General features: G+C 64.8%; 39 protein-coding genes, 2 pseudogenes and 1 riboswitch (1 of these 42 only partly in view). Of the genes and pseudogenes, 15 read left to right on the top strand and 26 right to left on the bottom strand.

Annotated features, from left to right (window positions below):
• Together oxc and E2L08_RS07435 are read right to left on the bottom strand one after the other, a co-directional pair.
• Positions 1–1,388: the 5' portion of an oxalyl-CoA decarboxylase gene (gene oxc, locus E2L08_RS07430; protein WP_133396437.1), read on the bottom strand. Its footprint begins 379 nt before the window's first position; only the first 1,388 of its 1,767 coding nucleotides appear in the window; it begins with the start codon at positions 1,386–1,388; the stop codon falls past the left edge of the window.
• A gap of 81 nt (positions 1,389–1,469) precedes the next feature.
• Entirely contained in the window at positions 1,470–2,186 is a 717-nt protein-coding gene (locus tag E2L08_RS07435) for a GntR family transcriptional regulator (protein ID WP_133396438.1), read from the bottom strand.
• 235 nt (positions 2,187–2,421) lie between these two features.
• Between E2L08_RS07435 and E2L08_RS07440 the strand changes: the two genes are divergently transcribed.
• From E2L08_RS07440 to E2L08_RS07455, 4 genes are all read left to right on the top strand, one after another.
• On the top strand, positions 2,422–2,964 hold the full coding sequence (locus tag E2L08_RS07440; protein ID WP_133396439.1) for a hydrolase: 543 nt from the start codon (positions 2,422–2,424) through the stop codon (positions 2,962–2,964).
• 36 nt (positions 2,965–3,000) lie between these two features.
• On the top strand, positions 3,001–4,194 hold the full coding sequence (sucC, locus tag E2L08_RS07445) for an ADP-forming succinate--CoA ligase subunit beta (protein WP_133396440.1): 1,194 nt from the start codon (positions 3,001–3,003) through the stop codon (positions 4,192–4,194).
• A gap of 4 nt (positions 4,195–4,198) precedes the next feature.
• Entirely contained in the window at positions 4,199–5,098 is a 900-nt protein-coding gene (sucD, locus tag E2L08_RS07450; RefSeq protein ID WP_133396441.1) for a succinate--CoA ligase subunit alpha, read from the top strand.
• Positions 5,099–5,231: 133 nt separating this feature from the next.
• Complete coding sequence (locus E2L08_RS07455; protein ID WP_133396442.1) at positions 5,232–6,218, top strand: NAD(P)H-quinone oxidoreductase; 987 nt, start codon at positions 5,232–5,234, stop codon at positions 6,216–6,218.
• Positions 6,219–6,267: 49 nt separating this feature from the next.
• Here E2L08_RS07455 and fdhF read toward each other — a convergent pair whose 3' ends face one another.
• From fdhF to msrA, 3 genes are all read right to left on the bottom strand, one after another.
• On the bottom strand, positions 6,268–9,186 hold the full coding sequence (gene fdhF / locus E2L08_RS07460; RefSeq protein WP_133396443.1) for a formate dehydrogenase subunit alpha: 2,919 nt from the start codon (positions 9,184–9,186) through the stop codon (positions 6,268–6,270).
• Complete coding sequence (locus E2L08_RS07465) at positions 9,183–10,871, bottom strand: NAD(P)H-dependent oxidoreductase subunit E (RefSeq protein WP_133396444.1); 1,689 nt, start codon at positions 10,869–10,871, stop codon at positions 9,183–9,185. The genes fdhF and E2L08_RS07465 overlap by 4 nt, the downstream gene beginning before the upstream one ends.
• Before the next feature lie 271 nt (positions 10,872–11,142).
• Entirely contained in the window at positions 11,143–11,766 is a 624-nt protein-coding gene (msrA, locus tag E2L08_RS07470) for a peptide-methionine (S)-S-oxide reductase MsrA (RefSeq protein WP_133396445.1), read from the bottom strand.
• A 136-nt stretch (positions 11,767–11,902) separates the two neighbouring features.
• Here msrA and E2L08_RS07475 point away from each other — a divergent pair, with 136 nt between their 5' ends.
• On the top strand, positions 11,903–12,799 hold the full coding sequence (locus tag E2L08_RS07475; RefSeq protein WP_133396446.1) for an aminotransferase class IV: 897 nt from the start codon (positions 11,903–11,905) through the stop codon (positions 12,797–12,799).
• The gene (locus E2L08_RS07480; RefSeq protein WP_133396447.1) at positions 12,796–13,485 is read left to right on the top strand and encodes a sulfotransferase-like domain-containing protein; all 690 of its coding nucleotides are present in this window, start codon (positions 12,796–12,798) and stop codon (positions 13,483–13,485) included. Before E2L08_RS07475 ends, E2L08_RS07480 begins: the two co-directional genes overlap by 4 nt.
• Before the next feature lie 37 nt (positions 13,486–13,522).
• Here the strand turns inward: E2L08_RS07480 and E2L08_RS07485 are convergent, their stop codons facing one another.
• From E2L08_RS07485 to E2L08_RS07495, 3 genes are read right to left on the bottom strand one after another with little or no spacing between them, the layout of a single operon-like run.
• Positions 13,523–14,260: an SDR family NAD(P)-dependent oxidoreductase gene (locus E2L08_RS07485; protein ID WP_133396448.1), complete on the bottom strand. Its 738-nt coding sequence runs from the start codon at positions 14,258–14,260 to the stop codon at positions 13,523–13,525.
• A gap of 46 nt (positions 14,261–14,306) precedes the next feature.
• On the bottom strand, positions 14,307–15,554 hold the full coding sequence (codA, locus tag E2L08_RS07490) for a cytosine deaminase (protein WP_133396449.1): 1,248 nt from the start codon (positions 15,552–15,554) through the stop codon (positions 14,307–14,309).
• A gap of 48 nt (positions 15,555–15,602) precedes the next feature.
• Complete coding sequence (locus E2L08_RS07495) at positions 15,603–16,844, bottom strand: MFS transporter (RefSeq protein WP_206076984.1); 1,242 nt, start codon at positions 16,842–16,844, stop codon at positions 15,603–15,605.
• A 240-nt stretch (positions 16,845–17,084) separates the two neighbouring features.
• Here E2L08_RS07495 and E2L08_RS07500 point away from each other — a divergent pair, with 240 nt between their 5' ends.
• From E2L08_RS07500 to E2L08_RS07530, 7 genes and pseudogenes are all read left to right on the top strand, one after another.
• Positions 17,085–17,387, top strand: coding sequence for an urease subunit gamma (locus tag E2L08_RS07500; protein WP_133396450.1), 303 nt, complete (start codon positions 17,085–17,087; stop codon positions 17,385–17,387).
• Between the two features lie 245 nt (positions 17,388–17,632).
• Positions 17,633–17,950: an urease subunit beta gene (locus E2L08_RS17130; RefSeq protein ID WP_206076989.1), complete on the top strand. Its 318-nt coding sequence runs from the start codon at positions 17,633–17,635 to the stop codon at positions 17,948–17,950.
• Positions 17,937–19,646 (top strand): annotated as a pseudogene (locus E2L08_RS07510) (urease subunit alpha). The gene E2L08_RS17130 and the pseudogene E2L08_RS07510 overlap by 14 nt, the downstream one beginning before the upstream one ends.
• A 2-nt stretch (positions 19,647–19,648) precedes the next feature.
• Positions 19,649–20,329, top strand: coding sequence for an urease accessory protein UreF (locus E2L08_RS07515; protein ID WP_240758151.1), 681 nt, complete (start codon positions 19,649–19,651; stop codon positions 20,327–20,329).
• On the top strand, positions 20,307–21,161 hold the full coding sequence (locus tag E2L08_RS07520) for an urease accessory protein UreD (RefSeq protein ID WP_133396453.1): 855 nt from the start codon (positions 20,307–20,309) through the stop codon (positions 21,159–21,161). The genes E2L08_RS07515 and E2L08_RS07520 overlap by 23 nt, the downstream gene beginning before the upstream one ends.
• Entirely contained in the window at positions 21,158–21,898 is a 741-nt protein-coding gene (gene ureG, locus E2L08_RS07525) for an urease accessory protein UreG (RefSeq protein ID WP_133396454.1), read from the top strand. The genes E2L08_RS07520 and ureG overlap by 4 nt, the downstream gene beginning before the upstream one ends.
• Positions 21,899–21,941: 43 nt before the next feature.
• Positions 21,942–22,520, top strand: coding sequence for a HupE/UreJ family protein (locus tag E2L08_RS07530; RefSeq protein ID WP_133396455.1), 579 nt, complete (start codon positions 21,942–21,944; stop codon positions 22,518–22,520).
• A 227-nt stretch (positions 22,521–22,747) separates the two neighbouring features.
• Here the strand turns inward: E2L08_RS07530 and E2L08_RS07535 are convergent, their stop codons facing one another.
• Complete coding sequence (locus E2L08_RS07535; RefSeq protein WP_133396456.1) at positions 22,748–23,488, bottom strand: SDR family NAD(P)-dependent oxidoreductase; 741 nt, start codon at positions 23,486–23,488, stop codon at positions 22,748–22,750.
• A 62-nt stretch (positions 23,489–23,550) separates the two neighbouring features.
• Here E2L08_RS07535 and E2L08_RS07540 point away from each other — a divergent pair, with 62 nt between their 5' ends.
• Positions 23,551–24,753 carry a M20 family metallopeptidase gene (locus E2L08_RS07540; RefSeq protein ID WP_168771075.1) on the top strand — a complete coding sequence of 401 codons (1,203 nt, stop codon included), beginning with the start codon at positions 23,551–23,553 and terminating at the stop codon, positions 24,751–24,753.
• Here E2L08_RS07540 and E2L08_RS07545 read toward each other — a convergent pair.
• The 11 genes from E2L08_RS07545 to E2L08_RS07595 all read right to left on the bottom strand — a co-directional run bounded on the left by E2L08_RS07545 (position 24,738) and on the right by E2L08_RS07595 (position 35,070).
• Positions 24,738–25,472, bottom strand: a complete 735-nt coding sequence (locus E2L08_RS07545; RefSeq protein ID WP_133396458.1) for an SDR family NAD(P)-dependent oxidoreductase — start codon at positions 25,470–25,472, stop codon at positions 24,738–24,740. The two genes, E2L08_RS07540 and E2L08_RS07545, sit on opposite strands and share 16 nt — an antisense overlap.
• 13 nt (positions 25,473–25,485) lie before the next feature.
• Positions 25,486–26,949: a gamma-glutamyltransferase gene (locus E2L08_RS07550; RefSeq protein WP_133396483.1), complete on the bottom strand. Its 1,464-nt coding sequence runs from the start codon at positions 26,947–26,949 to the stop codon at positions 25,486–25,488.
• A 483-nt stretch (positions 26,950–27,432) separates the two neighbouring features.
• Positions 27,433–27,900, bottom strand: a complete 468-nt coding sequence (locus E2L08_RS07555) for a GlcG/HbpS family heme-binding protein (protein ID WP_133396459.1) — start codon at positions 27,898–27,900, stop codon at positions 27,433–27,435.
• 2 nt (positions 27,901–27,902) lie between these two features.
• Positions 27,903–28,565 carry an amino acid ABC transporter permease gene (locus E2L08_RS07560; protein ID WP_168771076.1) on the bottom strand — a complete coding sequence of 221 codons (663 nt, stop codon included), beginning with the start codon at positions 28,563–28,565 and terminating at the stop codon, positions 27,903–27,905.
• A 13-nt stretch (positions 28,566–28,578) separates the two neighbouring features.
• Positions 28,579–29,343, bottom strand: coding sequence for an amino acid ABC transporter permease (locus tag E2L08_RS07565; protein WP_133396461.1), 765 nt, complete (start codon positions 29,341–29,343; stop codon positions 28,579–28,581).
• Positions 29,340–30,152 (bottom strand): transporter substrate-binding domain-containing protein, encoded by an 813-nt coding sequence (locus E2L08_RS07570; RefSeq protein ID WP_168771077.1) that lies wholly within the window; start codon positions 30,150–30,152, stop codon positions 29,340–29,342. Before E2L08_RS07570 ends, E2L08_RS07565 begins: the two co-directional genes overlap by 4 nt.
• Before the next feature lie 53 nt (positions 30,153–30,205).
• Complete coding sequence (locus E2L08_RS07575) at positions 30,206–31,414, bottom strand: diaminopropionate ammonia-lyase (RefSeq protein ID WP_133396463.1); 1,209 nt, start codon at positions 31,412–31,414, stop codon at positions 30,206–30,208.
• Between the two features lie 11 nt (positions 31,415–31,425).
• A complete protein-coding gene (locus tag E2L08_RS07580) occupies positions 31,426–31,947 on the bottom strand; it encodes a VOC family protein (RefSeq protein WP_133396464.1) in 522 nt (173 codons plus the stop codon).
• A complete protein-coding gene (locus tag E2L08_RS07585) occupies positions 31,944–33,068 on the bottom strand; it encodes an acetoin dehydrogenase dihydrolipoyllysine-residue acetyltransferase subunit (protein ID WP_168771078.1) in 1,125 nt (374 codons plus the stop codon). The genes E2L08_RS07580 and E2L08_RS07585 overlap by 4 nt, the downstream gene beginning before the upstream one ends.
• 10 nt (positions 33,069–33,078) lie before the next feature.
• A complete protein-coding gene (locus E2L08_RS07590) occupies positions 33,079–34,089 on the bottom strand; it encodes an alpha-ketoacid dehydrogenase subunit beta (protein ID WP_133396466.1) in 1,011 nt (336 codons plus the stop codon).
• Positions 34,090–34,092: 3 nt separating this feature from the next.
• Entirely contained in the window at positions 34,093–35,070 is a 978-nt protein-coding gene (locus E2L08_RS07595; RefSeq protein ID WP_133396467.1) for a thiamine pyrophosphate-dependent dehydrogenase E1 component subunit alpha, read from the bottom strand.
• Positions 35,071–35,196: 126 nt separating this feature from the next.
• Between E2L08_RS07595 and E2L08_RS07600 the strand changes: the two genes are divergently transcribed.
• A complete protein-coding gene (locus E2L08_RS07600; protein ID WP_133396468.1) occupies positions 35,197–35,664 on the top strand; it encodes an Lrp/AsnC family transcriptional regulator in 468 nt (155 codons plus the stop codon).
• Between the two features lie 8 nt (positions 35,665–35,672).
• Here E2L08_RS07600 and E2L08_RS07605 read toward each other — a convergent pair whose 3' ends face one another.
• The 6 genes and pseudogenes from E2L08_RS07605 to E2L08_RS07630 all read right to left on the bottom strand — a co-directional run.
• On the bottom strand, positions 35,673–36,662 hold the full coding sequence (locus E2L08_RS07605) for an ABC transporter permease (protein ID WP_133396469.1): 990 nt from the start codon (positions 36,660–36,662) through the stop codon (positions 35,673–35,675).
• A gap of 1 nt (position 36,663) precedes the next feature.
• Complete coding sequence (locus E2L08_RS07610; RefSeq protein ID WP_133396470.1) at positions 36,664–37,491, bottom strand: ABC transporter permease; 828 nt, start codon at positions 37,489–37,491, stop codon at positions 36,664–36,666.
• Positions 37,488–39,254, bottom strand: coding sequence for an oligopeptide/dipeptide ABC transporter ATP-binding protein (locus tag E2L08_RS07615; protein WP_133396471.1), 1,767 nt, complete (start codon positions 39,252–39,254; stop codon positions 37,488–37,490). The genes E2L08_RS07610 and E2L08_RS07615 overlap by 4 nt, the downstream gene beginning before the upstream one ends.
• Positions 39,247–40,029 (bottom strand): N-acyl homoserine lactonase family protein, encoded by a 783-nt coding sequence (locus E2L08_RS07620; RefSeq protein ID WP_206076985.1) that lies wholly within the window; start codon positions 40,027–40,029, stop codon positions 39,247–39,249. The genes E2L08_RS07615 and E2L08_RS07620 overlap by 8 nt, the downstream gene beginning before the upstream one ends.
• A gap of 4 nt (positions 40,030–40,033) precedes the next feature.
• Positions 40,034–41,560 carry an ABC transporter substrate-binding protein gene (locus tag E2L08_RS07625; RefSeq protein ID WP_133396473.1) on the bottom strand — a complete coding sequence of 509 codons (1,527 nt, stop codon included), beginning with the start codon at positions 41,558–41,560 and terminating at the stop codon, positions 40,034–40,036.
• A gap of 60 nt (positions 41,561–41,620) precedes the next feature.
• Positions 41,621–41,736: riboswitch (guanidine-I (ykkC/yxkD leader) on the bottom strand.
• A 98-nt stretch (positions 41,737–41,834) separates the two neighbouring features.
• A pseudogene (locus E2L08_RS07630) lies at positions 41,835–41,941 on the bottom strand (IS5/IS1182 family transposase); the annotation flags it as partial.

Raw genomic sequence — 41,941 nt, forward strand, 5'->3', positions numbered from 1 at the left:
CTGTCGCCCTCGACCGCGAGAACCTGCTGGCCGGTCTCGACGGCGGCGGCGATCGCCGCGCCCATGCCGATGCCCATCACGCCCCAGGTGCCCACGTCGATGCGGTGGCGGGGCTTGTGGATGTTGATGATCGACCGCGCCATATCGAGCGTGTTGGCCCCCTCGTTGACGAGGATCGTGTCGGGCCGGTCGGTGATCGCCTGTTTCAGCACGCCGAGCGCGGCGTGGTAGTCCATCGGGTCGTTGTTGTTCTGCAGCCGCGCCGACATCTTTTCCATGTTGGCCGTCGCCTTGGAGTTGACCGCGTCGAGCCACTCTTTCGGCGGGGCGATATCGGTGCCCTTCATCCCGTCGAGCAGCGCGCGCGCGCAGGATCCGACATCGCCGACCAGCGGCGCGGCGATCTCGACGTTGCTGTCCATCTCTTCGGGGTCGATGTCGATCTGGATGAACCGCTTGGACCCCGGCTCGCCCCATTGCTTGCCCTTGCCGTGGCTCAGCAGCCAGTTGATGCGCGCGCCCATCATGATGACGCAATCGCTTTCCTTGAGCACGAGCGACCGCGCGGCGGCCGCGCATTGCGGATGGGTGTCGGGCAGGATGCCCTTGGCCATCGACATGGGCAGGAACGGATATCCGGTGGTCTCGACCAGTTCGCGGATCACGTCGTCGGACTGGTCGTAGGCCGCGCCCTTGCCGATCACGATCAGCGGACGCTCGGCCGTTTTCATGACGTCGATGGCGCGCGCGACCGCCTCTTCCGAGGGGCGGGTGCGGGGCGCGGGGTCGATCACCTTGACCAGCGTCTTTTCACCCTCGGCCGCCTTCATCACCTGGCCCAGCATGGCGCCCGGAATGTCGAGGTAGACCCCGCCCGGCCGGCCGCTGACGGCGCTGCGGATGGCGCGGGCCACGGCGATGCCGATATCCTCGGCGTGGTTGAGGCGATAGGCGGCCTTGCAGAAGGGGCGGGCGATGGCGAGCTGGTCCATCTCTTCGTAGTCGCCCTGCGCGAGGTCGACGATCTCGCGTTCGCTCGAGCCCGAGATCAGGATCATCGGCCAGCAATTCGTCGTCGCGTTGGCCACGGCGGTCAGCCCGTTGAGAAAGCCGGGCGCCGAGACGGTCATGCACACGCCCGGCTTCTTGGTCAGGAAACCCGCGACCGACGCGGCATAGCCCGCGTGCTGCTCGTGGCGGAACGAGATCACCCGCATCCCCTGCGCCTGGGCATAGCGGCCCAGATCGGTGATCGGGATGCCGGGCACGTTGTAGATGGTGTTCAGCCCGTTGAGCTTGAGTGCGTCGATGAGCAGATGAAACCCGTCGGTGAGCTCGCCCTCTTCGCTGGCCGGTTCGCCGTGCAGCTGATGCGCAGTCGCTGACATTGTCTGTTCTCTCCCCGAAATAACCTTGGGCCGGTCCGTGGCCCTGTCGTGATGATGCAATCGGCCCGCGACCCAGGGGGGTCAGCCGGACCCCTCCCTTTCCTGCGGCGCCTGTTCGAGGCGCGGCCATGTCTCGGCGATATGGCTGTGCAGCTTCATCGTGTGTTCGCGCACCAGCCGCGCCGAAAGATCGGGGTCGCGGGATTCGAGCGCGTCGATGATCTCGAGGTGGTCGCCGACCGAACGGATGGCGCGGTCGGCCTCGGTCAGGGCACGGCGGCGCACGGCAAGCATGTGGGCGAACAGCCCGTCCGCCGTGGTGCGCAGCAGGCTGCACCCCGACAGGTCCAGAATGTGCTGGTGGAACGCGATGTTCGCACGACCGTAGGCCTCGTAATCGCCGCGCCGCGCCTCGTCGCTATGGGCCATGGCCGACTTGCGCAGCGCGCGCAGATCGGCGGGCGTCGCCCGTTCCGCCGCAAGGCGGGCCGCCATGCATTCGAGCGCGGCCCAGGTCACGATCATCTCGAGGATCTCGTCGAGTGACTTGCGCTTTACGAACGCGCCCTTGCGCGGGACGATCTCGACCAGCCCCTCCTGCGCCAGCCGCACCAGCGCCTCGCGGATCGGCGTCCGCGATATGCCGAGCTGCATGGCGATGCTGCGCTCGTCGAGGCGCAGGTCGGTCGCGTCGTCATATATGTTCATGTCGAGGATCGCGGCGCGCAGGACGCCATAGGTATGATCCTTGAGGGTGAAGCTGGTCGAGATCGGGGCGAGCTTGCCGCTGATCGTCATCTGGCCTGCCTCCCCCTGTTGCGAGTCCCGAGATCGCGGCGTCGAATCTGCGTCGCCGTATCTGTTATGTGGTATACCATACACCTGCTGGATCATGCGTCAATCTATCCGATGCACCTTGGCGGCATCCGGTTTTCCGTGAAATACAACGGTCGAGGACCGCCATGCTTGACCGGTTTTGGTATGTGGTATACCAAAAAGCTTAAAGGCAAGCCCGCTCCGAAAGGATTCCGCAGTGTTGATCAGGGCCCGTGATTCGGCGCTTGTCGTCATCGACATGCAGGAGCGGCTCGTTCCCGCGATGCTGGCGCCGGCGCGAACCCTGCGAAACGCCGCCCTGCTGGTCGAGGCCGCCCGCGAAATGGATGTGCCGGTCCTGCTTACCGAACAATATCCCGCCGGTCTCGGCCGCACGGTCAAGGAACTCGCCGCTGCGGCCGAGGGCTATCCGGTCTTCGAAAAGGTCCATTTCTCCTGCATGGAAGACGGCGATTTCGCCGCCGCCATCAAGGCGCTGGACCGCCGCCAGATCGTGCTCGCCGGGATGGAGGCGCATATCTGCGTCGTCCAGACCGCCGCCAGCCTGCTCGAACAGGGCTACGAGGTGTTCGTGGCCTCGGACGCGACCGCGTCGCGCACTGCCGAGAGCGAAGCTGCCTGCCTTCATCGGCTCAGCGCCGCCGGCGCGGGGATAGTGACGAGCGAGATGGTGGTGTTCGAATGGCTCGGCCGGGCCGGCACACCGGCCTTCAAGAAGATCCTTCCACGGATAAAATGACGAAAAACGCATGGCTACTGGGGGACGACACGACAGATGAACATTCATGAATATCAGGCCAAGGAAGTCCTGGCCTCGTTCGGCGCGCCGGTCGCCAAGGGGGTGGCGATCACCTCGGCCGACGAGGCGGACTCGGCCATCGCGAGCTTGCCGGGCCCTGTCTGGGTGGTGAAATCGCAGATCCACGCCGGCGGGCGCGGCAAGGGGCGGTTCAAGGAGCTGGGCGACGACGCCAAGGGCGGCGTCCGGGTGTCGTTCTCGCCCGAGGAAGCCCGCGCCAATGTCGACGAGATGCTGGGCAACACCCTCGTCACCAAGCAGACCGGCCCCGCGGGCAAGCAGGTCAACCGCCTCTATATCGAGGATGGCGCCGATATCGCGCGCGAGCTCTATTGCTCGGTCCTGGTCAATCGCGAGACGGGCAAGGTGTCGTTCGTCGCCTCGACCGAGGGCGGCATGGACATCGAGACCGTCGCCGAGGAAACGCCCGACAAGATCCACACGATCGACGTCGAGCCGTCGCAGGGCGTGACCGCCGAAACGGTGCAAGCGCTCGTTCAGGCGTTCGAGCTTGAGGGGCAGGCGGCCAGCCAGGCCGAGGACCTGTTCCCCGCGCTTTACCGCGCCTTCACCGAAACCGACATGAGCCTGCTCGAGATCAACCCGCTGGTCGTTCTCAAGGACGGTGCGCTGCGGGTGCTCGACGCCAAGGTGTCCTTCGACGACAACGCGAGCTTCCGCCAGGAAGGTCTGCAAAAGTATCGCGACCTCACCGAGGAAGACGAGAAGGAGATCGAGGCCTCCAAGCACGATCTGGCCTATGTCGCGCTCGACGGCGATATCGGCTGCATGGTGAACGGCGCCGGGCTGGCCATGGCGACCATGGACATCATCAAGCTCTACGGTGCCGAACCCGCGAACTTTCTCGACGTGGGCGGCGGCGCCAGCAAGGAAAAGGTGACGGCCGCCTTCAAGATCATCACCGCCGATCCCGCCGTGAAAGGCATCCTCGTCAACATCTTCGGCGGCATCATGCGCTGCGACGTGATCGCCGAGGGTGTCGTGGCCGCCGTCAAGGAGGTCGGGCTTAAGGTTCCGCTCGTCGTCCGGCTCGAGGGCACCAAGGTCGACGAGGGCAAGGCGATCCTCAACGAAAGCGGGCTCGATGTGGTGGCGGCCGACGATCTCGACGACGCCGCCCAGAAGATCGTCAAGGCGGTGAAAGGCTGATCCCATGTCAATCATGATCGACAAGAACACCAAGGTCATCGTGCAGGGCCTGACCGGCAAGACCGGCAGCTTTCACACCGAGCAGGCGCTGGCCTATCACGGCACGCAGATGGTCGCGGGCACCCACCCCAAGAAGGGCGGGCAGAACTGGACCGGATCGAACGGCGAGACACTGCCGATCTATGCCACCGTTGGCGACGCGAAAGAGGCCACCGGCGCCAATGCCAGCGTCATCTACGTCCCGCCCGGCGGCTGCGCGGCCGCTATCGAGGAAGCCATCGACGCCGAGATCGAGCTGATCGTCGCCATCACCGAGGGTGTGCCCGTGCTGGACATGGTGCGCGTCAAGGACAAGCTGTCGCGGTCGAAATCGCGCCTGCTGGGGCCGAACTGCCCCGGCGTGCTGACGCCCGAAGAATGCAAGATCGGGATCATGCCGGGCTCGATCTTCAAGAAGGGCAGCGTCGGTATCCTGTCGCGCTCGGGCACGTTGACCTACGAGGCGGTGTTCCAGACTAGCCAAGCCGGGCTCGGCCAGACGACGGCGGTCGGGATCGGCGGCGACCCGGTCAAGGGGACCGAGTTCATCGACGTGCTCGAGATGTTCCTCGCCGACGATGCCACGGAAAGCATCATCATGATCGGCGAGATCGGCGGATCGGCCGAAGAGGATGCCGCGCAATTCCTGATCGACGAGGCGAAAAAGGGCCGCAAGAAACCCGTCGTCGGGTTCATCGCGGGGCGCACCGCGCCTCCGGGGCGGACGATGGGCCATGCCGGCGCGGTGATCTCGGGCGGCAAGGGCGGCGCCGAGGACAAGATCGACGCGATGGAGCGCGCGGGCATCCGCGTCTCGCCCTCCCCGGCCAAGCTGGGCGAAACGCTGGTCGACCTGCTGGGCTGAACAGGCCGCGGAACGGAACGGAGCGGGGGCGGGGCATCGGCGAATGCCCCGCCCCTTTCCATCTGCGCGCCCCGCTTGCCATCGTGGCGGGGGCGCGAGACCTTGTTGCAACCGACGAACCGAAGGACAGGCCATGCCCGACACGATCCCCGACACCATGCCCACCATCGAGATCGCCAGCCCCGGCGGCCCCGAGGCGCTGACGCCCGGCGAACGCCCCGTGCCGCAGCCGGCCGCCCACGAGGTGCTGATCCGCATCGCGGCCGCCGGGGTGAACGGCCCCGACATGATGCAGCGCAAGGGGCTCTACCCGCCGCCCAAGGGCGCGTCGGACCTGCTGGGGCTCGAGGTGTCGGGCAAGATCGTGGCCGTCGGATCGGATGTCCAGGGCCATGAGCCGGGCGACATGGTGTGCGCGCTGACCAATGGCGGCGGCTATGCGGGGTTCGTGGCCGTCGATGCGCGGCACTGCCTGCCGATCCCCGAGGGGGTCGACACGGTCGATGCCGCGGGCCTGTGCGAGACCTTCTTTACCGTGTGGAGCAACTGTTTCCACAAGCAGGACCGCAGCGGCGGGACGTTCCTCGTGCATGGCGGGGCCGGGGGGATTGGGGCGACGGCGATCCAGCTCGGGGCGGCGATGGGGATGCGCGTGCTGGCCACCTGCGCCGCCGACGATGCCGATTTCGTCACCGGGCTCGGCGCCGAGCGGGCCATCGATTATCGTGACGAGGATTTCGTCGCCATCGCCCGCGAGGCGGGCGGGGCCGACCTGATCCTCGATATCATCGGGGGCGACTACATCGCGCGCAACATCAAGGCGGCAAAGGCAGACGCGCGGATGGTGCAGCTTGCCTTCAACAAGGGCTCACGGGTCGAGATCGACCTGATGCCGGTCATGCTCAAACGGCTGACCTATACCGGCTCGACCCTGCGCAGCCGTCCCGACGCCTTCAAGGCGGCCATCGCGGCCGATCTGCGGGAAAAGGTCTGGCCGATGTTCGCCGATGGGCGCCTGCGGGCGACCACCCATGCAACTTATCCGCTGGCCCAAGCCGCCGACGCCCATCGCGAGATGGAATCCGGCGGGCATCGCGGCAAGATCCTGCTGCGACCCTGAAACCGGCGCGGCGCGGGGGGCGGCTGACCTCCCGCGCCGAAAGTTGCCGCTATTCGGCCGCCTCGCGCATGGACGCGGCCGAGATCCGGGCGGCGCAGAACTTGAACTCGGGGATCTTGCCGTAAGGGTCGAGCATCGGGTTCGTCAGCCGGTTCGCCGGGCTTTCGTTGAAGCAGAACGGCACGAAGATCATGCCATCCGCGACCTCGCGATCTGCCCTGAGCACCGCCTCGATCGTGCCGCGCCGCGTCTCGACCGAGACGGTCGAGCCTTCTTTCAGGCCCTGCCGCGCGATCTCTCGCGGGTTCATGGCCGCGATGCCCTCGGGCTCGATCGCGTCGAGCACCTCGGCCCGGCGCGTCATGGCGCCCGTGTGCCAATGCTCCAGCAGGCGACCGGTCGTCAGGATCATCGGGAACTCGTCATCCGGCACCTCGTCGGGGGCGCGCAGGTCGGCCGGAACGATCCGTCCCCGTCCGTCCGCCGTGGGGAAACGGTCGTCGAACACGACCCACTGTTCCTCGCCATCGGGTTTCGAGGGGTAGGTGACGCTTTCGCTGGCCTCGAGCCGCTCCCACGGGATGTAGTCGAGCGACGGCATGACCTGCCGCATTTCCTCGTAGACATCCGCCACCCCGTCATAGGACCAGTCGAGCCCCGAGCGGTTCGCCAACTCGACGATCAACTCCCAGTCCTGTCGGGCCTCGCCGGGCATGTCGAGCGCGGGTCGCCCAATCTGGACCTGGCGGTTGGTGTTGGAATAGGTCCCCAGCTTTTCGGCATGGGCCGAGGCCGGCAGGACCACATCGGCATGCCACGCCGTTTCCGTAAGGAAAATATCCTGCACCACGAGGTGTTCGAGCTTGGCCAGCGCGGCACGGGCGTGGATCTGGTCGGGGTCCGACATGGCCGGGTTCTCGCCCATGATATACATGCCGCGGATCTCGCCCTCGTGGATGGCGTCGATGATCTCGACCACCGTCAGGCCCTTTTTCGGGTCGAGCGGGCGGCCCCAGAAATCCTCCATCTCGGCGCGGATGTCGGGCGTCTCGACGGGGCGGTAATCGGGATACATCATCGGGATCAGACCCGCATCGGATGCGCCCTGCACGTTGTTCTGGCCGCGCAGCGGGTGCAGCCCCGTACCGGGCCGTCCGACATGCCCGGTGATCAGCGCCAGCGCGATCAGGCACCGCGAATTGTCGGTGCCGTGCGTGTGCTGGCTGACGCCCATCCCCCAGAAGATGATCGAGCGTTCGGCCGTCGCATAGGTGCGCGCGACGTCGCGGATCGTCTCGGCCTCGATGCCGCAAACCTCGGCCATGGATTCGGGTGGGAAATCGGCGACCTTGGCCTTGAGCGCCTCGAACCCGTCGACATTGGCCTGGATATACTGCGCATCATAGAGCTTTTCCTCGATGATGACGTGCAGCATCGCGTTCAGCAGCGCGACATCGGTGCCCGCCTTGAACCGCAGCGGATGGCTTGCATGACGCATCAGATCCTGGCCGCGGGGGTCCATGACGATCAGCTTGGTGCCGCGCTTGGCCGCCTGTTTCAGATAGGTGGCCGCGACGGGGTGGTTGGTCGCCGGGCGGGCCCCGATCACGATGACGCAATCCGATTGCAGCGCGTCCATGAACGGCGCAGACACCGCGCCCGATCCGACCCCTTCGAGAAGGGCCGCGACCGAGGAGGCATGGCAGAGCCGGGTGCAGTGGTCGACATTGTTCGTGCCGAAGCCCTGGCGGATGAACTTCTGGAACAGGTAGGCCTCTTCGTTCGAGCCCTTGGCCGAGCCGAAGCCCGCCAGCGCCCCGCCGCCATGGGTGTCGCGGATCGAGACGAGCCCGCCCGCCGCGCGCTCCATCGCCTCTTCCCACGTCGCTTCGCGGAAGATATCGAGCGGGTCCATGAACCGCATGTCGGCATCGCCGCGCTTGGGCGCGTCTTCGCGGCGGATCAGCGGCTTGGTCAGCCGTTCCTTGGACATGGCGTAATCGTATCCGAACCGCCCCTTGACGCAGAGCCGGTTCTCGTTCGCCGGGCCGTCGCGCCCGTCGACCAGGACGATCTTGTTGTCCTTGGTATAGACCTTGGTCTGGCACCCGACGCCGCAGAACGGGCAGACCGAGTCGGTGACGCGGTCGAACTCGGTCACGGTGCGGGTGCGTGCATCGGCATCCATCAGCGTCTTTTCGAACAGCGCGCCGGTGGGGCAGGCCTGAACGCATTCGCCGCAGGTCACGCAGGTCGAGTGGCCCATCGGGTCATGGATATCGAAGACGGGGATCGCGTGGTGCCCGCGCTCGGCCATGCCGAGAACGTCGTTCACCTGCACCTCGCGGCAGGCGCGGACGCACAGGTTGCAGGCGATGCAGGCGTCGAGATTGACGGCGATCGCGGGGTTGGTCACGTCGTGGATCCCCGGCGTCGCATCGTTGGCGGCATCGCGGTCCAGCCCGTCGAACTTGGATGGCAGCCGGTCCGAGCCGGCGATTCCGAAATCGGCCGCCCAGGTCCAGAAGGGCGATTGCGGGTCGGGGCCTTCCTGCGGGGCCGGCATGTCGGCGGCCAGCATCTCGAAAACCATCTCCTGCGCCTTCTTCGCGCGCTGGGTGGCGGTATGCACGACCATGCCCTCGGCCACGGGGCGACGGCACGAGGCGGCGAGCACGCGCTCGCCCTCGACCTCGACCATGCAGGCGCGGCAGTTGCCATCGGCGCGGTAGCCGGGCTTGTCGAGGTGGCACAGATGCGGAATGCGCGTGCCCTCGCGCTTGGCCACGGCCCAGATCGTGTCGCCGGGCATCGCGGTCACCTCGCGCCCGTCGAGTTGGAAGGTGACGGGTTTCACGTCGGTCTCGAGCCGGTCGGCATGGCCGCCGGCCGCGCGGCCCCCGTCGAGCGCGGCGCTGCGCCCCTTGGCGTTGTCGGGCAGGCGGGTGGTCTTGTTGGACGGGCTCATTTCAGGTCCTCCCGGAAATGGGTCAGCAGGTGGTTCACCGGGTTGGGCGCCGCCTGGCCGAGGCCGCAGATGCTGGCATCGCGCATCACCTGCTCGATATCGCGGATCGCCTCTTCGTCGAGGGGGCCTTGCGTGCGCAACAGCTTGCCCAGCTTTTCGGTGCCGCTGCGGCAGGGCGTGCACTGGCCGCAGCTTTCATGGGTAAAGAAATCCAGCAGGTTCAGCGCCACGTCGCGCATGTTGTCCTTGTCCGAGAACACGACGATGGCATGCGATCCGACAAAGCTGCCGAGCTCGGCCAGCCGCCCGCCGAAATCGAGCGGCACGTCCGCCTCGCTTGCCGGCAGGATGCCGCCCGAGGCGCCGCCGGGCAGATAGGCCTTGAAGCTGTGCCCCTCGGCCATGCCGCCACAATGATCCTCGATCAGTTCGCGGATGGTCACACCCGCGGGGGCGAGTTTCACGCCGGGGTTCCTGACCCGGCCAGAGACCGACCACGACCGCATCCCCGGATGGCCCTCGCGCCCCTGGGAGGCGAACCATTCCGGCCCCTTTTCCAGCACCTTGGGCACCCAGTAGAGCGTTTCGACATTGTTGTTGAGGGTGGGGCGGCCGAACAGGCCGACCTCGGCGATGAAGGGCGGGCGATGGCGCGGCAGGCCGCGCTTGCCCTCGATCGATTCGATCATCGCGCTTTCCTCGCCGCAGATATAGGCCCCGGCGCCGCGGCGAAGTTCGAAAAAGCCCGGCTCGGAGATGCCCGCCGCCTCGAGCGCGGCGATCTCGTCGCGCAGGATCTGCAGGACGGCCGGGTATTCGTCGCGCATGTAGACATAGCACCGCTCGGCGCCGACGACATGCGCGCCGATCAACGCGCCCTCGAACATCGGGTGGGGGTCGCGTTCGAGGTGATAGCGGTCCTTGAAGGTGCCGGGCTCGCCCTCGTCGCCATTGATGGTCATCAGCCGGGGCGCCGGGTAGGCCCGCACGAAGCCCCATTTCTTGCCGGTCGGAAAGCCCGCGCCGCCGAGCCCGCGCAGCGAGGCCGATCCGAGCCGGTCCAGAACCTCCTGATGGGTCAGCTCGCCGGACTTCACCCGATCCCACATGGTATAGCCGCCTTCGGCGCGATAGGCGTCGAGCGTCTTGTAGTCGGGACGCCGCACCCCCGTGTCGCCCGAAGCCGCCATCGCGAGCAGCCCCTCGGCCGTCGCATGACCGACCTCGCGGTCGCCGATGCGCGCCGCCGGGGCGACGTCGCAGCCGCCCATGCAGGGGGCGCGCAGGACGCGGATGCGTTCAGGGTCGGCGCCGGCCTCGAGCTCGGCGATCAGGGTTTCGGCGCCCGCGATCATGCACGATACCGAATCGCAGACCCGGATGGTCAGCGCGGGCGGCACCGAATCGCCCTGTTTCACCACGTCGAAATGATCGTAGAACGACGCGACCTCGTAGATTTCCACCTGCGACAGGCGCATTTCCTCGGCCAGCGCGCGGATATGGGCGTCCGAGAGGCAGCGGAACTCGTCCTGGACGAGATGCAGGAACTCGATCAGCAGGTCGCGGTTGCGAGGCCTGTCGCCCAACAGCCGTTGCACATCGGCCAGCGCGGCATCGTCGAGCTGCCGCCCCTTGGGCAGGCCGGATTTGCGCTTGCGCGGGCGGTCTGGGATCGTGTCGAACATGCTCGGGCCTCCCTGGCGAATGTCACGGCATCATGTCCACGGCGAACGGGGCAAGACTGATGCCCCCGCATGACCTGCGGCAATATGATGAACTGGTGTGGAACCGGTCTTATGTCGGCACTCAGGTGTTGCCGAAACCGTGTTCCCGTCGGGAGCCCTGTCCGATGGTATTAGATATACCAGAGACGCGTCGCGAAACAAGTCAAACTCGAGCCGCCGGCGATCCGCACGCGACATCCGCCCGGCCGAAAGCGACCGGGCGGTGCGTTCTTCACTTTGCGAAAGGCGCCGCGTCGCCCCAGACCTCGCGCACGCGGCGGTCGCGTCCGCAGCCTTCGCGGTATCGCTTGTAGGCGACCGATTTCGGCACGCCGATTCCCACCGACGAAAAGGCGATGCGATCCTCGCTCTTGTAATAGTCCTGGTGATATTCGCCGACCGGGTAGAACTCGGTCGTGTCGCGCACCGGGGTCACGATGTCGCGGCCGAGGGCGCGCTCGGCCTCGGCCACGGCCTGCTCGGCTGCCTGCCGCTGCTCGGGCGTTTCGGTATAGATCGCCGTCGTGTATTCGAGCCCGCGATCGCAGAACTGCCCGCCCGCATCGAGCGGGTCGATCGAGCGCAGGAACAGGTCGTAGATCTCGCGATAGCTGATGACCTCGTCGTCGAAAGGCACCTTGGCAGCTTCGATATGGTCGCCGGAATCGCCGTAGGAGGGGTTCGGGGTCGTGCCCCCCATGAAGCCCGAGATCACGTCGCCGACGCCCTCGACCCCCTCGAAATCGGCCTCGACGCACCAGAAGCAGCCGCCCGACAGGTAGGCGGTCTGTTGCGCGGCCAGCGCAGGCCAGGCCGACAGCGCCAGGGCCGTCGTGAGAAGCGTGGTTTTCAGCATGGTTCATCTCCTTTTGCCTGCGGAATGTGAGGCGCGGGGCCGCCCTGTCCAAGTCACCTCGGCGTGAGTGACGCGACCGTGACCCGCGCGGCGCGGGCGGCTTGCACCCGGCGCTGCTTTGGACAATTCCTGCCGCATGACCACGCATGACGCCCTCGAGGACCCGCGCAACGCCGACATCCGCATCTGGGTGAACGGCCAACTGAAACATCGCGACGCGGCCGTGGTCAGCGTCTACGATTCCGGCTTCATGCTCGGCGATGGCGTCTGGGAGGGGCTGCGGCTCTATAACGGGCGCTGGGCGTTCCGCGACGAACATCTCGCCCGCCTGTTCGAGGCCGCCAAGGCCATCGACCTCGATATCGGGATGACCCCGGCCGAGGTGGCCGAGGCGCTCGACCAGACCGCGCAGGCCAACGGTATGACGGGCGACGCCCATGCCCGGCTGATGGTGACGCGCGGCCCCAAATCGCGCCCGTTCCAGCATCCGGCCCTGTCGCGGCAGGGGCCGACCGTCGTCATCATCGCCGAACATTCGGTCCCCGTCGCCGGGGCGCCCAAGCGGCTGGCGACGGTGCCGCATCTGCGCGGGCTGCCGATGACGCAGGATCCCAAGCTGAACTCCCATTCCAAGCTGAACTGCATCCTCGCCGCCATCGCCGCCGACAAGGCCGGGGCGGACGAGGCGTTGATGCTGGACCTGCACGGGTTCGTCAGCACGACCAACTCGTGCAACTTCTTCATCGTGCGGCGGGGCGAGGTTTGGACCTCGACCGGCGATTACTGCATGAACGGGATCACCCGGCAGAAGGTCATCGACCTGTGCCGGGCCGAGGGCATCCCGGTGTTCGAGCGCAACTTTTCGCTGGTCGACGCCTATGGCGCCGACGAAGCTTTCATGACCGGGACTTTCGGCGCGCAGACCCCGGTGGCCGAGATCGACGGCCGCCGCATCGGCTCGGGCGAGCTCGGCCCCGTCACGACCCGTCTGCGCGATCTCTATGCCGCGCTCGTGAAAAAGGACACCGCGTGAGGATCGCCGCCTGGTCGGGGCCGCGCAACCTGTCGACTGCGATGATGTACGCCTTTGCCGCGCGGGGCGATTGCGCCGTGCGGGACGAACCCTTTTACGGGCCCTACCTGGCGGCGACGGGGCTCGACCATCCGATGCGTGCCGAGACCATCGCCGCGCAAGGGTCCGATTTCGGCGCGGTGGCCGACGGGATCGGCGGGGACGAGGCGCCGCATCTCTATCTCAAGCTGATGGCCCATCACATGATCGACGGCGCACCGCTGGGCTGGGCCGAGGGGATGACCCATCTTTACCTGATCCGTCATCCGGCCCGTGTCGTCGCGAGCTATGCGGCCAAGCGCGAACGCCCGACGCTGGACGACCTGGGCTTTGCCCGGCAGGTCGAGCTGTTCGACCGGTTCGGCGGCGTTGTGATCGATTCGGCCGATATCCGCGCCGACCCGCCCGCGATGCTGCGACGGCTATGCGCGGCGCTGGGCCTGCCGTTTCGCGAGACGATGACCGCGTGGGCACCGGGGGCGCGCGCATTCGACGGGCCGTGGGCGCCGCATTGGTACAATGCCGTCCACCGCTCGACCGGCTTTGCCGCGGCCGAGGGGCCGCTGCCCGAGCTGACCGGGCCGCTCGCCGATCTCGCCGAGGCCGCGATGCCCTATTACGACCGCCTCGCCACGCACCGGATCTGATCCGGCCGGGGGCATGATCGCGCCCTCGGCGCGCCGCTCACCGCAGCATCGTGCCGCCGCCATCGGCCATGACGGTCTGGCCGGTCATGTAGCGGCTGTCGTCGCCCAGCAGGAACGCGACAACGGGCGCGACGTCCTTTTGCGGGTCGCCCAGCCGGCCGAGGGGAACCTTGGCGGCGACCTCGTCATACTGGTCGGGATGGTCCTCTTTCCACTTGACGACCCCTTCGGTCAGGGCGAGCGGGCAGACGATGTTGACGCGGATTCCGTCCTCGGCCCATTCGTTGGCGGCCACGCGGCTCAGGCCCCGGATCGCCTCCTTGGCGGCGGCATAGGCGGCCTGGTTCGGCTGCCCGTTCAGCGCCGCACCCGAGCCGAAATTGACAATGGCGCCTTTGGTCTTGAGCAGCTCGGGATGCGCCGCCTTCATGAAGTTCAGCGTGCCGCGGAACCCGGTGTCGAAAGACAGTGCCCAATCCTCGGCCGTATGGTCGAGCAGCGGCTTTTGCCGCGACGCATGCGCGTTGTTGACGAGTCCGGTCAGCTTGCCGAACCGGTCCACCGCCATCTTCACGGCCTCGCGCGCCACATCCTCTTTCGAGATGTCGCCCTCCATGAAGGCGATCCGGTCGGGATCCGTGGCCGCGATGGCTTGCCCCGCCTCGGCGTCCAGGTCGACCGCAAGCACATGGGCGCCGCGGCTGGCGAGCTCCGTCGTGATGGCGCCGCCGATCCCGGCGGCGCCCCCTGTCACGATGACGACATGGTTTCTCATGTGTTACCTTTTCCTCTACCGATATGCTGATCGCGATGCCCCGCCGTCACGGCAGGTCAAGCGGGATCTCGAAACCCGGCTCGGGCCGCTTGAAGAGGTAGTCGCCGCCCCGGATCGAGGCGAGCACGTCCGCGCGCTGACGCACCGCGTCGAAAGGCGCCTCGGCATCGAGCACGAGGAAGTTGGCAGGCTTGCCAGTCTCGATTCCGTAATTGTCCTCGACGTTCATCGTCTTGGCACCGTTGACCGTGATTAGGTCAAGGCAGCGGCTCAACTGATCCATCGACATGGTCTGGGCAAGGTGGATGCCGTTGTCGAGAATGTTCATCAGGTTGCCGTTGCCCACCGGATACCACGGGTCGTTGATCGAGTCCTGCCCGAAGCAGACGTTGATTCCGCTTTCCCAGAACTCCTTGACGCGGGTGAGGCCGCGGCGCTTGGGGTAGCTGTCCTGACGGCCCTGGAGGTAGGCGTTCTCGGTGGGCAGCGAGATGAAGTTCATCCCCGATTTCTGGAACAGGCCCATCATGCGGAAGGCGTAGGCGTCGTCGGCCGAGCCGAACGAGCAGGTGTGGCTCGCGGTGGTGCGCGATCCGATCCCCTCCTTCATCGCGAGCGCGTTGAGAAGCTGCACATGCCGGCTCTGCGGGTCGTCGGTCTCGTCGCAATGCACGTCGATCAGCTTGTCGTACTTCATCGCAAGCTCGACGGTGCGGTGGACCGAGCGCTCGCCGATCTCGTAGGCCCATTCGAAATGCGGGATGGAGCCCACGCAGTCGGCGCCCATCTTCAGCGCCTCCTCGACCATCTCGTCGCCGCCCTCATAGGCGTACATCCCCTCCTGCGGGAACGCGACGATCTGGATGGTGATCTTGTCGGCCAGCTCCTCGCGCAGCTCCAGCATGGCCTTGAGCCCGGTCAGGTCGGGGTCGCACACGTCGATATGGGTGCGGATGAACTGCACGCCCCTAGAGACCTCCTCGCGGATGCCACTGAGGGCGCGTTCGCGGGCGTCCTCCTTGGTCTGGGTCTTCTTGACGTCGTGCCAGCGGGCGATGCCCTCGAAGAGCGTGCCGCTCTCGTTGGCCGCCCCCGGCCCGCTGCCGGTGTAGACGTAGTCGAGATGCAGGTGCGGATCGACGTAGGGCGGCACCAAGAGCCGTCCCTTCAGGTCGATGGTCTCGTCGGCGTCGGCAAGGTTCGTGCCGATCTCCTTGAAGACGCCGTTCTCGACAAGGATCTCGCAGGTCTCTTCGTGACGGCCATAGATCCGGGCATTGGTGAACTTCTTCATGGGAGGTCTCCTTTGAAAGGCGGAAAGGGGGGGCGAGACGCGTGCGGTTTAGGCCGACCGCAACGTCCGTCTCGACAGGAAGGCGACGATGGTGGCGAGCACGAAGCAGCCGAGCGACAGCCAGACCACGCCCGAGACGTTCGACGACCCCAGCAGCCCGTCGAGCAGCATCCCGCCGATCCAGGTGCCGACCATGATGGACAGGTTGAACACGCTCGATTGCACCGAGGTGGCCACGTCCTTGGCCTCGTCGATCTGCCGGCTGACGGCGGTCTGGTACATCGTCACCAGCGGCCCGAAGGCGAGGCCCCAAAGCAGGAAGCCCGCGACCGAGATCGTCGTGCTGTTCGGAAAGGCGAGGAACAGCGCCATCGCCCCTCCGCCCGCCGCCAGCGCCGTGACGATGAGGGGCCGCAGGTAGGCGTCGATATAGCGCGCCGACAGCACCACCGAGATCACCGAGCCGATGCCGAAGATCAGCAGCGCAAGCCCGATGCCGCCGGGCAGGTCGAGCCGCGCCACCAGCAGCGTGATGTAGGTATAGATGCCGTAATGCGCGACGACCGACAGAAAGGTCAGCAGGAGCACGATCAGGATCGTGGGCATTCGGATGATGGCCAGCGGCGAGTTGGTCTTGCTCATCCGTTCGCCGTCGACCGACGGCAGGAAGAACTGCACCAGCACGCCGATCGCCACCACGATAAGGCCAAGCACGACGAAAGACGTCCGCCAGCCGAAGGTGACGCCGATCGTGGTCATCACCGGCAGGCCGATGCTGATGCCCAGCGTGTTGCCCGCCATGATGACGGTGATGGCGCGGCCATGCATGTTCTCGGGCACCAGCCGCGTGCCGTAGGCGGCGATCATCGGCCACATCACGCCCGCGCAGATGCCGCCGAGAATACGGCTGGCAACGATGAGCGAATAGGAGTTCGCAAAGGCGACCACAATGTTGGAAACCGCAAACCCCGCGAGCAGCAGTTGCAGCAGCAGCTTGCGGTTGAGGGCCAGCGTCGCGCTGACCAGCGGGATGGCAAAGACCGCCGATGCCAGCGCGTAGACGCCACCAAAAAGCCCACGTCGCCCTCGTCGATGCCGAGGCTCGCGGCCATCTGCGGCAGGATGCCCGAGGGCACCAGCTCCGACAGGATGCCCACGAAGGTCACGCTCGACATCAGGCCGAAGACGAACCACGAGAAGGTCTGCCTCGCGCCGGGCGAGGTGGTGGCGGTCGTCGACATGCCCAGAACTCCCCGGCGCGGTGGCGCGCCGATCATCGCGGTGGGTCAACCGGGCCAACGGCCCCTTTTGCGCGGGGTTCCGGCACGGATGCCCGGTCGGCGGTATCGCGCCCACTCCGCCGCGGCGGACCGGTGGAGCGCGGGGGCTCGCCGCCCGGACCGCATCGTTGCAAGGCCTTTGGGCATTCCGGCGCCGGGAGCGAATGCCAGGTAATAAATCGGTGTCAGTGCCCGATTCTTCCGTCACCGTGATCCAAGCGACCGGGTTTCTGACCGACAGGAGGTGCCGATGCTGCTGAGCATGCACGAGCAGGAGCGGCTCATGGTCTACACCGCCGGCAAGCTCGCGCTGGAGCGGCGGGCGCGGGGGCTCAAGCTGAACCTGCCCGAGGCAACGGCACTGCTGACCTCTTACCTCCTCGAGGGGGCGCGCGACGGCGAGACCGTCACCGACCTGATGAAGTCGGGCCGGAACGTGCTGACCCGCGACGACGTGATGGAGGGCGTGCCCGAGATGATCGCCCGGATCCAGGTCGAGGCGACCTTTCCCGACGGCACCAAGCTCGTCACCGTGACGGATCCGATCCGATGACCGACAGGCTCAATCCCTTTGCGCAATTCGCCGCGGACAATGCCGGGCGCGGAGAAACGGCCGGAACGCCGCGGCATCCGACGGACGATCCGGGGCGCGACTACGATCGCACCAGTTCCGAGGCCCCCGAGCAGACCCGCTCTTCGGGCATCAGCGACCCGAGCGAGCCGCGACGCCCCGGCACCGGGGCCCGCCAGGCGGCGCGGCGCGCGTCCGAGGCGCCGCTCGACGAAACGTCGGATCCGCTGGTGCCCGGTGAAATCCTCTATGGCGAGGGCGATGTCGTCATCAACGAGGGGATGGAGGTCACGACGATCCGCGTGGCCAACACGTCGGACCGCCCCATTCAGGTCGGTTCGCATTATCATTTCGCCGAGGTGAACCCGGCGCTCGAATTCGACCGCGCCGCCGCCTGGGGCAAGCGCCTCGCGGTGCTTTCCGGCGGGGCCGAACGGTTCGAGCCGGGCGCGGTGCTCGAGGTCGATCTGGTCCCGATCATGGGGCGGCGCGTGGTGCTCGGACTGCGCGGGGAATGCCGGGGAGAGCTCGATGCAGCGAATTGACCGCCGCGAATATGTCGCGTCCTACGGGCCGACCAAGGGCGACCGCATTCGTCTTGCCGATACCTGCCTGACCATCGAGGTCGAGGAGGACCGTTCGGGCGGCGGTGACGAATCCGTCTTCGGCGGCGGCAAGTCGATCCGCGAGTCGATGGGCCAGTCGTCGCATACGCGTGCCCAGGGCACGCCGGACCTGGTCATCACCGGCGCGGTCATTCTGGATCACTGGGGCATCATCAAGGCCGATATCGGCATCCGTGACGGGCGCATCGTGGGTATCGGCAAATCGGGCAATCCCGACACGATGGACGGGATCGACCCGGCGCTGGTCATCGGCCCCTCGACCGAGATCATGGCGGGCAACGGGCTGATCGCAACCGCCGGTGCGGTCGATACGCATGTGCATTTCGTCGGGCCGCAAATGCTGCAACTGGCGCTCGCCTCGGGCGTAACCACCGTCACCGGCGGCGGCACCGGCCCGACCGAGGGCTCGAAGGCCACGCTGGCCACGCCCGGTTCGTGGTGGATGGAGCGGATGCTCGAAGGTTTCGACCCCTGGCCGGTCAACGTGCTTTTCCTCGGGCGCGGCAACACCATGTCGAAAGAGGCGATGTGGGAGCAGTTGCGCGGCGGCGTCGGCGGTTTCAAGGTCCACGAGGACTGAGGCGCGACCCCCGCCGCCATCGACGCCTGCCTGTCGGTGGCCGAGGAGTCGGGCGTGCAGGTGGCGATCCATTCGGACACGCTGAACGAGGCGGGGTTCGTCGAGGATCTGCTCAAGGCGGTCGATGGCCGGACCTTCCACGCCTTCCATACCGAGGGCGCGGGCGGCGGGCACGCGCCCGACATCATCTCGATCGCGGGCGAGCGCAACGTTCTGCCCGCCTCGACCAACCCGACGCGGCCCTTCACCAGGAACACCGTGGCCGAGCATCTCGACATGGTCATGGTTGCCCATCACCTGAACCCGCAGGTGCCCAACGATCTGGCCTTCGCCGAAAGCCGCGTGCGCGCCGGCACCATCGCGGCCGAGGACATCCTGCAGGACATGGGCGCGATTTCGATCATGTCGTCGGACGCGCAGGCGATGGGACGCATCGGCGAGACGGTGATGCGCAACTGGCAAACGGCGCACCAGATGAAGAAACTGCGCGGATCGGCCCCCGGCGACGACCGCGCCGACAATATGCGCGCGCGGCGCTACGTGGCGAAATACACGATATGTCCGGCCGTCGCGCATGGGATGGAGCGCGAGATCGGCTCCATCGCGGTCGGCAAGAAGGCCGATATCGTGATGTGGCAGCCGGCCCTGTTCGGCATCCGCCCGCATACGGTTTTCACCGGCGGCATGGTTGCGACGGCGGCACTTGGCGATCCGAACGCCTCGATCCCGACGCCGCAGCCGGTGATGGAGCGGACGGGGTTCAACGTGCATTCCCCTGCCTCCGGGGCCACCAGCCTCGCCTTCGTGTCGCAGGCGGCGCTGGATGACGGTCTGCCCGACCGGATCGCCACGCGCCGGCGCTTCGTCGCCATCGAGAACACGCGCGGACGGGGCAAGGAGGACATGCCCGAAAACACCGCCCTCCCGCGTATCGAGGTCGATCCCGACACCTACCAGGTCAGGATCGACGGCGAGGTGGCCGATCACGAACCCGCCCGCGAAGTGCCGATGGCACAGCGATACTTCCTGTTCTGATCGTGGACGGGGCAGGGGGATCGGCGGCGCTCCTGCTGCTCTCGGACGGACGGCTCCCGGCGGGGGGATATGCCCATTCCGGCGGGTTGGAGCCGGCGGTCACGGCCGGGCGCGTTACCGACATGTCCGACCTCGAGCGGTTCCTCGTGGGGCGCGAGGAAACGGCGGGGCTGATCGCCGCGGCGTTCTCGGCCGCGGCCTGCGAACGGTCGAGGCGGGGCGAGCTGTTCGAGATCCCCGCGCTCGAGGCCGAGCTCGACGCCCGCATCCCCTCGTCCGAGCTGCGCCGCATCTCGCGCGAACTCGGGCGGCAGTTGCGCCGCGCCATGTCCGCCGTGCATCCCCATCCCCATTACGACGCGCTCGGGGCTGCGCCGCACCAACCGGTGGTGATGGGCGTCGCCGCCGCGTCGCTGGACCTTTCACCGCGCGACATGGCGCTGGCCATCCTGCACGAGACGAATGCGGACGCGGCGGCCGCGGCGGCCAAGGTATTGCGCGTCGATCCGTTCGACGTGCATGCCATTCTCGCGCGCATGGCCACGCGGCTCGACCGGCTGGCGGGCGAGGCTGCGCGGGCGGCCCAGGGGCCGTCGGCCGACCTGCCCGCGCCGGGATCGCCGCTCGCCGATATCGCGGCCGAGCATCACCGGAGGGCCGATGTTCGTCTCTTCGCCTCCTGAGCCCGCGCCCCATGCGAACCACATGGTCGCGCGGGCCGTGCTCGCGTCGGAACTCGGGCCGGATGGCCGGCGCAGCCGCGTCAGTCGCCTGCGCTCCGACGGGCCGCTGGTCCTGCGCCCATCGCATCCCAAGGGGGCCGAGCCGCTTACCCATCGCCGCACCGATGCCGCCCGCGTCTCGCTTGCCGCGGGCACTGCCGGTCCCCTTGGCGGCGACGATTACGCGCTGTCGATCCATGTCGGCGCCGGCAGCACGCTGGTGTTGCAGGACGTGGCGGCGATGCTGGTCCTGCCGGGGGCGGGCGGTGGCCGGTCGCGCATGTCGCTCGACATCCGCGTGGATGACGGGGCCACGTTCGTCTGGTGGCCCGAGCCGATCATCGCCGCGCATCGCTGCGACCATACCCACGACATCCGTATCGAGATCGCGCCCGATGCACGCATGATCCTGCGCGAAGAGGCGATCCTCGGCCGCCATGGCGAGGTGCCGGGCAATTTCGCCTCGCGCCTGCGCATCACGCGCGGCGGCGCCGCCCTCTACGATCAGCGCCTTCGCTTCGGCCCCTCGGCCGCCGGTGCCGACGGGGCGGCGGTGCTGGGCGATGCCGGTGCGGTCGGATCCATCATCGCGGTCGATCCGGCATGGGAACGGGGCGCACCGCCCGCAGACCCCTACGACCGGGGGGCCGCGCTCACGCCGCTTGCCGGCCCCGCGATAGCGATCGGAGCGGTCGCGGCCGACAGCCTCGCCCTGCGCCGCCTGCTGGTGCGGGGCCTCGACATCCTGGGCGGCCCATGGATCGCCCGACATAACGGAAAGGACGGATCATGACCGACGAGACCAAGAGCCACCGCGCCCTGCGCCTCGGCGTCGCCGGCCCCGTGGGCACGGGCAAGAGCTCGGTGATCGCCACGATCTGCCGACAGTTGCGCGACGAATTTGCGCTCGGCGTCGTCACCAACGACATCTATACCGACGAAGACACGCGTTTCCTCAAATCCGCGGGCGTCCTGCCCGAAGAGCGCATCCGCGCCGTCGAGACCGGCGCCTGCCCGCACACGGCGATCCGCGACGACGTGACCATGAACCTGATGGCCGTCGAGGACATGGAGCGCGATTTCGCGCCGCTCGACATTGTGCTCGTCGAGAGTGGCGGCGACAACCTCACCGCCACCTTCTCGCCCGCGCTGGTCGACGCGCAGCTTTTCGTGCTCGACGTGGCGGGCGGCGGCGACGTGGCGCGCAAGGGCGGGCCCGGCATCGCGCGCGCCGATCTGCTCGTCATCAACAAGATCGACCTCGGCCCCCATGTCGATGTGGATGTCGACCGGATGGTGGCCGATGCCGAGGCGGCGCGACACGGCGCCCCGGTGCTCGCCCTCTCGCGTCACCGCCCCGAAACGGTTGCGGCGCTTTGCGACTGGGTCCGCGCGATACATGGATCCTGGGCCAATGGCAGTCATACCCCCATAGATCCGGGTCCGATGGCCCCGCATCATCACGGCCCCAAAGACGATCACACCCACGCGCATGGTCATTCGCATCCGCATCACCACCCGCATGACTGACCGGGCTTTCCCCCGCCTCCCCCTTTCGGAAAGGATTCTCCCGATGAAGCGACTGCTCCCCGTCCTCTTCCTTGGCCTTACCGCGACGCCGGGGCTGGCCCATGTGCCGGCAGGCAGCTACGGCTCTTTCGCCGCGGGCTTTACCCATCCGCTTTTCGGGCTCGACCACCTGCTCGCCATGGTCGCGGTCGGCCTCTGGGCCGGTCTGCTCGGCGGGCGCGCCGTCTGGGCGGTTCCGGCGGCCTTTGTCGTCGTGATGGTCGCGGGGTTCGCGCTGGCACTCGGCGGCGCCGCGCTGCCGGTGGTCGAGCCGATGATCCTCGCCTCGACGGTCGTGCTCGGGCTCGCCATCGCCTTTGCGATCCGCCTCGATCTGCGGGTCTGCGCGGCAATCGTGGGCGTCTTTGCACTGTTCCACGGCTTTGCCCACGGCACCGAGCTGGGCGGAGCGGGCGCGCTCAGGTTCGGCGCGGGCTTCGTGCTGGCGACGGTCGTGTTGCACGCCGTCGGAGTTGCCGCAGGAATCGCCGCGGGCCGTTCGGCGCGCCGAGAACGGAAGGGCCTGCGTCATGCGGATACGGTAATGCTTTGCCCGTTCTGGAGAACTGTGAAGTTATATTGAGGTGTATCCTGATAATTCGGTATATGCTGCATTCGCTTGACTATGCTGGCTGCACACGATGCGTGACACGAGCACTGAACGCCTCGTCGTTCATGGGGCCACCGAACACGAAGGGTTCGTCGATTTGCGCGTGGCGCAGCACCGCGATGAACGTCAATCTGCGGCAAGGGCAATGCGGCGCTAGTTCGATCCGGTGGTGACCCTTCGGCGACCGGCCGTGTAAGCGCTCACCCAACCTGCCACCCGCCATCGACGACGATAGTCTGTCCGGTTACGTATGTGGCCAGATCAGAAGCAAGCCATACAAACGCGCCCGCGACCTCTTCGGGTTGCCCCAACCGGCCCATGGGGATGCGCGTGATAAGGCGGTCGCGTGGATCCGATTTTCCTTCGGCGCGACGCGCGGCGACGAGCTTCTCGATCATCTCGGTCTGTATCTGTCCCGGTGCCACGGCATTGACGCGTATACCACGCAGCGCGAGATCGGCGGCCATTGCTTGCATCAGGCCTGTAACCCCAAACTTACTTGCAGAGTACGCCGCGTTCTCCGCGCTTGCTTGAACACCAAATAGCGACGAGGTGAAAATGATCACGCTGCCCGCGGGAAGACACCGCGCCGCTTCGCGGGCGGTGAGGAAGGCGCCATGCAGATTGACGTCGATTATGGCGGTAAACTGCGCTTCCTCCATGTTCGTGATGTCGGCGAGATGAAGAATCCCGGCGTTCGGCACGACGATATCGGGCAACCAACCGTCACGCTCCAGTTCGCTGAAGACGTTGGTAGTTGCGGCCCCGTCGGTAACGTCCAGAGCAATCGCACGGGCTGCATGAAAGCCGTCCGTATCCGGTGCTTCGAGATCGGCAAGGATGAGGCGGGCGCCCGCCTCGGAAAAAGCCTTGGCCACCGCTCGGCCGATGCCTCGTGCGGCGCCCGTAATAAGGGCGGTGCGGTTCTGCAGAAGTGTCATAGATTTCGTTTCCCAATACTGATGGCTAGTTGGGTCTGAAGGGGATTGCTATGGTCCCTCCCATGAAAACACCGTTCCCTAAGGAACTCTGTTCCGATTGTGCCAAAAAGGCGGTCGAACTCCTGAGCGCACTTGTCGGGGCGCAAAGTATCAATCCGCCCGGCGATACGCGGGAGCCGATCCGCGTTGCGCGGGATTGGCTGGATACCCATGGCCTTCCGTACGATATCATCGCCGCCAATCCGGCCAAGCCGAACATCGTCGTGCGGATCGAGAACGGGGCCGGACCGCATCTTGTCTTCAACGCGCATCTCGACACGGTTCCGCCGGGTGAGCGTAATGCTTGGAGTTTTGACCCACTCGCCCTGACGGAGCGAGGGGGAAGGTTGTACGGTCTTGGCACCGGCAACATGAAGGGGGCGGCGGCTGCTATGATGTTTGCCTGTCGCTGGCTCGCCCTGCACAAGGCCGATTGGAACGGAACTGTCACGCTCACCCTCGTTGCAGACGAATGCGTCTTTGGGCCGGATGGCGCCGAACATCTTCTCGAGGCACGGCCGGACGTACGGGGCGACATGCTGATCTGCGGCGAAGGACCGGGCGCCATGCAACTCGGCATTGGCGAGAAAGGGTTGCTTTGGGTGCGTTTGCGCGCGACCGGCCGCGTCGGACAGGGCATGCTGACGACGCGTGGGAGCGCTGCGACAGTACGTATTGCCGCGGCGATATCGCAGATCGACGCATGGAACGAGATCCGCCGTAGCCCGCCCATTGCCGCGCTTGATCATTCGGACAATGCAGAAGGGATGCGCCTGTCGGCCAATGTGGGGTGGATCGAGGGGGGAGGTTTTATCAGCCAGGCCGCCGCCAATGCGGTGGCCGACGTGGATTTCCGGCTTCCATGTGGGATGATTTTGGCCGATATTACCGCCCTGCTTGATTCCCTTTGTAGGGATGACGGGCTCTCTTGGGAGTTGATCAAAGGTTGGGAGGCGAATTGGTCGGACGACGGAACCGAGGTCGCCCGTGCGGTTACCGATGCTGCGCAAGAGGTGCGCGGCACAGCGCCTCTGCCTGTTACGCGGCTGCCGGCCTCCGACGCAAGCCGCTGGCGTGCGCTGGGTATTCCCGCAGTCTGCTACGGCCCCCAGCCGGAGCTTGCATCGGGTGTGGACGATTACGTGAACAGTCAAGACTTTCTCGATTGCATATCGATTTACGCCCTGGCGGCCATCCGTCTTCTGCCCACTCAAACCGCCGAATAGCCACCATCGACCACGATCTGCGTGCCGGTTACGTAGCGCGCTGCGTGTGACGCGAGGAAGGTGACAATACCCGCCACGTCCGCGGGTGTTCCCTGCCGGCGCATCGGAATGGAGGCTGCCAGTGCGCGCTCAGCCTCGGATGCGTCCTTCTGCGCGGCCCAGAAAGGCGCGTTGAACGGTGTGTCTATGAAGCCGGGCAGCAAAGTGTTGACCCGTATTCCGTCCGGAGCCAGCTCGTCAGCCAGCGATCGCGCAAGGCCGATAAGGCCCGATTTCGTCGCGTGGTAAGCCGGCATCCTGGCATGGCCGCGCAGTGCACCTGTTGATGCAGTGAGGATCACCGAAGGGTTGTTCGAACGGCGCAGCGCAGGGGCGGCAGCCTGAACGAGGAAAAAGGGCGCGGAGAGGTTCACCGCGAGCGATTGCTCCCACATCTCGTGGGTCCAGTCGGCAAGAGGGGCGGAGGCGAGCACAGCGGCATTGGCGAAGAGCGTGTCGATCCCACCAAACTTCGTCACGCATGTCTTGACGATCTCCGCGGGAGCGCCGGGTTGGGAAAGATCGGCCTCGACAAAGTACGCCCCGGCCGTCTGGCAAAGCGCAGCGCCCTCTTCGGCGGCGATATCGGCCAGACACACGTCGTGCCCAGCCTCGCGGAAAGCTTCAAGGCTTGCGCGGCCGATCCCGGTCGCGCCGCCCGCAATGAGTACGGTCGGCATGAGTTTTCTCCCTTCAGGCGACCCCGGCCCAAGTGGTGCGCCGCCAATCAGCAAGTGCGAACGGTGTATTGCCGTGCCGGCCCGCCGCAGTGATTGCACCGAATCGCATGTCGCCGGCTTCGGTCGGCACTGTTCGGTGACCGTTCCTAGAAAGGTCATCCAGCGCGGGATGGCCTTTTTCAACGAGCAGCTTGCCATCCTCGCTGCGCCAACGCGGCGCGGCAACTGCATCGGTCAGGGAGGTTCCGCTAGCGAGCCAGTCCAGCATGACCTGGAGCAAAGACTGCACCTGGCCATCCGCGCCCGGCGTAGAGATCGCGCAGGTCCCGCTCGGCCCGGTGACAAGCGCCGGTGCGAGGGTGTGGACAGGCCGCTTCCCGGGTGCGAATGCATTTCCCTTACTGGTGAAGCCGCCACCGCGGTTGTTGAGTACAAAGCCGGAGCGTGGCAGGAAAACGCCTGAACCGAAATCGTCGAAGACCGAGACGAGTGAGGCAGCACTTCGCCCTTCGGCATCGCTGGTACAGACGCCTGCTGTGTGCAGGTAGCTGCGAGGTCCATCCTTTAGGCTCGCATGGGCGCGGTCGATTTCAAGAACCTCGGAGAGCAGATCGATGCCTCGGGCGATCTCATCGCGGTATTCGAAGACGGCCAGCGTCAGTTCGACGCCGACATGGGCGCGTTCGGCCGAAGTGTAATCGCCTGCCTCCCATGCCGCGAGACACATCGCAAGCAGGGCGCCCTGCGAGGCCGGAGGCTGGACGTGGACGACGTGATCGGCAAACGCCACCGCAACGGGTGTCGTAATCATGGCGGCTGGGCGCTCGAGATCGGCTTCGGTCATGTCCGAGCCGCCTTCAGAGAGCACCTTGAGCATCTCCGCAGCCACCTGACCGCCGTAGAATCCGGCACGGCCTTCGAAGGCGATAGCTTCCAGCGTCTGCGCGAGCTCGGGCTGTTTCAGACGCGCACCGGGTTCGACCTTGATCAGGGGCCACTTCCCGGCCCCGCCGGCCTCCAGACGAGACTTTTGCGCATCCCGCGCCGCTGCAAGACCCGGATCGACGCGGGTGCCATTATGTGCCAGCCGGATGGCGAATTGCAGCGCCGGGCCGAGCCCGCACGCCATACGCGGAGCCAGCAAAGTCCAGCAATCCACGATTCCAGGCACCATCACGCTCAGGGGACCAGATGAAGCGATGCGTTCGGCGCCGAGGGGAGCAGCGCCCGCGCCATTGATCGCCGTCACCTCGCCAGCCTCTTCAAGCAGAACGAAAGCATCTCCCCCCAGCCCGCAAGCATCAGGCGCGACCACGGTTAGAACTGCCTGTGCGGCGACAAGCGCGTCGACCGCATTGCCCCCCTCAATCAGCATCTGCTGCCCGGCTGCGACGGCAAGGGGATGGGCTGCCGAGACGGCACCTCGGTCTCCAGCGAGTGCCGGGCGCGGAACGGAAGAGAAAGGGTTGAGTTGCATGTTAATGCTCAATTTTGCTGGATTGACGATCAGGGCGCAGCAGCGCTCGCAGCGAGATTGCATGCACATGCAGCGCGGCAATCCGCAAAGAGGCGCGTAAGGAAGGTCGGTTCTGACCGGGTGACACTAGTTTTACGGCGCAGCTTCCGATTGGCGACCCCGCAGCATGGTAGCAAAGGCGATGCGAGCGAAGACCGTCATGCTTGAACATCTGTCGACAGCGTTGTCTGAAAACGCGCCTGACACGGTCCCAAAGAGGTTCCGCCGCTCTGGCCTCCGTATCGGAGTCCCATCGAGAGAGTGCGGGTATACCACCGCAGGTTCCCAAGTATCCGTGCCATAAGAGCCGAAATTGATTTGAACCGCCGGCGCCGGGCTCATCCCAATCCGCGGCAAAGAAACTCCTAAGTCCGACACGATCTCGGCGTCGCCGCCCATACCAATCACGCCCGCCGACAATGCCGGAAAGCAGCATGATAAAGGTCATCGTACCGAGATGGGCGGAGCCGATGCCGGTCGCTCCGGACCGCGCTCCGAGAACCTGTCCGAAATCGCGAGTGCAGAACGGGCACAGGTCAGATCGGCTTCCGCCGGTCCGGATGAGACGCCGATGCCGCCGATGAGTTCGCCGTCGAGATAGATCGGTAAACCGCCCTCGAGCCCGGTCTGCCGTCCGCCGCAGGCCAGTGCAACGGCAAGCTCGTTGTCGTTCGGCGCTGAGGCGAAATAAGTCGAAGCCGCTGTTCGGGCTTTGGTTTCACTGATTGCAAGTGCATTGAGCCTGGCGCCGTCCATCCTGAGTTGGGCAAGAACGACACCGTCGCGGTTCACAATCGTAATGCATTGCGGCTCGCCGATCAGTTCGGCCTCCCGCGCTGCGGCGTACAGCATCTCGAGCGCAGCGGCGTGGCGCAGGCGCAGGGAATGGATTGCGAGGGGATCATCGGTCATGTCTAACCTGCTGCTTTGGCCAGCCTGCGTTCGATGTGTTCGGCGAAGCGGGCGATGGGAAAGATTATGATGAAATACGCTATCGCGATGGCGGTGAGGAACTCAAAGTAGCGAAAGGTCTGGGCGCCAAGCACGTAGGATTTCAGTGCGAGATCCGCGACGCCGATGGTCGCCAGCAGGGTCGTGCCCTTCAGCAACTCGGTCATGAAGTTGACAAAGGGCGGGATTGCAAGGCGCGCGGCCTGGGGCGCGATCACCCTTAGCCATGTAGCACTGCGCGGTAGAGCGAGGGCACGCGCCGCCTCCCATTGACCTTTGGCCACTGATTGGACACCGCCGCGGAAGATCTCGCACAGGTAGGCGCCAGTCACGAGACCGAGCGCCAACGAGCCGGAAAACAGCCCTGAGACGCGGAAACCCAAAAGGGGTGGCAGGCAGTAGAACATCCAGAATATCAACACCATCTCGGGGATCGAGCGGAAAACGGTTACGTAGACACGCGCTGTTCCGGCCAGAAAACCAGTCTTGCGCAGCCGCATTCCGCAGAGTGCCACGCCCAAAGGCAGCCCGATGACTAGTGCGATAACGAAAGACACGAGCGTTATCTGCACGCCTTCCCATAGTGCTGGTAGATTGGCCCAAACGATACTGAAATTAAGGTTCATCGCGCTGTTGCCCTCATAATGCCGGTTGAGCCTTGGGGATGACAGCGCTGGGTCTCTCCGTCTGTACGAAGCCATAGCGCCGCTCGATCCGTGCGGCGATGCTGCTCAGCACGAGCCCGCAGGCGAGGTAGATCAGCGCGACCGCGGTATAGATCTCGACGGGGCGGAAGACGATGTTGTTGACACGGTTTGTCACCTTCATGAGGTCGTCCACCGCGAGAATGCCAAGTATCGCTGTCAACTTGAAAGTCGAAACCGCGATATTGGAAAGTGCAGGCAGGATGAGCGGCCAGACCTGCGGCAGGATTACCCTGAAGAATGTCGGTCTGCGGGGAAGGCCAAGTGCTTTGGCTGCCTCCCACTGGCCGGGCGGGATCGCGGTGATGCCCGAGCGCATGATGTCGCAGACGTAAGCCGAAACGTGAAGAGTCAGGGCGAGTAATCCCGATTGCGTCGCGCTCAATGAAACACCTGTGAGCACCGGAAGGGCGAAGTGAATCCAGACTGCCTGAACCAGAAGCGGCGTGAAGCGCATCAAGTCTACGAATGCCATTACCGGCAGATTGACTAGCGGCCCGCCCCGCAATCGTCCGAACGCAAGCAGAAGCCCGCCCGGGATCGCCATTGCGAAGGCGGCAAAAGTCAGCCAGAGCGTGGTGATCAGGCCCCAGGCGAGCGGCTCTCTATATTTTAGGAGAGCCGAGAAATCCAAGCTTTCCAGCATCGGGCGGTGTTCCTTCGACTTCGGAAGACACAGGGCAAAGAAACGCTTGCTCACTGCTGGGCGATCGTGTCGAACCAGCGGTCGCGCTTTGTAGCGATCACTCCATTGGCGACTTTGTCGCGGATGAAAACGTTGAGAAAGCTCAGCATGTCCATGTCGTCGTGCCGAACGGCATAGGAAAGCGAGACCGGTTTGAGGAGGTTGTCCTCGCCGTTAAGCAGGCGCGTTTGCTCGGCAAGTGCCGGGTTCTGTGCCGTGAGGATCCGCAGAAACCCCGGATCGACGAGCACCGCGTCTGATTGACCGGAGAGAACAGAGGTCGGCCCCGCGTTGGCTTGGTCCGTCACCAGTTCGGTGACTGTGGCATTCGGAAAAAGCTCGGCTGGATACTGCGCCTCAACCGTTCCAGCCACGCCCGCGAAAGTCACGCCCTCGCTGTTCACGTCTTCCAGCGTTTGCAAATCGCTGTCGACTCGTACCATCACATGAAAGCCGTAGGTGTCATAGGCATCTGTAAACGCGACGGAAAGCGCCCGCTGTGGGGTAGCGAAGAGGTTGGCGAAGATGACGTCGTATTGCTCGACCTCCAGCCCGGTCACCAGGGTTGCCCAGGTCGCCGGTACGACCTCCAGTTCAACCCCCATGATTTCGGCGACCTCTTTGGCGAGGTCGATGTTAAGGCCAACGTAATCACCGCTCATCGCGTCGGGATACTGGTAGGGCGGTCCTTCGGCGACGCCGACGCGAAGTGTACCCCGGTCGAGAACCTCCTGAATGAGCCCTTGCGCGCCGGCTGTGCCAGCAGCAAGTGTGATCCCGGTGGCCAAAGTGACCGCGTGGGACAGCTTTCGGAGCATTGTCATGATGGGTCTCCCGTGTAGGGCGGCGATCATGCCGCTGTTTGTCACGCTGCGTTCTATGCGGCACCGACGGCATCGGGCCTGGAACCGACCACTTTGGCCCAGAGGTCAGGCGCTGTGGCGCCTTCGCTGCCGATGGCGAGAAGCCGCGATCTGGTATCAATGCCCAAAGCACTGCGGATAGCGGGCTGACCGGCGGCTGCGAGGATGGCGGCTATTGGCGCGCAACCGCTCTCGCCGGAAACAAGCGGCGGATCGCCGTAGCGCCCTTCTGCTAGTAGGCGCATCGTGTCGATGGCCGCGCTGTCGCCGATGGTAAGCATATCATCAATGGCCTGATGGAGCACCGGCCAGGCGACGGGTGAAACCTCGCCTGCCGACAAGCAGGCCATAAAGCTGTTGACGTCGCCTCCGAGCGGCTTTGGCGTACCCGTCTTCAAGGCACGGAACACGCAGTCGGCAACATGCGGCTCGACGACGATCATCCGGGGCCTGTCTTTCCCGGCCCGCAGCGTCCAGTATCCGGAGATTGCTGCCGCCAGCCCGCCGACGCCGGCGGGGACGAACACGTGGGTCGGAGGCTCTGCGAGTTGATCGAGCAATTCTCGAACGATAATCGTGTAGCCCTGCGTGACGAGCGTCGGCACCAGCGGCGAGCCTCCGCCGGCATTGGTGTCGGCGACCAGTATCCAGCCGTTGGCCTCAGCGTCGCGGGCGCAGGCGCGGACAGAATCGTCGTAGTCGCCCTTCATCCGCACCATCGTCGCACCGAATGCAGCGATGCCGGCCTCACGATCCTCGGAGACGTTCTCATGAATGTAGATTCGGCATGCGCAGCCGAACATCTGCGCTCCCCAAGCGACGGAGCGCCCGTGGTTGCCGTCGGTCGCGCAGGCGACCGTGATGCCGGAGACGATATTTGCATGGGCGCCGTCAATCAGTTCGGGTGCGCTGGCCGTCAGTTCTTGCTCCGCAAGCTTGTTCTGGATGACGCGCAGCACCGCGTAGGCTCCACCAAGCGCTTTGAAGCTGCCGAGCGTGAAGCGATGCGCCTCGTCCTTGTAGAGCACGGCGCCGACATTTGCGATTCGCGCAAGGTTCGACAAGTCGATCACGGGTGTCGGGGCATAGCCCGGCCAAGAGGTGATCTCATCAGCGGCGGCGCCGGAGGCGTCCTCGGTGATCGCCTCGGCAGCTTCGTCGCGCAGGGCGCCGCTAGCGGCGGGATTGACAGCGTGTCGTGCCGGTGTTTCGAAAGATGTCATGAAATGTCCTTTCAGTCGGCGGGACGCAGGGGCGACCAGAGTTTGACGTTGGCCTCCATCTCGTAAGCCTTGCCATGGGGAAAACTGACCAACTCCATCTGGAGGCCCCAGGGCGCTTTGAAGTAGAGCCAATCAGATCCCGCAGCTGGACCGCGGTCTACGTGCTCGGGAGAGCCCGACAACTCGACGTCATGCGCTTTCAGGTGTGCGGCGGCGGCCGAGATGTCATCGACGTAGAGAGCAATATGATGTCCTCCGCGCGCCGCGTTGCCCGGATGCGCGTCAGATTCGACATCTAGATATTCAAAAACTTCAAGGTTTAACCCCGTCCCTAGCCGGTAGAAGCGATACCGGCAGCGGTTGGCAGCATGAGTCCCCAAAATGCGCGTCATTGCATCGGCCCCGGAGATTTCACCGCCGTCAAAAACAAGCTCGGCTCCCAAGACACCGCAAAGAAACGCCTCGGCAGCCTCCAGATCAGGTACGGTGAGGCCGACATGCTCGACGCCGCGCAATCCCGGAAGCCCGGTCATTCGGCGCGCTCCAGGTGAGCGGCGATCAGGTCGTTGACCTTGCCGCTCTTTTCCATTTGCGGCATGTGGCCCGCCGCATCGATCAATTCGACGGTAGCGCCTTTCGGCGCCGCCTCCGCGCCCGAGGCGGGCAGGATCGCGTCCTCGCGGCCCCAAACGACGAGAAGCGGGCGGGTAAGCGCAGATAGCTCCTCCGCTACGCCCTCGGCCGCGGCGGCGCCCATGAGATTGGCCTCGGCGATGGCGCGCAGCGCGGCGTCGGCGCCGTCTAAGCGCTTGTAGGCTAGCGTGCGCTCGATCATGTCAGACGTGATGGCCGCAGGATCGGCAACGAGCATCTGAAGCGTGGTTTTCATTGGTCGCCGTCGCTCGGCGTTCAGAAAGCCCTTGATGAAATCTTCGTTTGCATCCGCGCCCAGCCCGGCCGGCGCAATGAGCGTCAGCGAACGTGCGTCGACCGCGCCGGCGGCGAGTCGAAGGGCAATTCTGCCGCCGAGCGAATGCCCCGCCAGATGCGCGCCATCGGGCATGAGATGTTTGATCACTGGAGCAAGCGCATCAGCGATTTCGGCGAAGCCCGCTAGGCCCGGCGCCATTGGGCTATTGCCGTGGGATGGTAGTTCGATCGCGTGAACGGGGCGGCCAGCCGCAAGTGCCTGTTGATTGAACATCCAGGCGCTGGCATCCGCGCCGAACCCATGCAGCAGGACGAGAGGAGTGCCCTCCGCGCCACCGTTCGCTGTGACCACGTTGACGCGCAGATCGCCGATTTCGACGATTTCCTCCATCACCGATGGTCCAGCTTCGTCGTCTTGCTCGAACCAAGCGAAGCCGCCGAGGAATTCGTCGATCTCCTCATCACTCACGGCGGCTTCCGCCATAACCGCAATGAGGCTTCCGCATGGGGCGGACTGACCTTCGTGCACAAGAATGCGGCGCAATATACCGCCCTTCTCCGCCTCGACGGCGTTTGCAATCTTGTCGGTCTCGACGTCGAGAAGATCCTCGCCTGCCTCCGCTTTTCCACCCTCTGAGACGTGCCAGGCGGCGATCTTGCCCTCGGTCATCGTCATGCCCCACTTGGGCATTGTGATCGGGACAATGCGGTCCGTGTCATTCATGGCTCTATCCTCATCTGTGGGCGAGCGAGCGGCGCACGGCATCAACGATGCGAGCGGCGTCGGGCAGGTAGGCGTCCTCAAGAGAGGGCGCGTAGGGCACAGGCGTGTGCGGGGGCGTGACCTTGAGGATTGGAGCACGCAGTGCACCGAAAGCCTGCTCGGCGACGATGGAAGATATATCAGCTGCCATGCCGCAGCGCGGGCTGGCCTCGTCGACGATGATCACGCGACCGGTTTCTTCCGTAAATTCAAGGATCGTTTCGGTATCGAGCGGCGAGGTCGTGCGCGGGTCGATTACGCTGACATTGATCCCCTCTTCCGCAAGCTTGGCTGCGGCCGCTTCGGCCCGGCCGACCATCCGCCCATACGCGAAAATCGCGGCGTCGGGCCCCTCTCGTACAATCCGCGCTTCGCCGAAGGGCACGGCATAAGATTGGTCGGCGACCTCACCCTGTTCATCGTAAAGCATCTTGTGTTCGAGGAAGACGACGGGGTCGTCGTCGCGGATCGCCTCTATCAGCAGACCCTTGGCATCCGAGGGGGTCGATGGGATGACGACCTTGAGGCCGGGAATATGCGTGAAAATTGGGTAGAGCGCCTGGCTGTGCTGACTGGCCGAGCGAGCGCCTGCGCCAAAGGTCGCGCGCAATACCATCGGGCAGCGGGTTTTGCCTCCGAACATGTAACGGAACTTCGCTGCCTGATTCATCACCTGGTCGAGGCAGACACCGATGAAATCGACGAACATGATCTCGACGACCGGGCGCAGCCCCGTCAACGCCGCCCCGGCGGCCGCTCCGACAAAGGCGCTTTCGGTGATGGGCGTATCTAGAACGCGCTCGCGCCCATAGGCTCCGAGGAGGCCTTTGGTCACACCGAAGGCACCGCCCCAGGCATCCTGTTCGCCGTCGCCGCCGGTGCCGCCCGTCACATCTTCGCCAAAGACGACTACCCGGGGATCGGCTTTCATTTCCTGGTGCAACGCTTCGTTCAGCGCGGCGCGAAAGCTCTTGCGGCCCATCGGTCAATTCCCTTCGGCGTATGAGACGTAGACATCGGTTTCCAGCGTTGCCGGATCGGGCTCGTTTGCAGCGCGCGCAGCCTTCACCGCCGCGTCGATTGCGTCCTCGACCTCCGCGTCGATTGCGTCCAGCGTTCCTTCTTCGATCAAGCCGCTCTTGATTAGCGTGGCGCGTAGGCGTGTCAGACAATCGCGCTCATGGCGCTGCACCCGCTTAGATTCCTCACTTCGGTAGGTATCCACGTCTCCATTGAAATGGCCGTAGAAGCGTTCCGTTTTCATATGCAGTAGGCTTGGGCCCTCGCCCGCACGGGCGCGGGTAACGGCTGCAGAGGTGCTTTCATAAACGTTCGACAGTGATAGTCCGTCCACAAGTTCGGCGGCCATGCCGTAGCCCTGTGCTCGCATGACGATATCACCGGCGGTCGCGAATTCGCTGCTCGTCGCCTCGCCCCAGCCGTTATCCTCGATCACAAAAATTACGGGCAGGTTCCAGACCATCGCGAGGTTGAGTGATTCCGCCGTCGTTCCTTGGTTAACGGCGCCATCGCCTGAGAATGCCACGGCGACAGAACCAGTTTTAAGGGTCTTGGCGGTAAGGGCTGCGCCGCAAGCCAAAGGCGGACCGCCCCCGACGATGCCGTTTGCGCCAAGCATGCCGACATTGAGATCGGCGATATGCATCGAGCCGCCCTTTCCCTTGCAGGTCCCGGACTCCTTTCCAAGAATCTCTGCCATCATTGGACCCACTTCGCAGCCCTTGGCGATGGAATGGCCGTGCCCGCGATGCGTTGAAACGATGTGGTCGCCATTGCCGAGCGCCATGCAGACCCCAGTCGCAACGGCCTCCTGACCGGCATAGAGATGGGTAGAACCGGGAACGCGGCCGGCTTGTGCCTCCACATGGACGTTCGTCTCGAATGCGCGGATTGTACGCATCGTGCGGTAGGCCCTCTCGAGATCTTCACGACTCATCTGCATGGGGGTCGGACCTTTTAAAATGATCGTCGTGAAAACGGTAGGAGCGTTTCAACAGGAGGAACTTGCGTAAAGCGTAGTACAATGCAAAAAAATGGATAGTTTTCATGTTTATCGGGTAATTCTTGCATGGCCCTAGATAGCTTCGATCGGCGAATTCTGCGTCTCGTCCAGCACGACGCACGGCTAACGGCGCAACAACTCTCCGCGGTGGTGGGTTTGTCGCCCTCTGCATGTCATCGGCGGCTCGCGAGACTTCGGGAGAGCGGGGCAATCCATTCCGAAATCGCGGTTATCGATCCCGCCGCGGTGGGGCGGGCTGTGTCGCTCATCGTGATGGTAACGCTCGAGCGCGAGCAGACCGACGTAATCTCTGAGTTCAAGCGCGCCACGCTCGAGAGCGTAGATATTTCGCAATGCTACTACGTCACGGGCTCGGCCGATTTCGTAATGATCCTCACGGCGCGCTCAATGGAGCATTACGACGTCTTCGTGCAGAATTTCCTCTTTGCCAATCGCAACGTACGCCGTTTCGAGACACACGTCGTGATGGATCGCGTCAAGGTCGGCTTTGGGGTACCCATCGACGATGCATGAGTCGGGTCTCAGAGACCGATTCTCGGATCGGCCAAAGATTGCAGAATATCGAGCATCAGCACCGCTAAGATGTAGAACGCTCCGAAGACCAGTGCCACGCCGAGCACCGCGGCAAGATCGGAACTGGCGAAACTCTGAACGAGGTAAAGCCCTAGCCCGGGCCAAGCGAAGATGCGCTCCACGATCAGCAGATTTCCGAACATGAGGCCGATCTGAAGCCCGACCATCGAGAGCGGCGGCCCGGCGGCATTGCGCAGCCCGTGCCGCGCGATCACCGTGTGCTCCGAAAGGCCTTTGCCTCGCGCAGTGCGGATCCAAGGCTGGTTCAGTCTGTCGGAAAGTGCGCCGGCGAGACTGCGCCCGACCGACACGGCGACTGGAAACGCGAGCGCCAGCGCTGGAAGGACGAGATGATGCAAGGCCGACAGAAAACCGCCGGGTCGTCCGGCAAGAAGCGTATCGATTAGCATGAAGCCGGTGGGGCCCGAGAAACGCCGGATACCGATTCGGCCCGATCCGGGGAAGATGTCGAGCTTGAACCAGAAGACATAGATCAACAGCAGAGCCGAAAGAAAGATCGGCACTGATCCCAGCGCCAACATCGTCAAACGCACCGGGGCTGACCCGAACGTACCTGTCTGGACGAAGGCGAAACCAACCGCCATCGTGATGCCCAGGAAGAGGGCCGCGGCGACGAGTTCGAGCGAGGCAGGTAGGTAGCGCGCGATATCGGCGGCAACGGGCTGACGGGTGCGCACCGAGGTGCCAAGATCACCCCGCACAACTCCCGCCATGAAATCGACGTATTGCACGAGGATTGGACCGTTTAGGCCCATCTGCTCGCGCACGGCCGCTACGGTCTCGGGGGGCGCGGCAGGGCCGGCCAACGCCCGGGCGGGGTCGGCCGGGATGATCGCTTGAAGCGCGAACACGATGGCGCTCATCGCCCAAAGCACGATGACAAGACCGATCATGCGCCGCGTGAGGAATTCGATCATATCAAGCACCTCGTACGATACGCCGCAAACCATCCCCAGCGAGGTTCGACATCAAACACATCACGAAGATCGCCGTCGCGGGCAGGATCGGCAGCCACCAGAAGACTGTCAGACTGTCCAGTGCGCGAGCGGTCATCGCGCCCAACTCGGGCGCCGGCGCCGGCTGTCCGAGGCCGAGGAAGGACATCAGCGACATGATCATGACGACGTTGGCGACGTCGAGCGTTGCCGCGACGAGCAAGGCTGGCACAATTCCAGGGAGCAGGTGGCGCCTGATGAGCCGGGCAAGTGGTAGGCCGGCGCTGCGAGCGGCTTCGAAATGCGGGCGAGATACGAGTCGCCGCACTTCGTCGCGTACGATACGGGCATACCACGGCCACCAGAAGATCAGAATCGCGAGCATCGTGTTGAACAGCCCGTTGCCAAGGGCCGCAACCACGGCTAGCGCGATCAGCGTCGAGGGTAGAACCATAAAAAGTTCCACGAGCCGCATGAGCAACAGGTCTGTTCGTCCACCGGCGAGCCCAGCGACGAGGCCGATTGCGCTGCCGAAGATCAGCGCACCGGCGATGATCGCTAGGCCGGGTAGCCAAGTGTATGTCGTACCCAATAGAATGCGTGAGAGCATATCACGCCCGATCTCGTCGGTGCCGAACCAGTGCCCTGGTCCAGGCGGGAGGTAGGCGGAATCGACACGCAGGTAGGGGTCGTGCGGCGTGATCCACGGCGCGATTATTGAAAGCACCGTGATCGCCACGAGCGCAAGTAGCGCCAAGCTTTCGCCGGGGCCGATCCGATACATCAATTGTGCCAGAAGGCTATCTCTCATGGCGCGGCCCGCTCGCTGACGTTGCGTGCACCCATCCGGGGGATCGCGGCGATGAGGGACCGGGTGTAGGGGTGGCGTGGCGCCGAGATGACTTCTTCCGCCGGCCCCGCCTCGACAAGCCGCCCCTGCTCGAGCACTGCAATTCTGTCTGCAATCAGCCGCGCGGCGGCAAGGTCGTGGGTGATGAAGAGCATCGCGATCCCCTTCTTTCGGCGAATCTCGTTGAACAGGTTGAGTGTTTGTGCCGCAAGCGAGACATCCATTGCGCTGATCGGTTCATCGCAAAGCAATAGGCGCGGCAGGTTTATCATCGCGCGAGCGACGACTGCGCGCTGGCATTGCCCTCCTGACAGGTCGGATGGAAGCGCTTCGGCCAATGCTGGATCGAGCCCAAGACCTGACATTGCCTCGGCGACGCGGTCTCGCCGTTCGTGTCGACCAAGTTGCGCGGGCAACCGCTCGGCAATCTGCGCCCCGATCCGCATCCATGGCGTAAGTGAGGAGAATGCATCCTGGAAGATCACCTGCGGTCGCGCGCCGTCGGGCAGACGTACCTCGCCGTGATCCGCGGTCTCGAGCCCAGCAGCGATGCGCAAGATGGTGGATTTGCCCGAACCGCTCTCGCCCACGAGTGCAACGCATTCGCCTCGCAAGATCGTCAGATCGACCCCGCGCAGCACCTTCTTGGGCGCGCGGCGGCCGAACCAGTTGCGTGGTCCGGCCGGAAAGGACTTGGTAACACCTTGGATCTCGAGGGCAATCTCATCCTCGTGCTCGAACTCGGGCCAAGGATCAGCCGGGGCATCAGCTGCGGCTGCATCTATCCCTGCGCGATGGCATAACGCCAAATGATTCGGCCCTGCGCCCGCCAGCTTCGGCGGCGGTTCTTCGTGACAGACCGAAATGGCTAGGCCGCAACGCCCGAGATAAGGGCAAAGGCCGACCTCGGGTACGTCCCGCGCCACCGCACCGGCCGGAAGCGGACGTGTGCGGTCGGAAGCAAGATGAAACCGGGCCGACATAAGATCGCGCGTATAGGGATGTGCCGGTTCGTGAAGCACGTCTGGGGTCGCGCCCCGTTCGACGATCCGGCCACGATAGCAGACGAGTACTCTGTCGGCGAGGGTCGAGGCGACGCCCAGATCGTGGGTTACAAAGAGGATCGCTGTGCCTTCATGGGAGAGGCTACGCAGCAGCCGGAGGATCTGCGCCTGCACGGTAACGTCGAGCGCGGTGGTCGGTTCATCGGCGATCAGCAGTGCGGGATCGGCAAGCATCGCCATGGCAATCATCACGCGCTGTCGCTGTCCTCCGGAAAGGCGATGCGGATAGCTCCCTAGAATACGGTCGGGATCGGGCAGTCCGGTTCGCTCAAGCCAGTCGCGCATTGTGTCGCGGCTAGCATTGGCGCCTTCGGCCATCTGGCTCCCTATGGTCATCGTCGGATTGAGCGAGGACAGCGCATCCTGCGAAATCGCTCGCACGCGATCCCGGCGAAGACTGCGGAGCGAGCGCTCGGGCGCATCCACGACTTCCTGCCCGGCAAGCTTGATCGATCCCGAGATACTTGGCGTAGCCAGAGCATTCAGTAGCCCTTGGATCGCCAGACCGATAGTTGACTTGCCGGAGCCGCTCTCTCCAACCAACGCCACCACTTCCCCGGGCGCCATGTCAAAACTGATGTCATGGAGGATGCGATGAGCGATTCGATCGCGGAAGAGGTCCACGTTGAGGTCGCGAATAGAAAGGACGGGCTTACCCATAATAATCGGGCGCAAGACGCAGCCCTAATAGCAGATTGGGATCATGGGTGAGCATGAGTGTCGTGTCGGTCTCTTCCACCAGACGGTTGATCCGGCGGATCGACGCCAGCGCCTCGGCATCATCGGACGCCTCGCCTGGCAGGATTTCTTCGTCGAAGTTTTCCATCAAGTCGCCTACGTCGCCGGCGAGCAGCACCATGCCGGTCTCGGGGAGCTCGAGAAGCGCGGACATGTGTCCTGGTGTATGGCCGGGGGTGGCGAGCAGGTCGATCCCCGGCATGAGGCGGTGATCGCCGTCAAGCAGATGCCAGCGGAGCCCTGGCAGATCGTAATCCCGGGCAAACCAAGCCGGCCCGGCAACGCTCGACATCGCGTGCTCCATTTCTCGACGCTGGACGTAGAGATCGGCATGGCCAAGGCGTTTGATATGCCCGCTGTGGTCGGCATGCAGGTGCGACAGTATCACCGCCGAGATATCCTCGAAGCCGATACCAATGTGTTTGAGTTGTGGCTCCATCTCGTGATGATCTTGCACCACTGGCGGCGGATCCCAGCCTTTCAGAAGAAAGTTCGTGGCTAGCCGCGCAGGGTCGCGCAGGTTCGCCTCGTCGAGCCCGGCATCGAAAAGAATCCAGCCGTGATCAGTATCAAGCAGGTATGCCGTGATCGGGACGGAAATCAGGATCCGCTCGCCGCGCCCGCGCGTCGAGATCGTGCGCGGAATGATTTCGAAACCGCAGAGCAATACGAAGAGTCGGTTGACCGCAGTGGTCACCGGCTCAATCCGCCCAGCGAACCATGCCGAAATCGATGTTGCCCGGCGGGAAGACGGGCCGAAGCCCAAGGTCGGTAAGCCCCTCGGCGTGGACAACGACATCTTGCACGTCAACGAGGGGAATGAACTTCCCGGCCTCCACCCACATCTCGCCGGCGCGTGCAAATGCAGCATCGCGCTCGGCAATGTCCGTCATGGATGCAGCGCCTTTCGCAATTTCGTCGGCTTCTGGCAGCGAAGCGCCCATCAGGTTGAGCACTGCGCCTGTCTGGTAGAACACGGCAGCCTGGTTCTCGGGGTGGGCACTGTCGGGGTTGGCCCGCGAGACGAGCAAGTCCGGTGCGGTTTCCATTGCGCCCTGCAGGACGAAAAGTGCACCGGCTGGCAGCACATTGACCTCGCTCTCCACGCCGATCGAAGAGAGTTGAGCCGAAAGTAGATCGGCGACCCGCCCGACATTCTCTGTTTCCTCGACGCCGTAACCCAGCGTGACCGAGACCGGGCCCTGTGCCTCAATCGCAGCGCGGGCCGCTTCCATGTCCGTTGGGAAGACTACCGGGTTATCGGGCGTGAGCATCGCTGCCTGGAACAGCGATTTCGCAGCTGTAGCGTAGCCGGCGAAGGCATCGACGATCCAGGTTTGAGGCGCGATCGCTGTCAGCACCGCTTCGCGGACCGCCGCATCCTCCGCGATCATGCTGCCGGGCTTTACGAAGGCCAGAATGAGCGCCATGCTTTCGTTTGCGGTGATCTCAAGTCCCGGAGCTAGGGCGGCGAGTTGGGCCCAGGGATAATTTGTTGGAACCGCGTCAATCTCACCGCTACGCAATTGCAGGATCTGCTGTCCGATATCGGGAATGACCGGGATCTCGATCCGGTCGAAATACGGGGCGGTCCCATGATAATCATTAAAACGGACGAGTAAGTAATCCTGCCCACGCGCGAAGCGCTCCAATACGTAGGGTCCGGTGCCTACGGCGTTCTCTGTCGCCCAACTGGCGGAATTGTCGTCCGCGGCATTCTCGGCAAATGCTACCGGGCTCGTGATTTTCGGACCCCAAGGACTCGCGAGTTGGTCGAGCAATGAGGGTTGCGGCTGGCCTAGCGTCAAGACGACTGTATCGGCATCTGGAGCGGACATCTCGGTGACGTTCCACAGAAAATAGCTCAGCATCATGTCATCGCCCTGCCGCCGCTTGAGCGCGGCAAGGACCGCGTTGGCATCCATTGGCGTGCCATCATGGAAACTGACGTTATCGGTGAGATCGAATGTGTAGGTCAAACCGTCCTCGGAAATTGTCCATCGCGTCGCCAGCAGACCGGTGATTTCGGTAGTGCCGGGGGAATATTCGACGAGACCCTCGTAGACAGAGTGTATTGCACCGAGGCCGAGCGCCTCGAAGGAATTGTCGGGATCGAAGGAGGTGATGTCGTAAGTCACTGGCACGCGCAACAATTCCTGCGCCGCCAGAGGGGTGGCGCCTGCAACGAGGGTGGCGGCAAGGGCGATACGGATCTTCGAAACGTTCATGAGGCAACTCCCTAGGTTCGTCGTTTGAGACGAGGCGCATACGAGCGACCCGTCACAATGCTCTCCCGGGCTTTTACCCCTCCGTGTACCGCGCGACTGTCGGTCGCGGGTGGCGTCTCTCGGACCAAACTCCGCCGCGATAGTCGCGCACGGATGGAACCCTAGACCCCCTACATCCAAGAAAAGATCGAACGATTCGGTGATTCGCGCAAGTGCTTTGGTGAAACGCGTTACTTATCAGCGGCTTGACAGTAGAAATTCCTAGGGTCAGGATTCATAACCAGAACATGACGGTTGCGGCGAGGGCGATGGCGGAGAGGAAGACCTTCGGGCATCTGTCGTAGCGGGTGGCGATGCGACGCCAGTCTTTCAACCTACCGA

Origin of the sequence: Palleronia sediminis, assembly GCF_004358695.1 — a bacterium.
Classification (GTDB): Bacteria; Pseudomonadota; Alphaproteobacteria; order Rhodobacterales; family Rhodobacteraceae; genus Palleronia; species Palleronia sediminis.

Coding starts and splice junctions, on each gene's coding strand:
- E2L08_RS07435 (WP_133396438.1), bottom strand. CDS start 2,186: ATGACGATCAGCGGCAAGCTCGCCCCGATCTCGACCAGCTTCACCCTC.
- sucC (WP_133396440.1), top strand. CDS start 3,001: ATGAACATTCATGAATATCAGGCCAAGGAAGTCCTGGCCTCGTTCGGC.
- sucD (WP_133396441.1), top strand. CDS start 4,199: ATGTCAATCATGATCGACAAGAACACCAAGGTCATCGTGCAGGGCCTG.
- E2L08_RS07455 (WP_133396442.1), top strand. CDS start 5,232: ATGCCCGACACGATCCCCGACACCATGCCCACCATCGAGATCGCCAGC.
- fdhF (WP_133396443.1), bottom strand. CDS start 9,186: ATGAGCCCGTCCAACAAGACCACCCGCCTGCCCGACAACGCCAAGGGG.
- E2L08_RS07465 (WP_133396444.1), bottom strand. CDS start 10,871: ATGTTCGACACGATCCCAGACCGCCCGCGCAAGCGCAAATCCGGCCTG.
- msrA (WP_133396445.1), bottom strand. CDS start 11,766: ATGCTGAAAACCACGCTTCTCACGACGGCCCTGGCGCTGTCGGCCTGG.
- E2L08_RS07475 (WP_133396446.1), top strand. CDS start 11,903: ATGACCACGCATGACGCCCTCGAGGACCCGCGCAACGCCGACATCCGC.
- E2L08_RS07485 (WP_133396448.1), bottom strand. CDS start 14,260: ATGAGAAACCATGTCGTCATCGTGACAGGGGGCGCCGCCGGGATCGGC.
- codA (WP_133396449.1), bottom strand. CDS start 15,554: ATGAAGAAGTTCACCAATGCCCGGATCTATGGCCGTCACGAAGAGACC.
- E2L08_RS07500 (WP_133396450.1), top strand. CDS start 17,085: ATGCTGCTGAGCATGCACGAGCAGGAGCGGCTCATGGTCTACACCGCC.
- E2L08_RS07520 (WP_133396453.1), top strand. CDS start 20,307: ATGTTCGTCTCTTCGCCTCCTGAGCCCGCGCCCCATGCGAACCACATG.
- ureG (WP_133396454.1), top strand. CDS start 21,158: ATGACCGACGAGACCAAGAGCCACCGCGCCCTGCGCCTCGGCGTCGCC.
- E2L08_RS07530 (WP_133396455.1), top strand. CDS start 21,942: ATGAAGCGACTGCTCCCCGTCCTCTTCCTTGGCCTTACCGCGACGCCG.
- E2L08_RS07535 (WP_133396456.1), bottom strand. CDS start 23,488: ATGACACTTCTGCAGAACCGCACCGCCCTTATTACGGGCGCCGCACGA.
- E2L08_RS07540 (WP_168771075.1), top strand. CDS start 23,551: ATGAAAACACCGTTCCCTAAGGAACTCTGTTCCGATTGTGCCAAAAAG.
- E2L08_RS07545 (WP_133396458.1), bottom strand. CDS start 25,472: ATGCCGACCGTACTCATTGCGGGCGGCGCGACCGGGATCGGCCGCGCA.
- E2L08_RS07550 (WP_133396483.1), bottom strand. CDS start 26,949: ATGCAACTCAACCCTTTCTCTTCCGTTCCGCGCCCGGCACTCGCTGGA.
- E2L08_RS07555 (WP_133396459.1), bottom strand. CDS start 27,900: ATGACCGATGATCCCCTCGCAATCCATTCCCTGCGCCTGCGCCACGCC.
- E2L08_RS07560 (WP_168771076.1), bottom strand. CDS start 28,565: ATGAACCTTAATTTCAGTATCGTTTGGGCCAATCTACCAGCACTATGG.
- E2L08_RS07570 (WP_168771077.1), bottom strand. CDS start 30,152: ATGACAATGCTCCGAAAGCTGTCCCACGCGGTCACTTTGGCCACCGGG.
- E2L08_RS07575 (WP_133396463.1), bottom strand. CDS start 31,414: ATGACATCTTTCGAAACACCGGCACGACACGCTGTCAATCCCGCCGCT.
- E2L08_RS07580 (WP_133396464.1), bottom strand. CDS start 31,947: ATGACCGGGCTTCCGGGATTGCGCGGCGTCGAGCATGTCGGCCTCACC.
- E2L08_RS07585 (WP_168771078.1), bottom strand. CDS start 33,068: ATGAATGACACGGACCGCATTGTCCCGATCACAATGCCCAAGTGGGGC.
- E2L08_RS07590 (WP_133396466.1), bottom strand. CDS start 34,089: ATGGGCCGCAAGAGCTTTCGCGCCGCGCTGAACGAAGCGTTGCACCAG.
- E2L08_RS07595 (WP_133396467.1), bottom strand. CDS start 35,070: ATGCAGATGAGTCGTGAAGATCTCGAGAGGGCCTACCGCACGATGCGT.
- E2L08_RS07600 (WP_133396468.1), top strand. CDS start 35,197: ATGGCCCTAGATAGCTTCGATCGGCGAATTCTGCGTCTCGTCCAGCAC.
- E2L08_RS07605 (WP_133396469.1), bottom strand. CDS start 36,662: ATGATCGAATTCCTCACGCGGCGCATGATCGGTCTTGTCATCGTGCTT.
- E2L08_RS07610 (WP_133396470.1), bottom strand. CDS start 37,491: ATGAGAGATAGCCTTCTGGCACAATTGATGTATCGGATCGGCCCCGGC.
- E2L08_RS07615 (WP_133396471.1), bottom strand. CDS start 39,254: ATGGGTAAGCCCGTCCTTTCTATTCGCGACCTCAACGTGGACCTCTTC.
- E2L08_RS07625 (WP_133396473.1), bottom strand. CDS start 41,560: ATGAACGTTTCGAAGATCCGTATCGCCCTTGCCGCCACCCTCGTTGCA.